This is a genomic window from Micromonospora sp. LOL_023 (assembly GCF_048060115.1).
In the GTDB taxonomy this organism is placed as follows: Bacteria; Actinomycetota; Actinomycetes; order Mycobacteriales; family Micromonosporaceae; genus Micromonospora_E.
The window spans coordinates 1-57671 of sequence record NZ_JBHMIM010000044.1 but is presented as its reverse complement, the minus strand read 5'-3'; the positions used below and the strand labels follow the sequence as shown (position 1 = coordinate 57671).

The following is a 57671-nucleotide window of genomic DNA, read 5'->3' as shown; positions in this document are numbered from 1 at the left end:
CCGGCGCGACGCCGGCCGACCGGGCAGGTTGGGTGCCGGTCGGTTCGCGGGTCGACGAGGACGCGATCCTGCGCGAGGCACCGTACCTCGGAGTCGATCGGGTCAATCCAGAGCGTTCCGACACGAACTGCGTATTTGCGGCCATTGTCGGGGACCAGTTGCGCCGTACCCGTGGTCAGGTGGGGTTCGTGGCACCGGCGTCGGTGGCGACCGAGGTAGGGGTGTTGTCGTGGTACGCAGGTCGTGAGTTGCGCGACGTGGCGGGAATCGACGCGATCACGGAGGCGATGTCGGAGCCGGGTACGTCGGCCGACGCCGCGGGCATCGTGGTGGTGTCCGGTCCGGATGGCGGGGTGGCGCACGCGTTCCGGGTGTTCCGCGATGCCGACGGTCGGCCGGTGTACTGGGATGATCAGACCGGTGGCCAGGCGCGGGTGCCTGCGGAACTGTCGTGGGTGCGGTTCGTGGCGACCGAGGGCGTGATGCGCCAGCCGGCGGCGCCCGCATCGGCGATGTCGGAAGCGTCTGCCGCCGGCTCCGAGGTGCGAGCCGGTGGCGGAGGCCTCGAGGGTGAGCGCACCATGCCGATCGGGCTGGTGCAGGATCCGAACGATCCCGACAATTCAATTGTCGATCCACTGGACGCCGACGGAGCAACCCTCGCATCAGATCCGGGCGGCACCTACCGAATCATCGGCGAGATCAAGAATCTGTACGAGCAGCTGGGCCACACCGACGAATTCCCACATGGTGTGCTCATGCTGGAACCGACCGAACACAGCGACCCGGGACTCGTCGTGATCCCTGAGCTGGTTACCGGAATTCTGCAGACCCTCGACGAGGAAGGCGGCCGGATCGCGGTCGACGATACGCTCTGGGGTCGTCTGGAACTCATGGAGCGGAGCTTCGAAAACGTCGGTGGTCGGCCCGGCTTCATGGACACCGATCTGGCTGACGTCCTCACCCGTGGCGGCGCGCGGCTTGAGACGCTGGATCTCGGGGACGACCCCATCGAGGTGGATGGGCGAATAGCGGCTCCGCCGGCAAGGGATGCCGGCGGGTGGCACTGGCACATCAACATGGGCGTGCCGATCGAGGGCCTGCATCCGTTCCTGACCCACGTGGCGGCGAATACCTGGCGAGACCAGACGGTCCGACACCAGGCTACCATCGGCCCCATCGGTTACCGGACCAGGGAGAATCTGGAGGCGGGGCTCGACTTTTCCGAGTGGGAGGCGACAATATTCCGGTCGCACTTCGGCAATCCGTCGGACCGGGTAGCTGGCGCGCTCAAAGGTGTGTTGGCGCTGATCTACGCACATTCAGCTGCGCTGGCCGATGACCTCGGAGACCAAGCCCTGACCAAGGCGCACCTCGCTGTGCTGTCTCGCCAGCCGCTGGCACTGTACGTCAAGCAACTACCAGTCTGGGTCCGTAGGTACCTGGCAAACTCGGCGCATCACATCCATAACCGGTTTGCTGAATTCTACGCCGAGCGCAGCGACACATTGAGGCACCGGCTCGCCATGGGTGCGGTACTTGGCGAGGTCGAACTGCCGCTGCCAGGCGAAACATGGACGAAGTCCAGATCTGATACATCGCCCTACGAGTATCTGCATGCTGCGCTCGAAGGTAGAGAACTGGATCAGTCCGTATTCGGGTCGATGACGACTCTGGACCAGTTGGACCACGCGAACGGGCAGTTGGCCGCGCCACTGGGCGTGCTCGAGGTTCGTTCGTACGGAGCGCGTCGCGGAACGGTCGCCGATGCTCGTCGGTGGTTCGAAACCCTCGCCGGGTTGGCGAAGTCGGAGTACGACCGGATCAAGAGCCTGCCCACCCTTCGACACGAGCCTCCGCCAAACTGGACCGATCTCGCTGGTGCCGGTCCGGTGGACCGGAGTGAGTGGGTGCCCGTCGGTTCAAGGACGGACGGGGACCGTTTCCTGAAGGACAATCCCGACCTGGCCGTCGATCGGGTCAATCCAGAGCGTTCCGACACGAACTGCGTCTTCGTCTCGATCGTCGCGGACGCCGCCTGGCAGTCGGCGGGCGGTGAGCGGTTCGTGGCACCGGCCTCGGTGGCGACCGAGGTCGACACGCTGGCGTTCTACGCGGAAGCCGATCTGCGGGAGGTTCAGACTCTCGACGATGTCGAGGCGCTGATGACGAGTGCGTTGTCTGACCGGGCGTCGGGGATCGTGGTGGTGGATGGCGTCGACGGTGCAGTGGCGCATGCCTTCAACGTGTTCCGTGAAGCCAGCGGGCAGGTGGTGTTCTGGGACGGGCAGGTAGGTAGGCCGGCGTCGGTACCGGGGGACATCTCCCAGGTGCGGTTCGTCGTCACCAGCGGGGTCGTACCGGGCTGGACGCTGTCGGACACACCAGCATTGTTCGGTCTGCGACCGTCGTCGTATCAACCGACCGACCTGGCCAGTGCCGTCACGGCATCGGCACCGTACGGATTCGAAGCTGCCCTCAGCTCCGAGCCGCACCTGGCGGTGTGGGAGCCCGACGGCGGCGTCCGGACCGAAGGCGACCCTCAGCGTCCGCAGATCTCGGTCGCCCGGATCTCCCCGGACCGCTATCTGCCACTGGACTACCCGGGTAGCGGGGTCGTTGCCGCCGAACTGCCGGCCGCGCAGGTGGTCTCCGGCCGGCAGACCGTGGGACTGTCACCAGCGATCCCTCCGATGGATCTGGACCCGGAACTCACCACTGCTCACCTGGCCGGCGGGCTTCTCCACAAGACCGGCCTACTGGAGCACGCGGTCGGCGACCCGGCGGATTGGGACCGCTGGCAGGCAGCTCGGTCGCCAAGCCGTTCTGCCACATTGGCGGACCTGATCGGACACGCCGCGTTGGCCCGGGACCTAACGGCAGCCTCAGGTGCCGAGGGATTGACTCTGCGGCCCACGGATCCGTCACCAGGTTGGCGTGGCCTGGAGCTCGTGGTGCGAGCGCAGCGGGTCGGTCCGTACCGGCTGACCGACGTGGGCGTGTGGGGGCCGGAGTACACCGGCCAGGTTGATCTCAGTCTGGAGCTGCGGGTCGACGGAACGACCGTCGGCAGCAGTACGGCGTACCTGACGGAGAGCCTGCGGCCCGTCGAGCCGACCCCGGCGGCTCCGTGGCCGACAGACAACGGCGACTTCCGGGATCTCCCGGTCGACCAGAACTGGTGGGCACAGGGCAGGGCGGCTGTCGGCACCGTCACCGCCGAGACGCTCGCCGACCTGGCCGGCGTGCTGCGTGCCGACGCCGAGCTGTACCGGACCCGAAACACGCCGCACGCGCTGCACGGCTACCTGCAGTACCGCCTCGCAGTCGGCCCCGGATCGGGGGGCGTCGCCTTCACCTTGCGGGATGCGAGGCCCACCGGCCTGGTCCGGATCGCCAACCAGCCCCGGATCGTCGTGGCGGCCCGGTTGGTCGCAACGACGGGGCCAACCGGTCACGCGACGGTGCCGACCGCTACCCAGCTTGCCGGCTGGGTCGAGGTCCTGCTGGACCCGGCAGCAGCTGCGCAGGTTCGGCAGCACTACCTCATGCCCCCGCCAACAATGGACAGCTACTCTCCACAGCCGATCTATTCGGCTCCCGCGCCCCTGTCCGCCGACGCCAGAAATCCCCCGGCCGGAGTCCACCCCGCGCTGTGGGAGCGGGTCGTCGCGAACCCGGCGCTGGCGACCAATGAGCAGCGGCTCGCCGAACTCGCGGCCGCCGCAACTCTGCCATTGGACAATCGGCTCCTGTCCTGGGTGGAGGCAATCGGGCGGGTTGCCGATCCGGACGAGACGGCCACCCGCCTCGGGCTCACCGACGCCGGACCCGCGCTGCGGCTGGCGTCGGAGCTCGCTATCGACCCACGTGCGCTGACGGTCTTCGCACCGCAGATCCGCGACCTGGTGGCCGGTGGCGGTGAGGTCACGGCGGTGCGGCTGGCCGCCACGCTGGCGGACCGGGGCGTAAGGTCCGCCCAGGAGCTGATCTGGCTCGGCGAGGTAGGTGCACGCCTCGGGCTTACGCCGCCGGACCTGGCACTGCTGCTGTCCTTCAACGACGAGCAGGTGCCGCTGGAGCTGCTGCACTCGCTCCCCGACGCACTGCTGCACGAGGCGCTGAACGTGGCGCAGCTTCGGCAGGAGCTGAGATCGCTAGACCCGCTCCACCGCGATGATCTGCAGGAGCTGTCCGGCGGGCGGGGTGGTGGGGCCCGGTCCCGGGTACTCATGGGGATGCGCGACGGTTTCGCGGTGCAGCTGCTCGCCGCAGAGCTCCAGGTGCGGCCAGAGCACCTTGCGGTGGTCGAGCCACAGATCCGCGCCGCGGCGCACGCTACAGCCGACCCTGAGTCTCACGTACCGACCGGCAATCGATCGCGGGCGCAGGCCGTGGCGGTCGCCGAAGCGGTGCGCGTCGCCCTGCGGGCAGAAGGAGTCGTCAACGGTCCGAACGCCCGGCGATATCTCACCCTGTCCGGCCGGCTCGGCTTCCTGGCGGGTGACCTCGCGTTCCTGCAGCCGTCACGACACTTCATGTTCCTGATGCACGAGACCTTCGGCGATGTGCCGTTGCAAATGGTGCAGGACGAGCTGCGGTTGCTCGGCGACGGTCAGGCGGTGCCCAGCAGCGCGCTGCACGCCGATCTGCCGCGCAACGTCTACTCGGCGAGCGAAGCGGCCGAGTGGGCTGCCCGGCTGAATATCGCCGCGCAGGTGTTCAACCGGCTGGTGGACCGGCTGCCGTGGTTCGAGCCTCGGGCCGTGCTGGTCGCAGGAGGCCGTGCCGGCCTGGGCCGGGACCACCTGCCCAACCTGATCGGACTCTCCGAGGGCATCGGCCGGATCCCGGACGATCTCGGCCAGCTGGCGCTTCGGCTGGGTGTGCCGCCGCAGCTTCTGTTCCGAACAGCGGCGATGATCGGGGTGGACCCACGCCATCTGTTGCCATTCCAGGCTCCGCTTGTCCGCTCGGTCACCGATCGCGGCGGGCCGCATGAGATCAGTCTTGGAGTGCTCGTCGAGTCGTTGAAGGTGACCACTGATCAGATTCCCATGCTGGACGGCGAGCTGAGGATTCCGTGGACCTTCCGGCAGACCTTCCGATGGATGGCGGGGCCGGGAGGTCGGCGCTACGACCCAGCCTGGATCGCCCAGCACCTGCCCATCATCGCCGACAGAAACTGGCCCGAAGGGCTCGAACTCGCGGTCGATCGCGAGCTACAGGAGGCTGCCGATCTCGCGCACGAGATCGAGCAGCTCGGTATCCGCGCAATGGCCGTACTGGACCGTACGCTGAGCGGACTAGCTCCGCCCGTGGACGGCGGTACCGGGATCGAGCTGCTGACCGCGCTCAAGGCGTGGCTTCCCGTTGTCGTCGAGGAGCGGCGAGACGAGCTGCACAGGGGCATTCCTGGCCTGAACTCGATGTTGGAGCGGCTGACCGAGACATTGCCGTGGCGGCTGACTAGCCGAGATTCACGCGACCAGAGGGTGAGCGAGGCAGCGGAGCAGATCGCCGAGAAGCTTCTCCATGCAGCCGAGTTGCGCAGCCGCGACGATCCGGCAGCAGCAGACCAGAACGGCCTCGACCAGCGGCTCCAAGCCCGTGCGCAGGAGGTTTCCCGGCACCTCGGCGAGTTCCATCGGGCCACACACCAGCGAGGGGCCGCGACCGCCGTACTGCGATCACAGCAGAGGGGACCGCAGGCGGACATCCACGTCGCTGCTCTGCACAACGCGGATACCGCCTACGTGCAGGCGATCGCCGCGCTCGCGGCGACCGCGCTGGAGGTGGCACCGGACCTGCCACACCGGGTCGACCGAGGCCAGGACGACACCACCAACCTCGCTGCAGAGCTGAGGGCACTGGCGGCCCTGTACCAGGAGACGCTGTCGCATCTCCCGCTGCATCGCACCGTCGAAACCATGACCGATGTGGAGCTGATCGAGCTGCTCGAGAAGCTGCCCGACCCCCGGCTCACCGATGAGCAGCTGGCGCGCGGCGGCGAAGCATGGCTCAGTACCTGGTGGTCGGATCGGTTCCCTGAGACTGACGCCGCGCAGATCGAAGCCGACTTCACCGACCGGAGGTGGCTCGATCATCGAGCCGTCCTGCGGCTATCGGACGTGCTCGAGGTTACCCCCGACAAGGTGCGGTACCTCAGCATCGCGATCCACCGGGTGCCGGCCGATCTGTCGGCGTTGGCGGTCGAGTTCGGAGTCTCAGCCAAGGGACTGTTCACTGCGGCGGACTTCTGGCAGGTCGACCCGGCCCTGCTCGGTGCGAGCGGCACCGCCGGCCGGTCGGCCACCTGGGCGGCGCTGGGGGAAGCCGCTGGGGCGCAGACAGCGGCTGATCATCTCGCCAGGTGGGCGGATGCCGGCCAGGTCACCACCGACGGGCCGACCCATCCACTACGTCCGTACCCGGAGGAACGCAATCCCGCCTACCTCGCCCGCGCTCTCGGTGTCCGCCAGAGCAGGCTGGATGCCTCGACGCTGCCGCAAAGAACAATGCGAGACTGGCAACGAATGGTGGACTCGCTCTCCGCTGAGGCGGAACACGACCCGCATGAGATCGCGGTCCTGGCAGCCCGGTTGCGGGTGAGCGTGGAGTGGGTGCGTGGGTTCAGTCTGGTGATCGGTCGGGTGCCGACCGATCTGCCGGAGATCGCCGAACGCCTCGGCGTCGCTGATCCGGGCCTGGTCCTGGCGTACGCCGCCGAACGTGCGATGGACCCGGCTCAACTCGCCGACGCCGACGCCGACGCCGACGGGCTGCGCGGGCTGACGTCTGGTCCGCCCGCCCGGCGGTTCGGGCCCGTCGAGCAGCTTCCGGACACCGCACCGCGAAACCCCGACCCGACGGTGCTCGAGTCGCTCTGGACGGTCTTCAGGCGGACGGGCGAAATTGAAACCAACCTCATCGATCTCGCAGAATCAGCGGGGCTCACCCCCGCCGAACTGGCGAGCCTTTCCGGCAATCTCCTACAGCCTCCCGATCTGGTGTCGGTCGCGGCGCAGATTCTCGACCCGACCGGAAAGGGAGTCGCCGGAGCGGTCGAGACGCAGTTCCGATCCTGGGCAGACCGGCTGGAGCAAGACGCGTACCTGGAGCTCAGCGAGCTCGGCTGGGTACATCGCGCGCTGGGCTCCCAGCTCAGACTGCGGAATCTGCTGGCGGAGGACAACGCAACTCTGGAGGCGGTCCTCGCCCTACGTATCGCCAATCGGCAGCTCTCGCCCTGGTCCCTGACCGCGTTGGGGGGGCGAGACCGTCCGGTGGACGCCTTCGAACTGCTGCGGGCGGCGGTCGGTCGGACGACACGGCCGCCGGCCGACGTCACCCCGTTCATCGACAGCCTGCCGGTTCCGACCGATGCCTTCATCGGTTTCCGCCAGCCGCGCGGCACCGGTCTGGTCGCGGTCACCGACCTGATGCGGGTGCTCGACGTGTCGACGAGCAGCCTGGCCGGCGAAGGAACCAGCATGACCGTGTCGCTGTCCGGAAACGAAGGGTTCTGGCGGCATTACAGGAGCCTCGCCGACCAACTGCCGGCCGTCGAATCGGTCACCATCCGTACCGGGTACGGCACGGACGCCACGGCGTACCTGCGGTTGGCGGAGATCTTCTACGCGACCCAGCCGGTGCTACGTCGCCTGGGTGTCCTTCCCACGGTGCCGGCTGCCGACGTCGCTGATCGAGAGCGGTACGGCTTTGCATCGGTCCCGGAGTTGTTGTACCGGCATCGCCGCTCGGGCGGGGTGCTGCAGCTCGAAGTGCAGTGGCGTGCGGCGGACACAGTGACCTTCCGGCTGCCTGGTGTCGGTGGGACACGCCTGCAGGCCGCTGTGCTGCTCTACGCAGCGATGGTCGATCATGCGAAGAACAGCGAGCTTGGCGATACGTTCAGAGACCGGGCTTTGGTGTCGGCCGCAAACGACGATCGGGCGACGATCATCGATCGGGCAGTGGCCGACCCTTTCGCGGCCGCGAAGGAGCTGTTCTCCGTCGTGAACGACCCAGCCGCACGGGCACAGCTAGCGGCGATGTACCTCGTAGATGGTTGGCAGCCTGACCCGGGACTGGACCGAGTTGCGGCAGTGGAGCCAGTGCCGGCTGACGACTTTGACGTCTTTGACGACCAGAACGCCGACGTGGAGCTGGACCTCGATGACATCCCGCTTCTCGAGCGCGGCTTGGACCCGGATTTCGATGCCGGCCACCGGAGCGTGTTTCGGGCTCGCGTCTTCTCCAGCTCCAGCGCCGGCTCCGGTCGGAGCCTGCCCCCCGAACCGGGCGCGGGTCGCGACTCCTATGAGCTGCCGCCGCTGGAGCTCGGTCCGATTCGCTCCGAGCTCATCGAGATCCAGGTGGTCGAGCAACGACTCATGTCGCCGGGGACTAGCGAGGCGGTTCCGGAGCTGACGGAAAGCGGGCGTCAGCAGTTCGACAAACTCCGCGACCTGCTCGGTGCGGCACTGTCCGAGAGGGAACTTCTGCTCAGCTTCACTACGCCTCCGTCTGCCTTCCATAGTTTTCTCGGAATCCACCTCAGCCTTACTGACGGCGATGCGGTGCGGCTGCTCCGGACAGAGCAGCTTCCGCTGCCGGCGAACGTGTTGGCTCAGGCGTATCGCACGCTGAACGACCTTCCGCCGGACTTCGTCGCTACCGACGACTGGATCAAAGCTCACCTGGAGAAGTACGCCGACCATTGGGCACACATCGTCGCCGACTATGGAAAGGTGGACCATCCGGCCTCGGCGGTTGACACCAATGTCGAGGTCCAAGCCTGGCACGCCCCGGAGTTGACACCGACCGACCCCATTGGGTCGAGCCTGCGTGAATGGGTCGTCGACCGGATCGATCGCGGGCTGTACCCGGTGCCATACACCGACGACGACCCGGACGGCCTGCTACCCGGCCGGAACCGCGGCCCACACGGGGCGCGACTCGACTTCGTGGTCAGCCTGCCGGTGTCACGGTCAGCCAACCCGTGGACCACCGTGACACCGCTGGACCGGCTGCTGCGGATCGAGGCAGCCGCCTGGAAGACCGGCATCAGCTCGGACGAGGTGGTGGGCGATCCCGGCACCGACTTGGTGAACATCTCGCTGGACCTTGGCGCGGCCGAGCGGCCCTGGCGCAGACTCGGCTACATCCTCGATGTCCTTCGCCGGTACGGTGCCCGCCCGACGCCCGGCTCGTTCGCGGTGACCATCGACGGCGTCGACGAGAGCTCCGTGACAGCCGTCGGGGACCTGGTCCGGCGGCACTCCGACGTCCTCGGCCGGCTAGCCACCGATCCTGCTGCCGGTCGGATCCGCCAGACGCGCGGCCGTGATGGGCTCGGTGCTGACCCCATCGAGTCGGTCGACGGAACCCTGGTCCTGCGGATCTTCGACCCCTTGACCCTGGACCTCGGGTTGATCCAGGCCGAGGTCAAGATCGCATTGGGCCTGGTGCGGCTAGCCCAACGGAGCACCATCGAGCCGGACAGGGCTGGGCCGCCGGCCGGTGACCGGGCCACTGGCCGGCGGCCCGGTGTAGTCCGTTCAGCCGGCGGCTGGCGTCTCTACGACAGTCCGGACGATGCCGCAGATGCCTTCATGTCCGAGCTGTTCAGCGACATCACCGACCGCTGGCAGGCAGCTGCCTTGTTCCTGGTGACTCCCTGGCATCCGGGGCCCGGCCATGACGGTCTGCCGGTCGGCCTCGGCGCGGACGAGGCCCAGCAGCTCGGGCTCGCGGCGCCGTGGCGCGACGACGATCTCACCCACGCCACCGTCGAGCACCCGACGGTGCTGCTCGCTCTGCTGCAGCAGCAGGGCCTGCTCACCCCGCAGATGCTCGCCACGGACCTCGCCGGAGTCACCTTCCCGCCCACGTTCTGGTCGGATCTCGTCGATCGTCTCCGCGCAGCGCAGCGGCTGTCACCCTCGGGCGATGGCGCGGCGCTGGTCGCGCAACGAGCGCAGGCCGCCAAGGCCATCTGGGACGCGTTGCTCAGCAGCAGGCCGCTACAGGAATGGCACCTGTGGTTCAGAACTGCGGGGGAGCTCAGCTACCCGTCAGACGCCGACGTGCCCACTGCCGTCAGTGCCGCTCGGCCCGCCCCCGCCGTCAATTCTGTCCTGCTTCGCCGAATCGAACTGCCCGTCGGTGCGGACTCGTTCCTGGAGGCGCTCCGGGACGCCGCCCGCCGCCAGCGGGTCGACCTGCCGCCCGCGGCGGCCACCGCCCAGGGACTGGGCGGGTACCTGGGCAGACAGGCAGCCGCGGACCCGACAGGTGCCACGTCGACGCCGACCATCGGGCAGCTGATCGCCGCGGCATTGCCGCTGAGCATACAGCTGATCTTGCGACCCGACGCGGAGCTCGCGGCTCTCGCCGAGCAGCCGGGGTTGGCGGCGGCGACTGACCCCGCCGACCCGGCCGAGCAGACCCGACTCCAGCTGCGGCGCGAGGTGGCGGCCAGCATCGACCGGGGCGACGACGCTACCCGTCTGCTGTTGTCGTTCGTCTTGCGGCGATATCCAGAACTGACTGCGCATGACCCGATACTCGAAGTGTTGCGGGGGCTGACCCGAGACCGCGCTGCGATGCCGACCGCAAGCCAACTGCTGGCTGACCTGCTAACCCGGCAGGGTAGTGGAGTCAGCACCGCCGCCCCGATCGCCGTGGAGTTCGCGGCGCGGGTGCTAGACCTCAACATAGTGGTGACCTCGCCGGAAGGAACCGTTGCGTATCGGCCGCAGGCGACAGAGACCTTGCACCTGTGGCAGCACACGACCGGCTACGGCAGCTACGGCCCGCGCCCCGATTCGCTGAGGATGGAGGAGTCGCCGGAGATCTTCGACAGGGAGCGGGCTCGGATGCGCCTGCGGCTGGAACAGGGCCTGGAGCTGATCCCGCTGCGTGACCGGGTGCCGCTGGTCGAGGTGGACGGGATCAGCCGAGTGGCCGTCGATGTCCGATTCGAGATCATGCTGGCCGACAACGATGCGTACGCCAGCCAGCTGAGCCGGCTGCAGGCGGTTCCTGCAGTCGATGTCTCGTACACGGCGGATTCGATCACCATATCCCTGCCGGTGACGGGTCGGGATGAGCCGCTCAGCTGGGTAACCAGCTCGCTCGTAAGGATGGTCCAGCCGCAGGTTGTCCGCGTCGAGATCATCGCCCGTCCGCGTGACGGAGAGCTGGACGATGCGGCGGCGAGCCGACTGGACAGCCTGGCCGATGGACATGACGCCACAGTGCAGCGGATGCTGACTGCGGACACGGCGCGCGACGAGGACATGTCCCTGGACACCAGGATCGAAACAGGCGACGGGCTCACCCTGACTACCCATGGCACCCGGCTTCGCCCCGAGATCCTTCAGGCGCAGGCGCGGCTGGCTGCCGCCGGGCTGGCTGCCGCACTGCGCGGGAGCCGGTACCTTGACCAGGACCTGCCCCCGGACACCCTGCCGAACCCAGCCCGGGCCGATGCCGATTCGCGTGCGGCGGAGCTGCGGTCCGACGAGCCGTTGCGGCCAGGGCGGACTCTGCCGGGCCGTCGCCTGATCGACGAACTGTTCGTCGATCCGGACGACCAGCGGGAGGCCGCGGCGCTGTACCACCTCGGCTGGTGGCCAGGCCAAGAGGAATCACCGGTGCGCCCGGAGCGACGGGCGCCGCTCGACGAAGCAACCCTCACCAGGGAGGTACGCAGGGTCTCAGCGCTGGGCAGGGCAGCCTGGCTGGCAGGTAGGCCGACGGAAGCAGACTGTCTCACCCTTGCGCAGAAGCTCATCCGGCGGTTGGTCGGTGCCGACGTAGTCGGTCTGGCATCGCTCGTGCCGTACACCCGGGACGATATTGACCTGGACCGGAGGGCCGAGTCCTGGCTCGCGGACCGGCCGAGCTGGGATCGGGTGCAGTCCTGGGAAGCGGTCGAGGCTCAGTTGATCGACGCCGGCCCCGGGGCGATGGCCGTGGTGCTGCTGCGCCGACCGGGCCGTGCAGTTGGCCACGTGTATGCCGCGTACCACGACGTGGACGGTGAGGTGCACTGGCTGGACCCGGTCCGCGGCGACCGCGACAGCGTCTTCACCCAGGGCGCGCGACCTGAGCTGCTGGAAGCGGCGGCGGCGGCGCGGGGGTTGATCATCGACGCGGACGGAGTCGTGCTGTCCCCGGATCGGACCGATCCGGCGGCGGCCGAGTCGACGTCGATCGCGATGGCGATCGTGGACGCGCCACTCGGTGGGCCGTACCGGGGGATCGGTTTCGAAGCCGAGTGGCTGCTGCCTATCGCGTTGCCTGACGGCGCTGATGCGTACGACGCCAGAGAGGATGTCCTCGCCGAGACGACCGACGGGTCGCTCACCATCAAGGTCGAGGCTCGGCGGTTGTACGTCGCCGATGGGCAGTCGGGGGCGCCGCGCCGGGTGTTCATCAATTCGCCTGCGGACGGTCAGATCTCACGACGCCACGTCGCGCTGCCAGAGATCATCTCCGGGATCATTCAGAACTTCCCGGAGGAGCAGGGACGCATCGAGGACGCCGACGCGTTGTGGGAGCGCATGGCGGCGGTGGAGCGTCGGCTCAACGAACGGCTCGGCCCGGGAACGGGTCTGCCCGGGGTGCCGGCGCAGCCGCTCAGCGAGGTCCTCGACGGTCTCGGTTTCGAGGTCAGCGACTCGACCGCCAGGATGTTGATCGGGCCGACGCCGGAAGGGGAGCCGAGTGCGCTCCATGTCCACATCACCACGGCGGCGGCGACCGAGAGCCTGCTCGCGGGTCTCACGCACATCGCCGAGAACACCTGGCGTGACGCGGCGACGGGTCTGCCGGTCAAGGAACGGTTGATCGACGGACTGGCATTCGGCCAGGCCATCGCCCGGGACACCCGACGGCACTTCAGTGAACTAGGTCTGACACTCTCCGACCGGGTACTCGACGCCGTCCATGGCTTCCTTGCCCTGCTCTATTCGCATTCGAGTGCGATAGCCGCCAAGTATCAGAATCCACTGGTGCTGAACAAGCGACACAACGCCGCTTTGTCCAGGGTGGGGATGGTGTGGTTCTGGGCCGAGCTGCCGCTATGGATTCGGATGCGGCTGATGCTGAACGCCGACGCCATGATCGGCGAGCTTGGTGAGAGGATCGTCGACGAGGTTGCCCGGACGCAGCCACCGGCGGTACTCGACGGAGGATCAGTTCCCGGGTGGGCCACTGTCAGCGAGTACTTCAGTGCACCGCTGCGGGGCCGCTGGATCAGCCAGCAGGACGCGTTCACCGGGATGTCCGAATGGTCGCAGCTGGATTCGAACGCCGGCCGGTTGCGGGTCCCCGTGGGCGGGCTCGAGATCCGGTCGTACGGCTCGAGGTGGCTGACAGTCGCGCAGGCCCGTGAGCACGTCGAGCGGCTCGGGAACGTCTTCGCCGCAGCGTACGAGGAGGCTGCGGCGTACCCCGTGCTGCTGCGGGACGAGCCGCTGCCATCGTCGGATGCTCCGTCCGATGTGCACCTCGACGTACTCGTTCTCTATCAGGCGGTGGATCTCATCGCCCGCGGGGACTTCGACGCGGCGGTGCGCCGGGTCGACTCGACGCCGCAGGTGACTGCGGAGCTGGCAGGCAGGTGGGGCGCCGCGCTCACCGTGCTGGCCGACTTCGAGAAGCGGTCGAACGTCGATCGTCGTCATCAGCTGGGTGCCGACCTGGAGCGGATCGCCGACCACCTGCTCACCCGGTGGATCGACGCTGTCGTCGACGCACCGACCTGGCGGGACGCCGCCGACATGTGGATCGATACTCGCGATCTGTTCCGCGACGACACCGGGAAGCTGGCCGGCGAGCACCTGCGCGCGCACCTGCGGCACCGGGCTCACGATGCTTCGGCGGGCGATGTAGTCGACCGGATCAAGGCTGTCAGCGAACTTCTCAGAGCTGCCCGGACCGGTGCGGACCCGGCGGCGCTGCGGTATCTGACGGGATTGGACCCGGAGCGGCGGGTCGAACAACTGGCCTCGCTCGCTGAGCAGATCGGCCTCGCCTCGTCCGTCAGGACCTTCCTCAGAGCGCGGGGTATCGTGCTCAGCGAGTCCGAGCTAACCGCCCTGGACGAGGTCCGGCGATCATCAGGGTCGCGTCCGACGGGCGCGGCGCTGGCGGCGTGGGCCAGCGCGATCGCTGGGATGGCCGCAGGCCATGAGCCATCAACTGGCCGGCTGTTGCTGGATTTCGCCACCGATCTCGTGATGCCGACGATCGACGAGTGGCTGGCCGAGTCGGATGAGAATCTGGCCAGCAGGGGTTGGAACGCAGTCCGTTCCTACCTCACCGGCCGGGGCAGCACAATGTTGCCTCAGGTCGCAAGCCGGCTCGCCGGTCAGGTCGACGGCCCGGCTGGCTATCGTCCGGGCGACCAGGCCACCGAGCGGATCAAGGCGATCGTCGACCTGTTGGCACCCGGGCAGGCCGAGCGGGTCGCCCAGCTGTTGACCGCCCCGGACCCAGTCGAACGGCAGCGCGCGATGCGCGACCTCGTCGCTGCGGTGCCAGCGGCGCGGATCGGGAGCCTCGTGCCGTTGTTTACCTCGGTCGAGCTCGATGAAAGTGGGGTCAACGACATCGAAATGGTGCGGTCGATCGCCGCCCTGATCGATGGGGATGTGGACACGGCAGCCCGGATCGTCGATGCGGTAGCGGGTTCGCTCGACGGCCCGGCCAGGGTTGCCTGGGCGAGGTTCCTGGACCAGCGGATCAGCTCCCAGGGCATCGAGGTGAGCAGCCTCACCGATCCGATTGTCGACAGCAGCGTCGACCAGTGGTTGAACTCTCCGACCTGGGAGCAGTCGCGGGCCGCGTTCACCTCGATGGCGCAGGTCCTGAACCGGGCCGGCGATGGGGCCCGCTCCCGAGGACTGAACCGGGCGATCGAGCAGAGCAGCCACCCGTCGGACGATGATCGGGCCGTCGCCACCCAGGGCATTTTCCAGCTTTCCCGCGTCGGGCTCGAAGACGAGGCGTACGACTACCTGACGCAACCGGACCCGCGGCATCGCCGCTCACTCTTCCTCGACCTGCTCGCCGACCCGGAGGTGCCGGATCTGACGCAGCTGGTGAAGTTGACCCGAGGCGTCGACCTGGCCGGGGTCGAGCAGGTGGACGTCGCACTGCTGAACATCGTGATCGACCGGGCGGCCGGCAGCGAGGCGGACGTCAGTGGCAAGCTGCTGCTGCTGTGGGCGGAGGATCCGACGCAGGTGACACCTGACCACGCGGTGCTCGCTACGCTGGCGGACAGCCCGGATCAGCAGACGGCCCGCGCCGTGGAGCAGACCCGTGCGTTGATCACCGCGTTCGGCCCGGGAGACGACCTTAAGCAGGGCGTGGCGGGCGGCGTCGGGTCGGCGGTCGAGCGGTCGGAGCTCGCTGAGTTTCTGGCACCGCCGCCGGAGGCGAGTTCACCGCCAAGCCCTGATGGTGAGCTGCTGACCAGGATCTTCGGATCGACGGTGCCGGCCGGGGAGTTGACGTACCGGCCGTCGAACGCCCAAGCGGCATTCGACCTGCGGTCGATGACCCAGGCGCTGCTGACCGCGTCCGGTCTCGAGCCGCGGACCTCGGCCCCCGGCGACCGCGAGCACGGATTGGACAGCCTGGCCGGCCAGCTCGGTGTCACCCGTGCCGATCTGCCGTCGATCGGCTACCTGGCCGCACGGGCGTACGGGGTCAACGGCGTCACCGTGCCCAGGCTCGTCGCGGCGCAGCGGGTGCTCGCCAGGCTGGAGCGGGACCCGTCCGGGCCGGACCTGGTCGGCGAGCCGCTGGTCGAGCGGCTGCTCGCCGAGGCGCGGGCCGATGACGGCGACACCGACTCCACCATCCGGCTCATGCGGGTGCTCGAACTCGCCGCGCAGAGGTACATCGGGCGGCCGGGCATGCAGGGACTGGCGAGGCGGTACGTGCGCTCCGCGCGTCTGGTCAGTGAATCCGGCGTGGTCGAACCGATCGATGGTGAGGGTCGGATCTGGTGGCTCGGCGACGACGATGTGCCGGTCGGGATCCTCCCGGTGGACGGGACGCTGGTGGTCGCGTACGCGGCGGCCGCCGATCTCGCCCCGGCCGACTGGCCGGTGCCCGGAGGCGCCGCGCTTCTCGTGCAGCTGGCCGACGCCGTCCGAAGGGACGTCGAGGCGGACCGTTCGGTTCCGGTTCTGCTGGTTCCGGTGGCCGACGGTCCGGTGGAGATCGGCCCGATTCGGGCTGATCTGGCGGGGCTGGACCGTCGCGTGGGTGGCCTGGGTGTGTCGATCGCCGACCCGGTGGACCGCAGCGCGGTCAGGCCGGCATCCGACTCGTCGTCGGTCGTGACCGAGTCGTCGCTCGGAGCGCCCTGGACCAGTGATGAGGTGGGATGGTCGCCGGTCGCCCCGGACGGCACCCCGCTGAGTGTGGTGTCGGAGACGCTGGCTGACGGCCGGACCAGACAGGTGGCGGGCCGGCTGGCCGCCCCGGACAGGTTCGAGATCGTCGACCCGGCGACTGGCGCGACGATCTACCAGCTCAGCCGGGACACCGCCGGGGCAGGGTCGGTGACCTGGACCGGCGACGCACTGTCCCCAGCCGACATCCGGCACTTCTACCGGATTGCCCGGGAGGTCGGTTGGACCTCAGTGGACGGCCGGTGGGAACGGGCGAGGCATCGGGTGAAGCGGGCGGTGGGCTGGCGGACACCGCGCGACAAGGCATGGGAGTTCGTCCAGCGGGTCGTTGCCGACGGCCAACGGATCCGCGACGACCTCCTACTCACCGGCTTCGGCCTGCACCTGGCCACCGTCAACGAGCGGACCGTGCTCGTGCGCGCCGAGGTCGATGCGCAGGGGACCGTGGTGCGGGCGCTGCGGCCGTTGCCGCTCGACGAGGCGCTGCGTCGCGACGGACTGAGCTGGCTGGTGGCCGACCTGCTCGGGGCAGGCTGGAAGGTACGGCACGGGCCGGCTCAGGAAATCCACACCGAGTCGAAGCGGCTCGGGGTGAACGTCTTCAACGAGTCGGACACGGGCAGGTTCTTGGCGGCCCACGATGCGCTGCTCGGGTTGACGCATGCGCGGGAGAGCCGGTTGTTCCGGGTCGCCGACGCGGCGGTCGTCGCCGAGGTCCGCGCCGTCGCGCGTGACCGGTACCAGGTCCTGGTCAGCGGGCCGGACCAGAACGACCAGCGGCGCCGGGCAGAGCGGATCGAGGCCTGGCGCCAGATCGTGCACCTGATCGCGGACCGGATCGGTCTGCCGCCACCGGTGGTGATCTCCTTCGTGACCCGGGCCGGTGACGACGAGCACGCGTGGGGCAGCTTCCGCGGCAGCAACTGGCACATGTCGCTGTCCATCGACCGCTCGGTCGATGACGTCCTCAGCACGGTCCTGCACGAGATGCTGCATTTCGAACAGCGAGCTGCCGCCTACTACCGCACCACGGTCGACGCCGGTCACGATTCCGATGCGGACTCCGATCTGGAGCTCTGGACACCTGCGGCTGCGGCTGCGATCACGGACCGGGGTGTCGCCAATGCGCTGACGCAGCTCTGGCCTCCCGACGATCGGCTGCCGGTGGTCGCCCTGCGGCAGATCGTGGGCGACCCAGACAGGACATACGCGATCGACCCACAGGCTGCGCTCGATGACGCCGGGCGGGCCATGGCCGAACCGGGTTCGGCCAGGGCCGGCAGCCGAGTCCACCGACGGCTGCAGGTCGGCGAAGCGAAGTGGCATCGGACGCAGGACGAGCTGTACTCCGAGTACGTTGCCCGGCCGCTGGAGGCACCTGCGCTGCATCTGCAGGCCGTGTTCGATGCCGGTGGCTCGGTGCGCGACTGGAGCGCGGAACCGCGGGCGCAGGTGCCTTCGATCGACGGGTACGAGGTGGTCAGACTTGGCGCGGCCGGGACGTTCATCCGGCCGGTGGGTTCATCGGCGGAGCCGCCGAACCGGCTGCCCCCGCCGTCGAACCCGTTGGTGGTCGTGCAGGTGGCCGACCCGGCGCGGGCTGGTCAGGTCCTGACCGAGCTACGGGAGCACCTTCCGGACCATGCGCTGGTGGAGTTGATCACCGACGGGCCGACGACTGCGCCCTGGGCGTCGGCGGAGCAGGCGGTCGGTCTTGCCCAGCTGCTCACTGGCTCACGTCGACTGCTGCTCGGCATCGAAATGGTCGATCCGGACGGCCGGCTGGCCGACCATTTCGTCGCGTTCGGTCCGACCTTCATGGAATCGATGCATCCGTTCGCCGCCTTCTACCGGGTGCACGTCACGCCGGTCCCGCTCGGGCCGGACGGGGCCGTCCCACTCAGCTCCCGCGGTGGTCGGAGAGCAAGGCGATCCAACGTGGAGCTCCGAGCGGTTGGTGGGCGGCTCTGGGCCGGGGAACTCGACGATGCGCCCCAGATCGACGCCGGCGACCCTCAGGTGGTGATCGGATCGCCGTCGCGGGACACCCCGTGGCATCTGTGGTGGCAGGCGTTGGAGATCGTCCGGATCATCCAGGTCGCCGGCGGGGCCCCGCCCAGTCCGGGCGACGTGCGCGTCCACCGGCCGCAGCCGCGGCCGGTGGAGTTGCCGGACGTCGGGATCGGGTCGATCCACGACATCACCGACCAGGATCGGCAACTGTTCCGCGCCGCGTTCGGCGACAAGCACCTGCTGGATCCAGAAGTGTTCGCCGTCGAACGCCGGGGAGCGTCGTTCACCGCATTCCATGTGGTCGACGCGCTGCTGGACGCGGCGGGTGTCGATCCGGCTGCGACCGATCCGGCCACACTCGTCGCAGCCCTCTCCGAGCTCGCCAGCCGACTGGGCATGGACGATCCGGTGCTGCCGGCGCCGCAGCAGGCCCGGCAGAAGCTGTTCGCCGTCGGATTCGCGGCGGCCCGGGAGCACGGTGTCGGCAGCTTGACGCAACCAGTGCTGAACCGGACCGTCCAGCAGCTGTCGCCGGACCAGATCGAGGACCTGCTGCAGCCGGGCCGGTTCTCGGACGATTCGAGTGTCGGCAGCCACGGCGACTTCATGAAGGATTTCGCGGCGGATGACCTGGCGGAGCCGATGCAGGTCCGCGATCTGGTCCCGGACCCCGGCCGCGGATTCCTGGCCGACGGAGCACCGCTGATCATGCACCGCGACGTCGTCTCCGGGCGGTCGGTGCTGGCGCTCCTGTCACCCGATGACTGGGCGCAGGTGTCCGGCGGGGTGCGCCACCCGACGCTGGCTGATCCGGCAGCGAACCGCATCTGGCTCCCGCCCGGCGAGCTGCCCGCAGTCGTGGTGCACGGCGACGGCGAGTTCGTCCGCGTGCCGGTGGGCCGTGGCGGGCGGACGGGGCAGGTGTCGCTGACGGCGGAGCAGCTGGCGACGGTGACCGCGGACCTGCCGCTGGATCTGGCCCTGCTGACCTGCCGGGCCGGCGAACTCGACGAAGGATTCGCGCAGCGGTACGCGGCCGCGCGTGGCGGCACGGTGCTGGCCTCCCGCGACGACCTCTACGTCCCGTTCGAGTCGTCGTCGCCCGGGCAGCGCTCCGATCCGCCACAACTGATCACCCGGGCGGTGGGCGCGGCCGGGGCCGGGCGTTCCTGGGTGCTGTTCGTCGGCGGTGGCGCGGGTGAAAGCTGGGACACCCTGAACGACGTGACAGAAAGGGACATCGGGCGGGACATCGACTTCGACGGCTTCACTTCGACGGATTCCGGCGCGGACGGTGTACGGCTCGGTGGCGGTGTCGAGGACGAGGAGACGGTCCTGCTGTTCTTTTCCGACGACACCGCACCGGAGTCGGTCCGGGGGCAGGTACTCGCCTACGCTCCGAACGGATCGTTCCGGGTCGAGGTGGAGACCAAGACGTTTTACAAGTCCGGCGACCGGTACTACCGCACGGAGGAGGACGCACTCGAAGACGACGACAACGACGACCACCGGGTGGAGCCGGTGAGGCTCGGCATGATCGAGCGGGTCTCCTCGGTGTTACAGGTGCATCCGCACGAGGCGGGTCGCTACCAACCCGATCCGGTCTTCACGGCGTTCGCACGGATGGCGGCGGCAGTCGACACGATCCCTGGTGACCCCGGCTCGGGTCCGACGATCGCGTTGACCGACCTGTACCAGTCCGAGCAGTTGGTGTTCACCGAGTTGGGGCAGCGGACCTGGGTAGGGCCACGGCCGATCGGCGACGGCCCGGGGAACCATTTCCACTTCACCTTCGGTGTGACGTTCGGTGGGTTGAGGGAGTTCGTCCGGTTCGCTGAGCGAAACGTCTGGCGCGACCAGTCAGTGGGGTACTACACCAGGGACCACCTGAGCGACGGCATCGCGTTCGGGGACCGGGTCGCCGCACGGTTCACCGCGGCGGCGATGGACGGCGGATGGTTGCCCCAGGGCACAGCCACCCCTGCGGTCGACATGACTCGGGTCAGCCCCGGTGTCCGGCTGCAGGCACAGATCATCAGCGGATACCTTGCCCTCGTATACGACACCGTCGCTGGCCAGCTGCACAGCCTCGATCTGCCCGGCCTGAACAAGACCCACGTCGCGTTGCTGTCCCGTATGGAGTCGTTTCAGGTCGCCCTGCCGGCAATGCCGGCAGACGCGCGCTCCTACCTGGCGGCCGACGCCGGGGCGATCAAGACGCTCTTCCGGGAGATCTTCCTCGCGCGGGTGCCCGACCACGAGCGGCGCATGCGCGTACAACCGGGGCGCCTCGGCGACATCGACATCGGCGAGGGACCGGACTCCGTCACGGTCGACGAATCCCTCATGAGTGCGCTGGATCCCACTGCCCGACCCGTCCAACAGGTCGAGGTGATGGATGCGATGAGCACCGTGCCGAAACCGGACCTCGCCGACGGGACGCTGCTGGTCCCACATCTCGTCGTCGAGGTGCGCTCCCACGGCGAGCGGCACATGTCCACGGCCACGGCCCGGTGGCACTACCACACCATGGCCGACCTGCTTCGCCGCCAGTACCAGCAGGCCATCGGCGTCCCGGTCGAATTCCAGCGCCACGACGGCAACCAGTGGCTGAACTCGCCGCCGCAGATCGGGCGGGACCTGCGGTGGATCGGCAACAGTGACGTCCCGTCCTGGGCGGGCGACATGGCCGACGCCGCCGCGCGGATGGGGCGACCCCTCATCGTGCTCGGTCCAGGTCCGCTCGGGGACCTGCCCGACGGACAGGCCGCGGCTCTGGAAGGCCTGCTGTCGGCGGAGCCACAGCTGATCCGAACCGCGTTGTTCCTCGCGACCTACGTGCACCCCGACGTTCAAAGCCTGCGCAACTGGTACCGACTGACGATGATCTTCCCTGTCCTGGGGGACGAACTCGTGCCGACCGCCGACGGCACCGGACTGAAGATCCCCGGTGGGATGTGGCGGGCGATCGCCTTCGACAGCAGCGTGAGAGACAGCGCCACCCTCACCCCGGACTCGATCCACGAAGTGCTGACCTGGGTGGACGCCACGGCCCACCGGATCCGCGACGGGCAGACATCCGACTGGCGGTCGCGGTGAACGGATCGCCCCTGAATCTCGTTCCAGAGGCGTGGCCAGCGACCCGGACCGGCCGCGCGGAGGTGAGCACCCGTGGTCGAGCGGGACAACTGGCAACGGCGCTACCGGATGGTGTACGCCACCGGCGGGTGCCACGTCGTCGCGGACGAACCGGAGCTGCTACTCGACGTCCTGATCGACGGCTACCTGAAAATCCCCGCGGAGCTGCGGCATCGGGCCCGGATCGCGCATGCCGGACAGATCCGCAGCCGGCTGCAGCAGCGGGTGCTCGCCGCATACGGCCCTAGCGGTCTGACATCGCAGGAGCAACAGGACTTTCTCCACGAGCCAGTGCCGACGCGGGTGCCCGCCTCATGGTCGCCGGAGGTTCCGCTGATCCTCGTCGATGCCCATTTCGCCGATCGGCCGAGACCGGAGCGAGTCGCCGGCCGGACCGTCTGGTTGGAGACCGTCGACGACGACGGATACCTCCGATCGTTGGCCACGGCCGGTGAGATCCTCCTGATGATCCGGGATGACGGGGCAGCCGGTGCCAGTCCCAGCCGGTCGGACGCCGCGCGGCCCGCCGGGAGGGCCTAGATGCAGCGCAAGCAGGTGGTGGCGGACCGGCAGACGCAGCTCGGTGCCCTTGACGAAGCATTTCGACGGGCATCGGTCGGCGGCCGGTTCGCGCTGGTGACCGGGGCGGCGGGCAGCGGCCGGACCGCCTTGTTGAACGCGGCCAGCGACGCCTGGCTGGCCGCCGGTGCCGCCGTACTGCGGGTGCCGCAGCCACCGGCCCGCTGCGGCGCGGTCGACGGTTACGCCGTGCTGCTGGACGTGCTGCGTGACCAGTACGGTCAACTGGCCAACCCCTTGCTGGCCGGGCCGATGAGTGCCATCGGCGCGCTCTGTGCGGATGCGGAATCACCCGCGCCCGGCCGACTGGCCGTACTCGCCCAGGAGACCGCCGCCGCGTTCGGGCTGATCGGTCGGACGACGCCGACCGTGCTGATCGCCGACGACGCCGACGACGCCCCCTGGCTCATCTCGGCGCTGGCCGCCGCCGTGCGCGACAACTGCCTGGTGGTGGCGGCCAGCCGGGCCGCCACCGGTCGCCTCGCCGCTGTCGCTGACGTCGTCACCGAACTGACCCCACTGGACACCGCATCGGTACGGGAGATGCTCACCCGCCGGCACGGCGTACCGGTCGACGAAGCCGTGCTGCCGTTGCTCGGTGCCGCCCTCGGCCCGCTGGTAGGCAACCCCGCGACGGTGCTCCAGACCACCACGGAACTGGTCCGCGCCGGGCGGCTTGTCGTCGCCGGCGGCCACCTGTGCCTGCTGGATCCGCAGGTACCGATTCGCCTGGCTGCCGAACACCCACTGATGGCGGCGGCGCGGCGGCGCGGCGTGACGGCCGTACGCCTGGCCACGATGGCCGCCGTCACCCGGTTTCACGTCGGCGACCTGCCACTGTTCGCCGACGCGACACTCGGCCGGGTCGACGACGCCGGCTGGATCCTCGACGGGCTGGTCGACGACGGGGTGCTGCTGGTCGAGCCGGGCGACGTGATCAGTCCGAGCTGTCCGGCGTTGGCCGCCAGGCTGGTCGCGGACGCCGGCACCGGGCCGGTGACCCGGCTGCATCGGGCGTACGCGGCGGCGATGCTCCGCCGGTCCGGTTCCGGCCTGCCGGCGGACCGTGCGGTTCTCGCCGACCATGTCACGTCGGCCGGCGGTACCCTGCCAACCGATCGCCGGACCGCGTCCGCGCTGGTCGCCACGGCGACCGAGGCGATGCAGCGGGAGCCGGACCGGGCCGCCGACTGGCTGGGCGCCGCGCTGCGGCACAGCGGTGGCGGACCGGCCGGTGCGGACATCCTCGCCCGGCTGTTGCGGCTGCTGGTCCGCACCGGCCAGTTCGCCCGTCTCGGCGAGGTGGTGCGGGTGGTGCCGGCCGCTGACCACGCCGGCCTCGCGGCGGCCGGGGCGCTCGCCGCCCTCCACACCGGCGTACCGGTCGCCGGGGTTCTGCGCCATCCCCCGGCCGGCTGGGCGATCCCGGCCATGGTGGACCGGTGGCTCACCGCGACGCCCACCACCGCCAACATGCCGGCGAGCAGATCGAAGGGCACCGCGGCCGGGAGCAGTACCCCGCCGCTGGTCACCGACGCCGAGTTCGCGTATGCCGGCTGGGCGTGCGGCACCGGCGACATTTCGGTAGCCGAGCATGGCGACACCGAACGGTTGCCCGATGGCGACCAGCTGCTCGTCGCAGGCGCGGCGGGCGACCTGGCCCAGGTGTTCCAACTGGTGCTGGGCGTCGAGCGGTACCGGGTGCCGAGCGACGGACCGCTCGCCGCGTACCACCGCATGCTGGTCAACCGGGCCCGGGGCGACCTGCCCGGTGTCGTCTCCGCGGCCAGGCAGGTCGGGCTGACCGGTGGCCAGGCGCCCGTGCCGCGCCGGCTGGCCCGGCTCTGGGCCGCCGAGTCGCTGGCGCTGCAGGGCCGATCCGAGGAGGCGGCGGCCTGGCTGGCGTCGGTCCCCGACGAGCCACCGTACGCGGCGCTGCGCTGGTGGGTGGCGAACGGCCCGGCCGGCGAGCCAGGCACCGCGGCCGAGGCGGACCGGCAGCTCGACGCGGCCTACCGGGCCTGCAGCCGGCAACTTGGGTACGGTAGCCGGATTGGTCTCGACCGGCTGCTCGTCCGAGCCGCTGGGATCGCCGCCCGATTCGGCTTGGCCGGGCGGGGGGCCGAGATCGCCGGGCTGGTCGGGGCGGACCTCGGAGGCCTGGTGGACCGGCGGACCGCCACCGGCAGCGTCGTCGATCGGGGCACCGCACTCGATCGGGGCACCGCACTCATGTTGCGGGCGTTGACGACGGCGGACCCGTCCGCCGCCGCCGAGGCGACCGACCTGATCCGGACCCGGGGCGACCGCGTCGGGCTTGGCTACGCCGCTCTCGACCTCGGCCGGGTGGTCGGGGATCCGCTGCAGTGGCTGGTCGACGCGCTGGACACGGCCGAGGAGATCGGTGCGCCAGGGCTGCGCGCCGCAGCCGCCGACGCGATGCGTTCCCGTGGCGTACGCCGCCCCCGGGGCCGTGCGCCACGGACGGCGTTGAGCCCGGTCGAGACGCAGATCATCGAGCTGATCCGAAGCGGACGCACCAACCGGCAGATCGCAGTTGCGATCCGGATGAGTGAGAAGACCGTCGAGAACTATCTGACCCGGCTGTTCGCCCGGACCGGCTGCCGGTCCCGGGTCGAACTGGCGGCGGCGAGTATCACCTCCGACAACCTGGACCTCGCGTCCTGAACCGACGGGAGACGCCCGATGATGGCAACTGTGGCACCGGCCGTCGCTGCCCCGCCACCCGGACCTGCCGGTCCGGAAGGGCCTGGTACCGCACCGCTCACCCTACTCGTCGGTCCACCCGGGATCGGGCGTACGCGTGCGCTGCGCGCGCTGCGGCAGGCGGCCGAGGCGGCCGGTGGGCCGGTCCTGGAGGTGCGGTTGGCCGCTGAGGACCGCGACGAGCCCTGGCACCTGGCCGGGCGGGTGCTCGCCAACCTCGCGCCGCTGCCCGCCCGTCTCGCCGCGGGCCGGGGTCGGGGCACCGTGGAGCCGTCGACGGCGACACTCTCCCGGGCGTTGCGCCGCCACCGTGGGCTGACCGTCTTCATCGACGACGCCCAGTGGGTCGACCCGCACTCGGCCACCACCCTGCTTGCCGCACTGCATGGTTCGGACGAGAATCAGGTGCGCTGCGTGGCGGCGCTACGGTCCGGATCCGGTGCCGACCTCGCCGACGGTGTGCCGGCCGCGTTCCACCGGCTGCGGGCGGCAGGACTGGTGCGGATCGTCGCGGTCCGCCCGGTGACCCCGGTTGAGGCGGACACGCTGGCGGCGGAGATCCTGAACGCGACACCGTACGGCGCGCTTCGCGGCGAGCTGCGCCGACTCAGCCGTGGTCGGCCAGCCGCGCTGCTCGCCGCGGCGCGGGGCTACCAGGGATCGCCGGCCGTCCGGGTGCTGGACCGGCGGGCCTATCTGATCGACCCGGCGGCCACCCCGGGGATACCCGCCGATGACCCGCTGCTGGACCCGGTACGCCAGCTCACCGTCGGTGCCTTCGCCACCGCCCGGGCGGTGGCGGTGCTACAGCCGCTGGGCTCGGCCGTACCGGCGCTGGCCGCCCGGGCGACCGGCCGTGCGTCGGCCGAGGTGGACGACGATCTGGCGGCGCTACGGGCAGCGGGTGTCGCGAACGAGTGCCGGCGCGGGTGGCGGATCACGGTGCCGGCGGTGGCGGTGGCCCTCACCGCGTGCCTCGGGCCGTACGAACGGCGACGGTTGGCTCAGGTGGCGGTCGAGGCGATCTGGTCCGGTGCGGCGTCCTGCGCCGAACCCGGCTTCCTGCCCGACCAGACCGCCATCGCCGGGCGTCTGGTCGACCCGCACCGGGCGACGGCCCTGCTACGGGAATGCGCGCAGGTCGCGGAGGCCGCCCGCCCGACGTCGGCTGCCCGTTGGTGGGCGGCGGCCGCCGAACTCAGTGCGGCGCCGCAGGACCGGGTCGAGGCACTGCTCGCCGAGGCCGCCGCGGCCCTGCACGCCGGCCGTGGCGCGGCGGCCCGACCGCCGTTGACCCGGCTGCTCGGCGAGGAGATCGGCTGGCTGTCCCCGGCGGCCCGCCAGGAAGCGGAGCTGCTCGAACTGGTCCGCGTCGCCGGGGTCGACGACGCCGGGACAGCGCAGGCCGTCGCGGCCGGCGAGCCTTGGCGTCCGGGGAGTCCGCGGCCTTCCACGGCGACCCGGGCCGCCGCCCTGGGCCTGCTGGACCGCTGGGCCGAGGCGGCCGATCTGCTTGCAGGCGCTGCTGCGCCCGACTCCGATCCTGGGTCCGACCCGGGCGCGACGCCGGTGATGTCGCCCGTCGACCTCCTCGGCTCGCCGGATCCACTGACTGACATGATCACCGCCCAGGTCGCGGTGGCGACCGGCCGGGCCGGCACGTGGCGCGCACCGGATGACCTGCGGTCGCTCTACGCGCCTGCGGATTCGGGCCTGTCGGCGTCGACAACTGCGCCCGGTGACCGCCGCCGGCAGGTGACCGCCGCTCTCGGTCGATACCGTCTCGCGGTCGCCGTCGGCGACTCGGCCGCCGCCGACGCGGTTCTCGTCGAGGCCGGTCTGAACTGGGCCGATCTGCCAGCACCTGAGCGTTGTCTGTCCGACTGGCAGCGCGGGCGATGGACCGCGGCGCTCGACGCGGCCCAGGCCAGCGTCGCCGCTGGCCTGGCGGCGGGCCGCCTGCCGGCTCCGGCGCTGGTGCACCGGGCCGGTGCGGAGGTGCTGCTCGGCCGAGGTTGGCCGATGCGGGCCCGCGCGATGCTCCGGGCCTCGCGCGGCCTCGCCGGTCCGCTCACGCACCTGGCGGCCAGCGCGGCGGCCGAGGTGGAGCTGACTCTCGGGGACGCCCAGGCAGCCGCCGGGATCGCCGAGGCCGCGCTCGCCGCCGCCGCCAGGTCCGGTGCGCTCATCGGCACGGACGAACTGTGGATGGTCACCGCTGAGCTGGCGGCGCTGGGCGGTGACCGGGCCGGCGCACTTGCGGCGGCGGAAGCCGCCACCGCGGTCGCTGCCGCCCTGGGTAGCGCCGCCGCGCGGCTGTGGGCGGCCAGCGCGCGACTCGTCGCCGGCCATGACCTTGCCCGGGCGGCCGAGGTGGTGGGACTCGCCCGGGACCTCGGCCGGCCCTATGAGTTGGCCCGGGCCCTGGAACGGGCGGTCCGGTGGACCGGGCGTCATCCGGAGCTGCTCGCCGAGGCGTACGACCTGTACGACGATCTTGGGGCGATTCTGCACCGGTCCCGGGTCCGGCAGGCGATGCGCGAACACGGCGTTGCGGTGCCAGGCCGCGCCGACACTCTCGCCGAGGGCGAACAACTGCTCGCCGCGTTGGTCGCCGAGGGACTGTCCAACCGGCAACTCGCCGCGGTCACCCAGAGCAGCGCCAAGAGTGTGGAGGGTCGGCTTTCGCGGCTGTTCACCCGGGCCGGATACCAGTCACGGGTGGAGCTGGCGGCGGCGGTGCTGGTCGGTGACTACCGCGTCGACTGAGCGGCAGTCAGGACGGATCCGACTCGAACAGGGCGGACAGCGGCAGGTCGACCAGCCGGGTGCCCCGGTGGCGCCACCGGTCGCCGTCGGCGTACCGGATCTGGTCCACCCGGGCCTGGTGGTACGCGGCGGGCGGCAGCACCAGGTCGACTCCGGCCACGAGCAGCTCGGGCAGGCGGTTGCGGACCGAGACGAGTCCGACCAGTACGGCGGCGCTCGCCGATACGTCGATGGCCGTGCCGGCGGCGAGTCGCACGTGGGCCAGCCGATGACCGGTTTGTACCGCAGGACGCTGCAGCCAGGCTTCGAGGACCTCGCCCGCCAACGCGCCCGGTGTCTCCGGCAGGACCACCCAGGCGTGCCCGGCGCGTCCGCCGCCCGGCCAGCGCACGGCCTCGTCCGGTAGCCCGTCGACGCCGTGCGAAGCACCGGTGCAGCGCAACAGCACCGGTTCTGCCGGCAGCTCCACCTGCCCATGCGGCTGGCCGCGGTCGTCCACCCGGTAGCCGGCCAGCAGACGGACCTGGTCGAGCCAGGCAGCCGGTAGCAGGAACCGGCCCGTTTCGTCGCCCCCGCCACCGAGCCCACGCCGCACCTCGGCTGGCACCTCAGCGAGCCGGCTCAAGTCGATGGCGCTACCGGCACCGACGTGCAGGCACAGCAGGTACCTACCCGGGTTGGACCGGGCCACCCGCGCGCCATCGAGATCGCCGACCAGGAACAGGCTCGCCGTCGGAATTCCTTCGACCGCCGCCCGGCCCGGCGGACATGGGCAGGCCAGCCACAGCCGGACCGGCTCCGTGTTGGCCAGCGGCCTGTCCGGCACCCAGGAGACGCCGGGTGTGACGCCGACCCGACTGGACACGGCCACCCGATGCGGGCTCGGCGCGGGCAACACCCGGTGCGGTGGCGGTGCGGTGGCGGCGGGAGCGGCCGGCAGCGGTGCCGGGGCGGGTGCGGTCGGCCGCTCGGCATCCCGGCGGACCGGCAGCAGACAGCCGTCGTCGGTGTACCACCGGCTGCCGGCCTGCGCAGGTCCCGGTCGGCCCGTCCGCAGCCAGGCGGCGGGCCGCCGCTGCCCGTCGACGGCGCGGGCCAGCCCGTCCCGTACCACCAAGGACGCCCCCGGGGGCAGCGACCAGATCTCGACGCGGAGTTCAGCTTCGAGGACGGCCAGGTGCGCGCTGAGCCCGTCGGCGGCGTCGCGCGTCACCGGGGTGAGCAGCAGTAGATCCTCCCCGGCCCAGCCGAGGTTGACCAGCAGCGCCCGCAGGACGCCGCCGTCCACGGCGAGGCAGCTGCCGTCGACGTAGCACAACGCGAGACGGCCGTCGTCCAACAGGGACAGGTCGATCAGCGTGCAGCCCCGTTGCGCGGTGAGGCCGGCGTACCGGGATCGCAGCGTCGCGGGTGACTGCCGTCGGGTGCTGACCACCGTCACCGGGTCGAGGGTGCCGGCCGCCGGACCAGCGGCCGGCACCAGCCGCCCGTCGAGGTCGGTGGTGTAGCGCGGCTTCACCCGGGCATAGGGTGGCCGGTACTCCTGCCAACGGGTCACATTCCCGGCGCGGTCGCGGGCACCGAGGTCCCGGCAACCCCGCAGCAGCACCGCCTCGCCGCCGGCGGCGGGAGCCCACACGGTGGTCCCGGTCGTTTCGGCCAGTGCCGCGATCTCGGTCTCGATCTGGTGGCGTTCGGCCGGGTCGTCCGGCCACCGTAGCCACAGACGCAGGTCGCCGCCGTACAGCTGGATCTGCGACAGCGCGGCGGCGAGGTCTCGGCCGCCGTGGCCCGCCGGGACCGTCGTGTCGTCGACCCCGTACGCCGGCAGCCGGAACCCGCCGCCGCCGGTCGTGACGGCGACGGTGATCAGGTCGGGGTGTCCGCTACCGAGCCGGGCCGCCGCCGCCCGACGTGTCACGAAATCCTCACCGGCGACGAATTCGATTCCTTCGGGCAGCGGCAGGGTCGCCAGCCCGGTCCGGGACAGCACCCGCCCGCCCGCCAGGTCGAACCAGCCGGGCAGTGTGGTTACCAGCCCGGCCGGCTGCACCAGGGCCCAGTCGACGACCTCGCCGCTGGCCCGGTCGACCGGGACGGCTTCGCCGACCGCGCCGTCGGGTCCGCTGAACAGGTCGACCGACGAGCCGGTGGGTGCGACCAGCACGTCGCAGCCGAGCTGTTCGGCGACCAGGCCCAGGAGTGCCTCGTGGCGGGCCCCGTCGTCGACGAGCAGGCGGAGGTGGCCGCCGCCGGTGATCGACGATCGCGCGTGGTCGGCCACCTGTTCGGCGCTGAGCGCAGCGTCCGGGGAGTCCGGGTGGGCCAGGTCCCCGTCCGGGGTGGTCGCCAGCACGAGATCGTGCAGGCCCGGAACGGGTTGTGGCAGGTCCGGCCCGGGTACCGACTCGGGCTGCTGCTGGCTGGTTCGCAACGTTCCTCGCTAGAGACGGTGCGCCGGCGACGGCGCCGGCGACGGCTGGTCGTGTCGTGCCCGACCGGTCTCGGCGGGGGGATGCCCGGTGCCGGCGGTGCCCGTCCGGATCGACCACCGTGCCGCCGGTGCCTGTCCGACGATCACCGGTACGGCGTGCTGGCCGTCGCGTACCAGCTGCCGCAGCGGCTCACGCAAGGCCGGGGCGTCTGCGGCGGAGCAGACCACCACCTGCATCCGGGCGGTCGACCGGTCCGCGCCGATGTCCGCCACTGCCGGAATCCACCGGGCGACGTCGGGGAGATCATCGCCGAGCGCGTCCCCGGCGACGACGACGTTGGTGTCCCCGCGGAGCTGGGCGACCAACGTCACCGCGTGCCGGCGGGCGGTCTCCGGATCACCGACAATGGTCAGGGCGTCCGGCGCGTGGGCGAGGTCCACCCACAACCGCAGCCCGTCACGCTCACCGAGGATCAGTGCCGCCGTCGCCGGCGGTGGTCGCCGTCCGTCGGGCAACCAGCCGTACGCCGAGCCCCAACGGGCCGGTCGCGCTCCGACCAGCCGGACCCAGGCCGGTCGGCCGCCGCAGTTCAGCTCGGCGATCAGCGTCGCGAACGGGTTCGGCCGCGTGGGCGGCAGTAACGCGGCGGCGTCGAGGTCGGGCAGCAGGGGCGTAACCGGTCGTGCTGTCGTGACTGTCCGGGTGACCTGACCGCCTGCCGTGGTGCCCGGAGCTGCCGGCAGTTCCGCCGCTGCTGGCAGTTCCGCCGCTGGTGGCGTGTCGGTTGACTCCGGTTCGGCTCCGGCCCGACTGACCGATCCGGTGGCAACGGGACCGGCCTGGTCGGCTGCCTGGAGACTGGCCTGGTCGGCTGCCTGGAGTGGGCGCGGACGCCGCCGTGCCATCAGTGTCACCCGGGCCCAGACGACCAGGAGCACGGCGAGCACGAGCAGCGCGATCCGTAACCCGGTGCTGGACCAGCCACCGGAACCACCAGCCGACGGGGTCGGGCCTCCCGCCGCGGCGAGCTCGGGCAACGCGCCGGTCCGGACGTCCGGACCGGTGGCGTCCGCCGGCAGGATGAGGATCCAGCCCGGCTCCACCGTGGTGGCGTCGACCATCTGCTGCCCGTCAGGCTGTGGGCGGCCCTCGTTCAGGCTGAAGATCTCGCGGTAGCGGTTGCCGTCGCCGAGGGTCTTGGCCGCGATGGCGTACAGAAACTCTCGCTGGCCGTCGACGGCTGGGCCGGCCACGTAGTACTTGCCGGTCTCGGCGGGGACGCTGCGTGGCGGGATCGGACCATCGCCCGGTGCCGCGGCGGCGGGGGCCGCGACGAGAAGGAGGACGACGCACTGGACGACCAGGACGAGCCTGCAGCGGTACGTCGAGGTGCGTCGTCTCATGCTGTCATCGTCCTTTGTCGGGCTCGGTGTGGTCGTGCCTGTCCGCAAGTTCTGGGGCGGATCCGTGAACCGAGGCTGGATGCCGGTCGTTCTCAGGGTGTTCTCCCTGAGCCTGGAGGCAGTAATGAGCGGGATTACACCGTATAGGCCGAAGGTCGGCAACGCTGCCGACAGTTGCCTCGACGCCGCCGCCGATGTCGGCGCGCAACTTGGCCAACTCCGCCGTCACCTGACGAGCCTCGATCGGTCCGGGCTGGCGGACCTGCCCGACGGCCGGCTGCAGGACCTGCTGGCCGGCTACGACATCTACGTCCGGATGCTGAACGACGCACTGCACGACATCGCCCGTGACCTGCAGGCGACCCAGGCCTGCCAGCGGTCTGAGGTGGAGCTGGTCGGCGGTGACTGTCGATGAGCGGCGGTGGCCAGTCGGATCTGGCGGCCGTCGGACAGACCATCGACACCCTGGCTGGTGACATCGCGCGGCGCCTCGCCGCGCTTCGGCGGGAACTCGAACCCGCCCGCGGGCTGTGGGCCGGTACCCGCGTCGACCTCGACCCGGTCGCCGAATGGACCCTCGCGGCGGACGGCATCCTCGGTCCGGACGGCATCCTCGGCCTGATCAGCGGTGCCATCCGCTACGAGTGGCCGGGATACGCCGGGGCGGGGTGGTCCGATCCGGATTCCAGTGCCAGCGGGACTTATGGCCGTAGCTGATAACTTTTCGGGATACCACCCGCGAGTGGTGAACTTCGGGCGTGAGTGGGATCGTCTTGACTGCTGTGGAACCGGCCACGAGGCGAGTGCCTCCCAGCGGTTCGTCGCCGGCCCCGACCGGCGACGAAGCACTCAGGATCGCCTACGAGACGCACGGCGCGATCCTGCTGAACTACCTGCTGCGGGTGACCGGAGGGAACCGCGCTCTGGCGGAGGACGTTCTGCAGGAGACGCTGGTACGCGCCTGGAACCACCCTGAGGCGTGCGCTGACGACGGCCAGTGGAGTCGTGGCTGGCTGATCACTGTGGCCCGTCGAATTGCCATCGACCACATTCGGTCGAACCAGGGCCGGCCGACCGAGCGGCTCGACGAACACCTCGCCGACCGGCACGCGTCGGTCGACGGCACTGACCAGCTACTCAACCGCCGCGAGGTGCGGGCCGCCGTGGCCCGGCTGCCGGAACGGCTGCGCGGCGCGCTGATCGAGATCTACTTCCAGGAGCACTCGGTGGCCGAAGCCGCCCGAAACTTGGCCGTTCCGGAGGGCACCGTCAAGTCCCGGACCTTCTACGCACTGCGTGCCCTGCACGAGGACCTCACCTCCCGTGGGTTCACCCTCTGAGAATCCGACCGATCGCCGGAAATCCCCGAGGAATCCGTTCGGGTCGTGAACCGACCCGATGTCCGTCCCGTTCACAGATCACATCCGGTGGAGAGGGAAGTCAACCGTGACATCGAAACCCGCGCCCGAGCCCTCGCCGGGCTCCACGATCCAGCCCGCGCCGAGATCCCGTCCGGTGGTCGGACGGGCGTGGCGGTCGCTGCGGACCACCCGCCAACGAGCCGAGGCGGCGGTGGCCTTCACCGCGGCGGTCGCCTGCGCCGTGGCCGCAGGCCTGCAGGTCGGTCCGGCGCTGGCCGAAACCAAGATCGAGGGCAAGCCGGTGCCGGCGGACGTGCTGGCGGCGATCGTCGTCGGGACGACCGCCTGCCCGGCGCTGACCGGCCCTCGGCTCGCCGCCCATCTGATGGCAGCCTCGGAGTTCGAGCCCGGTGCCCGCACCGCGTACGGCGAGGGTCTCGCCGGCATGGACGCTCAGGAGTGGCAGGACTGGGCACCGTGGGAGTCGGCCCAGCGCGCCGACGTGCGCGCCAACGTGCTCGCCGTGGCGCACCGTACCTGCGCGTTCATCGGGCAGACGCGGTCGGTCGGCGTGGACGGTGACCTGTGGAGAGCGGCGGTCGCCGCCGAGCGCGTCGGGGTACAGCAGGTGATCGACGCGGGGGGCGTGCCGGAAGACGCTCGGCAGCACGTCGACACCGTCGTCGGCTACGCGAACTGGTACGCCGACCAGCCGCAGTTCGCCGACACCATCACCGCGGCGTCGCCGGAGAGCTTGGCCGGTTCGTCAGGTTCGGACATCGGACAGGTCGCTGTCCCAGAGGAGTACGTCGAGCTGGTGCTCGTCGCCGGCCGGGTGTGTCCGGCCGACGTGTCCAGCGCGCAGATCGCCGCTCAGTTGATGGCGGTCTCCGGGTTCGACCCGAACCTCAAGGGCAGTCACGGGGGCCAGGGCATCGCCCAGTTCACTGAGGCCATGTGGGACCGGTACCGGCCGACGCGGTCGGCGTCGGTGTGGGACCCGGCGGCCGCGATCCCGGCGCTGGGCAGCGCGATGTGTGACCTGACCAATCAGCTGTCCAGCATGAAGGCCGACGGCTCGGGCTCCTACGAGTTGGCGCTCGCCGCGTACCAGTGGGGGACCACCGCGGTGCGGGCCGCCGGCGGCGTTCCACGGCAGGCCGCGATCCCGCAACTGGTCGATCTGGTGGCCGACTACCTCGACGGGTACGCGGCCGACGATCGGCTGGTCGCGCCCAGCCCTTCGCCGAGTCCGACCCCGTCGCCGTCGCCGGCCGCATCGCCGAGTCCGGAACCCAACAGCCCGAAGCCGTCGTCGTCGCCGACTCCGACACGCCGGCCCGAGGCACCCAAGAGCACAGCGCCGCCGCCGGAGGTCTGGGACTCGACGGTCCGCTACCAGTTCACCAACGCGCTCAGCGGAAAGCTACTCGAGGTGCCAGGCCTGAACGACAACCACACTGCCGGGACGGTCGTGCAGTTGTGGCAGAACAACGGAGGCGCGGACCAGTACTGGCACCTCACCGACGCGCCGGATGCCGGTTGGGTGATCATCACGAACGCGTTCCACGGCAAGAACCTCGCCATCCGGCACGCCTCGGTCGAGAACGGGGCCAAGGTGGCCATCGCCGAGCCGAACATCAACAGCCACCATCAGCACTGGAAACTGTTGCGCCGGGCCGACGGCAGCTACAACATCATCAACCGCAACTCCGGCAAGGTACTCGACATCCTCGGGGACGACACCAGCGGCAGCGACGGCACGCCCGTCAACCAGTGGACCCTGCAGGACTACGCCGTCGACCAGCGATGGATCCTGAGCAGATGATCCGGTCGGGTGGCGCGGTAATCCCCCGGGTCGCGAGCGGGATCGTGGCGGCGGCCGTCGCGGTCCTGCTCGTGGTTGCTACCGCCGGACGGTCGGCGTACGCCAACGAGCAGGTGGCCTACTACACGGTGGCACCGTCGCATCAGGGCGAACCAGAAAATCTTCGGGACATCGCGACCCGGCTGCTCGGCGACGGGGAGCGGTGGGACGAGGTGTACAACCTCAACGTCGGGCGGAGCCAGCCAGTTGGCCAGGCGCTGACCGACCCCGACTCGCTGCGTGCCGGCTGGTACCTGGTGATGCCCTGGGACGCCGCCGGTCCCGGCATCCGGTACGGCGTACTGCCGACCGAGCCGCCGCCGAGTCCCGCCCCGGTGACCGGCAACCCGACAACGTCGCCGGGGCGGACGGCCACACCGGATTCACCGGCCCGGCCGACCCAGTCGGCCGGGCCGGTGAAGTCCGCCAGCCCACAGCCGTCGGCCGATTCGGCCGAGGGCCCGGCGCTGGCCGGTGTCCCGCCCAACCCGGGTCAGGTGCCGACCGCACCACCACCTCCACCGGCCGATGAGGGCGAGTGCGTGGCGGCGACCGCCGCGAGCGAACCCTCGGACTGGGGAATGGTGCGGATCGCCGCTGACCTGGCCTGGGCGCACAGCCGGGGGCACGGCCAGCTCGTGGCGATCGTCGACTCCGGCGTGGACGGGCGCAGCGAGCAACTCAGCGGCCGAGTGGCGATCGGCGCGAACATCGTGACCGGTGACGGCCGAGGTGACGTCGACTGCCTGGGCACCGGGACGGCGATGGCCGGTCTGGTAGCCGCCGAGCCGGCGACGAAGGAGGAGACCTTTACCGGAGTGGCGCCCGAGTCGGTGGTGATGCCGGTGCGGATCGTCACCGACGAGGCGTCGGCCGACCCGGCGCTGCAGGCCACGGCCATCGAGGTCGCCGTCTCGACCGGGGCCAACGTGATCGCGCTGGGAGCGTACGTCGACACCACCGCCGACCTGGTGGCCGAAGCGGTGGCGACCGCGCTGTCGCACGACATCGTCGTGGTCGCAGGTGCTCCGGCAAATGGGAAATCCATCGGTGCGGCTGCGGTGCCCGACGGGACCATCGTCGTCGGCGGCATCGGCGTCGACGGCATGACGGCCGAGGAGTACGTTCCCGGCTCGGTGGACGTCGTCGCCCCCGGGGTGAACGTCACCACCATCGGTGCCAATGGCGCCCGATCGTTCACCGGCAGCGGTACCCAGTACGCGGTCGCGGTGGTCGCTGGTGTCGCGGCCCTCGTCCGTGCGTCCCACCCCGGCCTGACCGCTGCCCAGGTGGCTCATCGGGTGGCGGTCACCGCCGACCGGATGGGTGACGGCGAGCCGGATCCGCGCTACGGATACGGGATGGTCAACCCGGAGGCTGCGATAGTCCGGGTGCTGCCCGAGGAGGTGACGCCGATCTCCAGCGGCGGTCCGGCTGGTGGGGCGGGCGACAGCGAGGCGGTCCGGATCGCTTTCCTCCTGACTCTGCTGGCGGCCTTCGTTCTGACCGGACTGCTGGTCATCCGGTTGCGGCGGACGATGCGCCAGTCACCGGAGTCCGGCGAAGGGCTGGACGCACAGTGGCCACAGGGGCAGCCGGTCGAGCCGACCCGCGGCACGTCGCCGTGACGACTGTCTGCAAGACGACAGTCATGGGGGAGTTATCCGTGAACCTACCGCAGCGCGCTTCCGTTTCAGCAGTGAAGTCGCGCCGGTGACCCAGGACCGGGCGGGCGGCGGGTCGACGGAGGTGATCGCGGATGGCTGACGGCGGGTGCGGCGAGCCGCAGCTGCGCGACGCGCTCGGCCTTTACCAGGTGGGTGCGCTGCCCGACGACGAGTTGACCGCCGTCGAACTTCACCTCGCGATCTGCGGTGACTGTCTGGCGGAGGCCAGTCGGGTCGGCGAGGCGGTGATGATGCTGGCGCTGCTCTCCGAGGCCGACCGCGACGACCTGATAGCCGAGTTCGGCGCGGCGGCTGGTGCCCCGGCGCAACCTGCTGTTCCCGTCCCTCCGGTAGACCCGTTGCCGGTTGCCGGTCCCGTGTCGGCGGCCGGTCGCGTCGACCGCGCCACCCGTCCCACTGGCTCCGCCGGCGGCGCGGTGCGGCCCCGGCGCGGCCCACGCCGACAACGGCGGCTGGTGCTGGCCGGCGTCGGCCTCGCGGTCGCGCTGTTCCTGATCGCCGGTGTCACCGGCGGCCAGCCGATGCTCGCCTGGCTGTTCGGTGCCGATGCGTCTACCACGCTGGTCGCCAACGCCAACGCCACCGATGCCTCGACCGGGGCCACCCTGTCCGTGGCGGTCACCGCACACGGCGACGGCCTCGGGCTACGCGCCGCCATCAACGGGCTCACCGTCGGTGCGCCGTACCGGTTCTACGTCACCGACATCGACGGGCGCAGCTGGGAACTGGCCGCCGTCACCGGCACCGGACGCCCACAGGAGGTGGAGACCAGCTGCCCGGTGCCGATCGACCGGCTGGCCCGGTTCAGCGTCACCGCCCGCGACGGATCACTCGCTGTGATGGCTCCGGTGGAGCTGCAACAGTCGTCGGCGGGACCGGGCTGACCCGTGTCACCGGTGATGCTCGTGCGGGCAGTCGCGGGACTCGCCGTCGTGGTGGTGGCCGCGGCGGCGGCCGGTGTTCCGGCGATGGCGGCGGCGCCGGCACTACCCGACCCCGGGGACAACTGCCTGCGGCCGCCGGAGAGCATGGAGACAGGGAAGCCCTGGGCCCAGTCCTGGCTGGGGGCGGATCGGGTCTGGCCGCTGACCCGTGGCGCGGGAATCACCGTCGCCGTCGTCGACACCGGCGTCGCGGCGGACAGTCCGCAACTGCGAGGCCGGGTACTGCCCGGGGTCGACCTCACCAGCCCCGGCCGGCCCCGGGCCGACAGCGACTGTTTCGGCCATGGCACGTTCATCGCCGGGATCATCAGTGCCGCACCGGTCGACGGAACCGGCTTCCACGGGGTCGCCCCCGACGCGCGGATCCTGCCGGTCCGGGTGGCGAACAGCATGGACGACGGCACCGCCAGGCTGTTCGCGCAGGGCATCCGCACCGCGGTCGACGCCGGCGCCGACATCGTGAACATCTCCGCCAGCACCACGGCACCGGAGCAGAGCCTCGTCGCAGCGATCGAGTACGCCGAGCAGCGTGACGTCCTGGTAGTTGCGGCCGCGGCGAACAGCGCCGGGCAGGGGACGCAGGTCGCGTACCCGGCGGCGCTGCCAACCGTGCTCGCCGTCGGGGCGATCGACTCGACCGGTACACTCGCCGCCTTCTCCCAGACCGGAGCGCACCTCGGGCTGACCGCACCTGGGGTCGAGGTGGTCAGCGTCGGCCCCGGCGGCCCCGGACACTGGCGCGGCAGCGGCACCAGCTACGCGGTGCCGTTCGTGGCGGGCGTCGCCGCGCTGGTCCGCGCGTACCGGCCGGACCTGTCCGCCGCCGAGGTGCGACACCGGCTGTTGGCGACCGCCGACCATCCAGCGGTGGCCCTGCCCGATTCCGGCTACGGCTGGGGCGTCGTCAATTCGGCGGCGGCTGTGTCCGCCACGCTCGCCGAGGAGAGCACCGGCAGTCTGGTGGCGCCTGCGGTCGACGCCCGCCATCCCGATCTGCCGCCACCCGATCCGGTCGGGCCGACGATGGCAGCGCTCGCCGCCGGTCTGTCGGTCGTGCTGGTCGGGCTGGTGGCGCTGCTCAACGTGCTGGTGCCCGCCGGCCGGGCCCGTGGCTGGCGGTCTGCCCACCGTACGGTCGACCGTCCACCGTCGGACGCCGACCAGTAGCGGCGGGCATCGTGGCCGCCCGCCGCCCAGTACCAGGTCGCCGGTCAGGATGCCGGCTTCTGCGGAGCCGGCATCTCCGGCGTCTGCACCAGCCGGACGTTGCGTCGGCGGTCGATGTACTGCCCGCGGCCCGGCGGCAGGGTCCGGGGCCGCACGTTGCCGAGGAAGTTGCCCTCTTCCCGCGGGCAGGAAAAGAGCACCGCTGGCGACCCCAGCTCCCAGGCGCGCCGCAGCACTGGATTCATCATCGACCGGCCCGCCCCGGACGTGCTGCGGGCGATGATCAGATGCAGGCCGATCTCGGCACCGTGCGGCAGCAGCGGCAACAGTGGGGCGAGTGGGGAGTCCCGGCCGCCCTCGATCAGTTCGAAGTCGTCGACCAGGATGAACAGCCGGCCGCCGGTCCACCAGTCGCGCTTCGACAGCCGGCTCGGTGGGATCTCCGGCCCGGGCAGCCGGGAGGTGAGCACCTGTCCGGCTTCGACCAGGGTAGCGGCGAGGCGTTCGGCCGACATCGAGTAGCCGATCTGGTTCGCCTGCGGGATCGACTCGTGCAGCTCGCGCCGGGAGTCGCCGAAGACCACCCGCGCCTCCTTGGGCGTGTGGTGCGCGACGATGCTGCTGGCGATGTGCCGCAACAGGTTCGTCTTGCCGGTTTCCGTGTCGCCGAAGATCAGCAGGTGCGGGTGGGCGTCGAAGTCGTGCCACAGCGGCGCCAGCCGCACGTCGTCGAGGCCGAGTGGGATCCGGATCTCAGCCTCCCGCGACGGCGCGGTGGGTGCGGGCAACTCGGCGGCGAGCAGCCGTTCCGGCAGCAGCTTCACCTTGGGGGCGCGTGGTGCGGTGGGCACGTCCAGCGCCTCGACCAACTCGGCGGTCGCCTCGGCGAGGTCCTCGGTGCTCGGGTCGCCGTCGATGCGGGGGAGCGCGGTGAGAAAGTGCTGCCGGTCGGCGGTGATCCCCCGGCCGGGGATCGCCGGCACGGTCGCCGCGACTCTACTGTTGACCTCGGACTCCACCGGGTCCCCGAGCCGCAGTTCGAAGCGGGTGCCGAGGACGTCGCGCAGCCAGGGACGGATCTCCGACCAGCGACCTGCGGAAACCAGCAGGTGTACGCCAAAGCTGAGCCCGCGCGCCGCCAGCTCGCCGAAACGGTCGTCCAGGTCCTGGAAGTCCTGTCGGGCCGTGTACCAGCCGTCGACGACGAGGAAAACGTCACCGTACCGGTCGACGTCGTGGAACGCCCCGGTGGCCCGGGCCCGCCGGTAGCTGGTCATCGAGTCGATCCCATGCTCGGCGAAGAGCATCTCCCGGCGGGCCAGCAGGCCGGTCATCTCCAGTACCGTGCGGGCCACCTTGTCGCGGTCCAGCCGGCCCGCGACGCCGCCCACGTGCGGCAGCCGCGACAGCGAGGCCATCGCGCCGCCACCGAAGTCGAGGCAGTAGAACTGCACCTCGGCTGCGGTGTGGGTGAGCGCCAGTGCACAGATCAGGGTCCGCAGCAAGGTGCTCTTGCCGGCCTGCGGCCCGCCGACGACGCCGACATTGCCGGCGCTGCCGGCCAGGCTGGCCTGCAGCAACTCGCGGCGCTGCTGGGCCGGCAGGTCGATCAGGCCGACCGGGACGGTGAGCTGCCCCGTGCCGAAGCCGCCGATCGGTGCGAGCCCCAGGGTCGGATGCTCGATCAGCGGTGGCAGCAGCTTCTCCAGCGTTGTCGTATCGGTCAACGGTGGCAGCCAAACCTGGTGGGCGGCGGGTCCGTGCCCCCGCAACACCTGCAGCAGCATGTCGGCCAGGATCGGCGGCTTGTCCCCCAGATCGTCGGCTTCGTCGTCCGGCTGCGGGTCGACGGGTTGCTCAGGCCGCAGGTGGGCGGTGCCGAACGGGACCAGACCGCCCTGCCCGGCGGTGCGGCGTCGTTGGTTCGGCGGTCGCCACGGGCCGGAGCAGTACGCCGCCTTGAACCTGATCAAGGTTTGGGTGTCGGGCCGTAGGTAACCGTTGCCGGGGACGTTCGGCAGTTCGTAGGCGTCCGGTACGCCGAGCACGCTGCGGCTCTCCATCGAGGAGAAGGTCCGCAGACCGATCCGGTACGACAGGTGCGATTCGATGGTGTGGATACGCCCCTCGTCGACCCGCTGGCTGGCCAGCAGCAGATGCACCCCGAGGCTGCGGCCGAGCCGGCCGATCATGCCGAAGACGTCGATGAACTCCGGCTTGCTGCTGAGCATCTCGCTGAACTCGTCGACGACGATGAACAGCGCCGGCATCGGCTCCATCGCCGCACCGTCGGCGCGGGCCCGTTCGTAGTCGCGCCGCGAGGGGTACCCACTGGCCCGGAGGTGTTCCTGCCGTCGGTTCAGTTCACCGGTGAGCGCATCCTGCATCCGGTCGACGAGCTCGAGTTCCTCCGACAGGTTGGTGATCACGGCCGAGGTGTGCGGCAGCCGCTCGAAGCCGAGGAACGCCGCGCCGCCCTTGAAGTCGACCAGGACCAGGTTCAACTCTTCCGAGGTGTGCCGGGCGGCCAGGGCCAGCACGAGAGTCCGTAGCAGCTCGCTCTTGCCGGAACCGGTCGCGCCGATCAGCATGCCGTGCGGCCCCATTCCGCCTTCTGCGGCCTCCTTGATGTCAAGTTCGATCGGGCTGCCGGTCGAGGTCATCCCGATCGGCACCCGCAACCGCTGCGCCGCCGTACGCCCGGCCCGGTAGACGGCCGGGTCGAAGGTGGTCAGGTCGCCGAGTTGAATCAGTCCGGCCAGGTCGTAGTCGGTGGCCAGCGGCTCCTCGGTGTCGCCACCCTGACCGACCCGGTACCGGGCTAGGGTGCGGGCCAGCGCCTCGGCGGACATCACACTCATCAGGTCCGGCCTGCACAGGCGGCTGTTGCTCGACTTGCCCAGATGGTCGAACGAGACGACGCTCAGCAGGTCCTTGGCCGTCTGCACCAGCAGGGTGTGCGGGTGGGTCTCCCAGCCGAAGACGGCCTGTACGTCGAGGGTGATCAGGTTCCGGTAGCCGTCCGTACCGAGCCGGTGGTTGGCCGGCAGGGTGGGACCGTCGAGGACCAGCACCACGAACGGCTCCATCGCGGTGACCGGAGTGTCCGGCTCGAAGCCTGGCCGGTCCGGAATGCCGAGGGCCGCGAGGGTCTCGTCGATCTCCGCTGCCTCGGTCACGACCCGCCGCCGGGTGCCGGTCACGTCCGGGACCGAGTCGTCCTGGACGTGCGGCAGCCACTTGACCCAGTCCCAGGCGGTACCGGTGGCGGCGACGATCACGTACACGTCCTGTGGCGAGTGCGCGACGGTCAGTTGGGCCAGTAGCGCGCGGACGGCGCCGCGGGTGGTGCGCCGATCGCCCTTGAAGCCGATCCGGGCGAAGCCGCGTAGGTAGAGGGAGATCGGGGCGTCCTGCAAAGTGGCGTAGGCGCGCAGGAAGCGGCGCAGCGCGTGCGCGGCGAGCGGCTCCAGATCGCTGATCGGCTTGCTGGCCGGTGCGATCAGCCGGGTGGTCGAGCGTCGGGCACCCAGACCTACCCGGACCTCGCCGAAGTCCTCGTGGGACGTCCGGCGCTCCCAGAGCCGCTGACTCAGCGCCATCGTCCACAGCGCGCCTGGGTGGGGATGCAGCCACCGGGCTGCCCGCCGCTCCTCGACCAGTGAGGTGCGCACCTTGCGGCGGACCTGGCCGAGATAACGCAGGTAGTCGCGGCGTTCGCCGTTGAGCCGATGTTTGTGCTGCCCCGCGTTGCGAATCAGCGGCACGATCATCATCGTCACGGCGGCGAGCACCATCAGGCAGACCCCGACGTACGCCAGCGCGCCCGCGTTGGGTCGCAGGAACATCAGGACCATGGCCAGCGAGGCGATGCCCATCGGAGCCAGCATGAGCACCGAGCTGATGCCGCGCTCGGCGGGTTCGGGGATGACAGGTGGTTCCTGGAGGTTGATCTCTTCGACCGGCGCGACAGGCCCGGCCCGGCGGGCCTTGCGCGAGTAGGGGACCGTACCCACGGGTGTCTCCTTCGGTGAGGGGTTTCCCTCCGATCGGACCGGTGCCCCGCCGTGCAGGTATGCGGGTGGGACCACCGTGCCTACCGTCTCGTGGGTGCTGGTTTCGCTGGCCAAGGCGATCGGGAACCCGTAGGAAGACGGACCCACCATAGCAGGAGCGGCGTTCATGACCGAGACACGAGTCGAGCCGGAAGAGCTGCGCAAAGTCGCCAAGGCGATTGGCTCCATCATGGACGACTACGACAGCGTCTTCCGGAATCTGGGCACGATGGATCCCAACGCTGGAAAGTTCGACGTGGCCGAGTGGCTCGAGGACCTGTTCGTGGACCGCCGTGATGCGATCGTCACCCACGCCAAGTACCTGGGGCTGGCGTTCGAGGAGATCAACGCCGGGCTCTACAAGATCGCTGACGCGTTCGAAGGCGTCGATATGAGCAATGCCGACGCGGTAGCCGCCGCCACCGGCGTTGCCAGGTCCGCAGTCGAGGACATGGCCGACGCCGAGTTCACGCCGACCGAGGTCAAGGCCAAGGACGACTACGACACTGGCGACGACGAGGATCTGGGCGACGAGAAGACGTACTCGATCGAGGACGGCAAGCCGAAAATCGAGTTCGATCCGGACGACATCCACGACATGGAGGACGAGCTCGAGATCGACGGCCTCGGCCCCGATGAAGACGAAGAAATCGACCTGGGCGATGGCGAAACCATCGAGGACATCGAGGACGAAGGCGCCGTTCTCCACGATGACGACGACGATGACGACGATGACGACGACCGCCAGGAAGATGACCGCCAGGAAGATGACGACGACGGCGACGGCGACGACGACGACGGCGACGACGACACGCCGCGACTGCCGACCGGCGAACACTTCACGATGAGTGAACCGGACGAGAACTTCTATCCGAAGGGCGGCGAGAAGGATTGGTCCGACAACACCTGGCGTTGGTACAAGGTCGACGGTGAGCACCAGACCGGTCCCGATGGTCAGGAGATCTGGTGGCTGAACAACCAGCCATACTTCTGGGGACCGGACCCGAGCGGTAGGAACGGCGAGACCGACGAAGACTTCTACCGCTACTACCCGCCTGACTGATCACGGATATGGAAAGCCTCGCCAGACAGCGTCTGGCCGCTCCGGTCCGGTTGCGGTTCGTGCTCGGCAACCGGACGGCGGATCTCGCCCTGCCAGGGGAGACCCCGCTGGTCGACCTGCTACCCGAGGTGCTGCTCCAACTCGACCCGGACGCCGCCGACCGCGGTGCCGAACACGACGGCTGGGTGGTGCAGCGCCTCGGCAGAGCACCGCTGGACGATGAGCGCACCGCCGTCGAGCTGCACCTGCTCGACGGCGAGACGCTGCACTTTCGGCCCCGGGCCGAGCAGTTGCCGCCGATCGATTTCGACGACCTTGTCGACGGGGTCGCGGATCAGGCGCGGACCAGCCCGTACCGCTGGTCGGTTCCCCGCACCCGGGCGCTGCTGCTCACCATGGGTGCGCTGGCGCTCGCCGGCGGTCTGCTGGTGCTCGGGCTGGATGGGCCGGTAGGGATTCGCGCCGCCGTCGCCGCGCTGCTCACTTTGCCGCTGCTCGCCGCTGCCGGACTGGTGAGCCGAGCGGTTCCGGATCCGCAGACCGGCACCCTGCTGACGGCCAGCGCGGCAGGCTACGCGGCGATGGCCGGGTGGCTCGGTGCCGAGGCGATCGCCCCGTACTCCAGCACAGCGGTCCGGGTGGCGCTGGCCTGCCTGGCCGTGCTGGTGACGCTCGTGGCCGGCGCCTCGTTGGTCGCCGCCAGCTTCTTGTTGTTCACCGGGGCGATCGCGTTCGTCGCGACCGGCGCGGTGACCGCGCTGCTGGCTGCGGTTGGGCCGGTGACGCCGCAGGAAGCTGCCGCCTGCGGCCTGGTGCTGACCTTGCTGATCGCGTTGATGTTGCCGCCACTCGGATTCCGGCTGGGTGGTCTGGCGTTGCCACTGTTGCCCGGCCGGCCGGAGCAACTGTCGGAGGACATCGAGCCGGCGCCGTACCGGATGGTGGTCGACCGGGGATCCGCCGGCCTGGCCTACCACGCCGCGTTGACCGTCGGTGTGGGCGCCGCGCAGACAATCAGTGCCGCGGTGCTCGTCACCCCCGGTGGGCTGTGGCCGATGGTCCTGGCTCTGGTGATCGCAGCGCTGATCAGCATGCGGTCCCGGCACCTGAGCGGACTGGTCGCCCGCTGGGCGACGCTGACACCGGCCATCGCACTGGTGCTGTTCGATCTGTTGCGGTTCGCGGCCGACCGGTCTGATCTGGTCCGGGTCGCGGTGCTGGCGCCGGCGGTCGTGGCGGTCGCCGGCGCCATCCTCACCGCCGGAGGTACCCTGCCGGGTCGGCGGCTGCGGCCCTACTGGGGACGGACAGTGGACATTCTGGAGATCATCCTCGCGGTGGCGCTGATCCCGGTGCTCGGTGCGGCGCTCGGGATCTATCCGATGATCCGCGCCTGGGCGAGTTGACGGGAGAGCCCCACCGATGGAGTCACGCCGGGATCAGGTCCATGCGTACTTCTACGTTCTGGGTCGGCTCAACGCCGCCCTCATGATGGGCCGGCCCGATCCGTACGAGCCGCCCAACCGCCGCCCGATGATCGGCCTGGTGATCGGGATCCTGCTGGCCGTTGTGATCGCCGGCGGGTTCGGGATCTACGGGATCTTCCGCCCGGGGGGCGACACCTCCTGGAACCGTCCTGGCGTGATCATCGCGGTCAAGGAGACCGGAGCCCGCTATCTGCTGCTCGACGGACATCTGCGGCCGGTGCTCAACTATGCCTCCGCCCGTCTGGTGCTCGGCGGGGCGATGGACGCCGGCATCGTCCGGGTGTCCCGGTACTCCCTGACGGGTGTGCCGGTGGGAGCGCCGATCGGCATCATGGGCGCCCCGGACGCGGTGCCGGCGGCGAACCGGCTCTATCGCGGATCGTGGACGGTCTGTGCGCCGCCACCGTCACCGGCTGGTGTACCGGCGGTGACACTGCTGCTGGGGGATCTCGTCGATCCGGTGCCACTCAGTCCTGAGCAGGGGTTCCTGGCCCGGACCGCCGCGGGGCAGAGCTACCTGGTCTGGCAGGGCCGCCGGTACCGGTTGACGGTGGCGACCGCGGTGGCGCTCGGCTATACGGCCGAGGTGCCGGTTCTGGTGACCCCGGCCTGGCTGAACCCGATTCCACCCGGACGGGATCTGATCTTTCCGGCCGTCGCCGGCCGGGGCCAGCCGGGCCCGTCGGTGGGCGGACGGCCGGCCAGGGTCGGCCAGGTCTACGAGGTACGCAACTCGATGAACGACACGACCGAGCAGTTCCTGGTCCAGGCGGATGGTTTCGTCCGGCTGAGCCGCACGGCTGCCACGCTGGTGCTCGCCGACCCGGCGATCGGGCAGGCCTATCCGGACGGCCCCGTCGGGCCGATCCCCGTGCGCCCCGACGAACTGGCGGCGGTGCCGGTCGCCACCAGCATGGAGTTCGTCGAGGGCTACCCGCCGGATCCGCCGCAGCCCCTGACCGGTGGCGGTGGGTTGCCCTGCGTCGGATTCGACTCGGCCGGCGCGACCGTGGCAGTGCAGCTCTACCGGGTGCCGGCTACCGCGATGGCCGGGGCGTTGCCGGTGCCGCGGGCGGCGACCGCGACCGGTACCGCCGACCGCATCATGATCGCCCCGGGGACCGGAGTACTGGCCCGGAACCCGTACGCACCGGGTACCGCTGGCGGCGCAATGTTCCTGATCTCCGAGTACGGGGTGAAGTACCCGCTGCCACCGGCGGGCGCCGAGGCGCTGGGGTACGGCGGGGCGCAGCCGGTCGACGTCCCCGGTGAGCTGCTGGAACTGCTGCCGACTGGCCCGGTGCTGGACCCGGCGGCAGCGTTGACAAGCCAGGTCTGGGGCGGTTGACGGGGGATATCCCCGCCGAATGCGGCACCGGGCCCGGCAGCCGGTGTTCGTCCGTTTCCGACTGGTTGCATGGACCCGGACAGACGGTGCGTCCGAACGGGAGTGAGAGGAACCTATGGCAGGCAATGCGGACACGGTTCTCGATCCGATGGTGGCCAACAGGGTGGCCAACGACCATCGGACAACGGCGGACAATATCAACCGGCAGAAGGCTACCTTCGACAACGCCGTCAACTCGATGGACGACGTTTGTGAGGGTGCCATGATGAGGGCGCTGCTGAACGCGCGGGATGCCTGGGTCGCCGAGGTGAGTGCGATCGTCGCCGACCTGCAGGAGATGGCCGGCAACGTGGACGGCACCGTGCAGGACTTCGACCAGCAGGACCACGACAACGCCAGTCAGCTCGGTGCCGTCGGCCTGAACATTCTCAAGGACATCTGAGCCGCTTCGGCAGCGGCCATGGAGACGGAGGGGCCCAAATGGGGAACGACTCTATCGGCTACAAGTACGACATCCTGTTCGAAGGCGTCAGCCAGATGCAGGGAGTCAACCGTGAGGTCGAGCAGCTCATCCAGAGTCTGTCGCAGGAGACCGGACGGGCGCTCGACACCTGGAGCGGTCCGGCGGCGGCGAACTACAACGAGTTGTCGTTGCGGATCGAGCAGAACTTCGGCGACATGAACACGATCGTGCACGAACTGGCGAAGGAACTCAAGATCCGCTCCGACGACATGAAGGAGCAGGATATCCGTTCTGGTAACCGGTTCGGCCGGTAGCAGGTCGATTGGCGCCGGGGGCCCGACGGGTACCCCGGCGGCCGCCGGGGTTGGCGATCAGTGGTGTTCATCGATGATTCGGATGGGGTAGGTCGTGGCCGTTGGTGAAGTGGGGACCTTCGATGAGAAGAGCCCTCCCATGGGTCAGACCTTTGCGCAGATCCAGAGCATGGATGACATCGAAGACTACATCTCCGACATCAAGAGCATGGACATCGACGTGTCGGAGCCCTGGGGTGAAGCCGCCGAGGCGGTGAAGAAGTCCACCACGGCGCTCGACGATGTCCTTGAGGACCTCACCGACCAGGTCAAGAAACTGACCTCGGGCGACTCGCCGGTGTTCGTCGGCGAGGCCGCCACTGCCTTCACCGAGCACGTCAACGAGCTGAAGCGCAAGAGCCGCGAGGGCGTCTACAACGTCCTGGACGGCAGCCGCTACAGCAAACAGGTCGACGACGTCCGGGAGGCGCTCTACAACTTCAAGGCCTCCTACTGGGGGATCATCGACATCGGCCAGAAACTACGTACGGCGTTGCAGGCCGATGCGCGGCGGATGGTCGAGGAGATCTACGACGGTGTGCCGGACTCGGGCCAGGCGAAAGCGGATGACATAGAACGGGCCGAGAAGGCAGCTGTCAGGGCGGCGAACAAGTGGACCCTGTCGAATGTGCGGGTCCGGCTCATGGAATTGTCCGACGAGTACCGCGATATCGGCGGCCGGATGACGAAGCTGCAGATCAGCCTGCTGGAACCGATCGACACCACGAGCAACGACAACCCCGCCGACACCGGCGCCGGGCACGGGCACGGCGACGGCGGAGGCGAGGGCGGGGGCGGAGGCGAGGGCGGGGGCGAAGCTAGCGGCGACGTTCGTGACGAAGCTCTCGATGACGCCAAGGATGCCGTCGACGACGCTATCGAAGACCTCAAGACCGGCGACCCGGACTACGACGCCGCACTGGACGACGCCAATGAGGCGGCTCAGCAGGCCATCGACGATCTAGCCGGCGGTTCGGACGAGAACACCGGTAGCTCCGGCCCCGGCGGCGGCGCCGGTTCCAGCCCAGGTGGTGGTGCCGGTTCCAGCCCAGGTGGTGGCTTCGGCGGCGGCGCCCCAGGTGGGGGCGAGGACGAGGTCGAGGCGGCCCGCAACCAGGCGCTGGAGGACGCACGCAACGCCGCGAACGACGCCATCGACGGCCTCGGCGCAGGCGGCGGCTCCTCACCAACCGGCGGTGGTTCCGGCTCTGGTGGTTCCGGTCAGGATCCGGCCGCCGAGGCCCGCAACCAGGCGCTGGAGGACGCCCGTAAGGCTGCCGACGACGCCATCGGTGACCTGATGGGGCCGGCAGCGGGTGGTTCGCCTGGTGGCTTGCCCGGCGGCTTGCCCGGTGGTTCATCCGGCGGTTCCCGTGGCTCGGGTTCCAACCCGAGCCCGGCCGAGCAGGCCCGCAACCAGGCGCTGGAGGACGCCCAAGAGGCGGCCAACGACGCGATCGACGATCTGGCCGGCGGCGGTGCCGGCGAACCTCCGCCGACCTCGTCGTCGGATCCGGCCGCCGAGCAGGCCCGGGACAAGGCGTTGGACGACGCACGCCAGGCTGCTGACGACGTCATCAAGGATCTGTTCGACACCGAACCGACCGGCGATGCCGAGGTCGACGAGGCCCGGCAGAAGGCGTTGGACGACGCCCGGGAGGCCGCCGCGAGGGCCATCGACGACCTGGGTGGACAGGGTGCCGGCGATGTGTCGCCGGACCAGGCCCGCGAGCAGGCACTCGAACAGGCCCAGGACGCGGTCGACGAGGCCATCGGCGGCCTTTCCAGCGACGATCCCGCAGTCGGTGACGCTTTCGACGAAGCCCGGGAGGCGGCCGGCCGGGCGATCGACGGGGTCGGCGGGTCGGGTGGCGGCTCGGGAGACGGCTCAGCCGGGACCGATGACGAGGAGCAGGCACGCAACGATGCCTTGGCTGACGCGAAGCGCGCCGCGGACGAGGCCATCGACGGGCTTGTGTCGGACGACCCGCTCGACCGGGAGGACTCGGCGGGTGGCGCCGGTTCCGAGGAAAACGGGGACAGCGTCGACGCTGACGGCGACGGCGTGCCCGACAGCCTGGAGGAGTCCCGCGACAACGCGATCGCCGAGGCCCAGGAGGCGGTCGCCGACTCGATAGACGAGCTGATCGAGAAGGAACTGGCCGGTGAGGGCGAGGGCGGGACCGAGGCGGAGCGCAAGGCGCGGGTGGAGGCGCTGACGGAGGCCAGGGAAGCCGTCGACGGGGTGCTCGACGAGCTGATCGAGGAGGACGGCGACCATACCTCCATCTCGGACTTCCTGAGTGGCGGCGAAGACTCCGCAAGCCGGCTCGACGACTCCGGCGAGGGCAGCGGTGGATCGGGCGGGAGTGGCGGTTCCGGCGGTGGATCCGATGACGAGGGCGACCATCCCGCACCGCTGGAGCTGGCACCGGTGACTCAGGGCGGTGCTGCCGGGACCCCGGCGTCCGCCGCTATGTCGCTGTCACCGATGACGCCGGCCGGCGGACCGGGGATGCCGATGTCTCCACCGATGGGCGGCGGGATGGGCCAGCAGGGCGACCGGGACAGGGAGCGCAACACCTGGTTGGTCGGCGAGGATGGCATGTGGGGCGAGGACGACGCCGAGGCGGCGTCCAGCCGAGCGCTGGGTCGTGACTGACGATGAGGGAGACGGCGGTCGGCAGGCCGTGCACCCTCGACGAGATCGCCGCGGTGCTCGACTCGGCCGATAGCGCGGAGGTCGAACGCGGGGCCGGACTGCTGGACGACGCGCGGCGCAGTCTGCGGACCATCCTCGCCACGGCCGACCGGACATTGAGCAGGTTGGAGGATTGCTGGCAAGGGCAGGGAGCCGACCTCGCCTGGCCCGGTGGTGACGTCGACGCGTCGCGACTGGCCGATCCGCTGCGCCGGACCCGCGAACTGCTGCACGCCCTCGACGAGGGCGAGTACGGGCGACAGCTGCGGCGCACCGCGAACGCGCTCGCAGCCGGCCAGGCGCGGGTGCGTGAGCTCCAGGCACAGCGTGCTGCCGACCCTAGCCAGATCGGCGAGTACGACAGCCGGGCGCAACTCGTCCTACATGACGTCGCGTCCGCGTACCAGGACATCGGCAGGGCGTTGGGTGGCACGTCCCCGCCCGCGCTGGCGTCCGTCGACGAACCACCGGTCGGCACCGACCTGAGTCGGCAGGCCCGCGACGAGGGCGAGAGGGTCATCCTGGCGTCCGGGTCGGACGTCGATGTCGAGCTGTTCCGGCCGGTAGGACCGGTGCTCGGGGCTGGTCAGCCCAGCGAGTTGGCACCGCCACCACCACCGGCGGGCGGTGGCGGTGGCATCCCGATGATGCCGATGCCAATGGGTGGGATGGGCATGGGCGGAATGGGCATGGGCGGAATGGGCGGCGGCCAGCAGGACACCTCCTCCCCGCAGCGACGGGCAAACAACGCGGTACAGGGCGACCCGAGTGCCTGGGGTGCCCAGGACGAGGGTTGGAACGTCGTCGGCAAGCAGACCCGGATCGAGAAGGCTCAGGAGGAAGTGCGGGAAGGGCTGGACCGGGAGTTCCGTAAGTACATGAAGGGAGACCGCAATGGCTGACGAGGACGGCCCGACGCGAGCGTCGGGGCAACTTGAAGCAATGTTCGCCCTGCTCGCAGAGGAGCAGCGCAAGCTGGAGGAATTCCAGCGCAAGATGAACGAGGCGACTACGACGGTCGAGTCCGCGAACAAGATGCTGACGGCGACCTTCGACGGCCGGGGTGAGCTGGTCAAGTTCACGGTCAACAACACCAGGTACCGCACGATGGCGCCGAACGAGCTCGCCGAGATGCTACTGGATGTCGTCCGGCGTGGCCGGTCCCAGGCATTTGGCAAGATCGAGACAATGGCGGGCAGGGACGTGCTGCCTGGCGTCAACTTCGGTGACCTGGCAGCTGGCAAGGTCGACCTCAACGATGTCGTCGGCGGTCTGATGACCTCGGCCATCGATCTGCCCGGGATCGTGCGCGCCGCCGAGCAGCAGGGTCGCGGCGATGGCTGACGAGACCCGGATTGATCCGGACGGCGCGCGGCGGATGTTCCGCGTGCTCGGTGAAGTCGGTAGGGACATCGACACCGCACTGTCCGGCGTGCACGGCATTCGGTCTACCGTGGTGGAGCCATGGGGCGACGATGAGTACGGCAGGCCCTTCGCCGGGCAACGTGAGGAGAACGCCAGGGACACATTGGAGGGCGTCGGGTTCGTTGCCGAGGGCCTGATCGGCCTCAGCGAGGAGGGCCACGGGGCAATCGACGAGTTTGAGAAGTTGGACGAAGAAAACAGCAAGAGACTGGGACCGGACAGCTGATCCGGCTGGTCGCGGCTGTGATATGGAGGTAGGGCGAGCATGAGTCAGCGCAGGATTACCGTCAGCCAGTCGGCGGGATCTGGGTACCGGACACTCGGTGAGGCGCTGCGTGCTGCCGTCGACGGATCAGTGATCACCGTACAACCGGGCAGCTACGCCGAGAACCTGGTCCTGACGAAGATCGTCACCATCGCGGCCCAGGACGGTCCGGGCACGGTGCGGATAGCCCCGCAGTCGGGCATCGCGGTGGTGCTCGCCGCCGAGTCGGCTGCCCTGTCCGGACTGACGATAATCGCGGCGGACAGCGACAGCCCCGCGTTGGCCCTCACCTCCGGCCAGTTGAGCGTGACCGAGTGTGAGCTGACCGCGTCCGCCTGGGCGGCGGTCTTCGTCCGCGACCAGGGGTCGCTGACCATGCGGGGCAGCCGGGTCACCAACCAGGTCGGTGCCGGGGTGGTGGTGACGTCGGCGACCGGCAGCATGCTCGACGACTGCCGGGTCGAACAGCTCGGCACCTCGGGTGTGGTCGTCGCGGAGCACGGTGAGCTGCGGGTACGCGCCTGTATCGTGCGGGAGGCCAGGGGAAACGGCATCTGCCTCAACGGCCACGGTCGAATCTCGATCGAGGACACCGAGATCAGCGCGACGACCAAGCCGGCGCTCGCCGCCGAGCAACAGTCCGAAGCCACGGTACGCCGATTGACGGTCCGCAAGACCAGAGGCGTCGGTGTCTACCTTGCTACGACCGGCGCGTCGGTGCTGGAGGACTGCACGGTGCAGGGCAGCGCCGCCGACGGGGTGTTCACGGGTGAGCGGTGTGCGCCGACGCTACGGCGTTGTCAGGTCACCGGTGCCCGGCGTAGCGGATTCCGCTTCAGCGGACGTTCCGCCGGCCGGCTGGAAGGCTGTACCGCTGCCAACATCGCCGGTGTCGGCGTGAGTATCAGCGACCGGAGCACGCCGGAGCTGACCGGCATGACGATCAACGACTGCACCGGTGCCGGGGTGCGTCTGGACGGCGGTGCCGACCCCCTGCTGCACCGGCTGGAGGTGCACGGCTGCGACGGACCGGCCATCGAGGTCGTCGACGGCGCCCGCGGCCGCTTCGAGAACGTCACGATCGAGCGGTGCGGCGGCGTCGGGATGACGATCTCCGGAGGCGCGCAGACCTCGGTGACCGGGCTCAGCTTGCGCGGCGGAACCGCCGCCGGGGTGGTGCTCGCCGATGCCGTGGTGTCGTTCGCCGATTCTGAGATCGCCGGCGTGGGCGGGGAAGGGATAACGGCTGGTTCGGGGGTGAACATCTCGTTGACGGCGTGTCGCGTGCACGACGCGGAAGGTGCCGGCCTGGTTCTCGCCGGGGGTTCTTCCGGGACGGTCGTCGACTCGGAGTTCACCGCGAACGCTGGGGATGGGATCGCCGTACGGACCCAGGGGACGGTGCGGGTCACCGGTTGCAAGGTGCACGACAATCAGGGCTCCGGCCTGCGACAGCACGACCCGGATGCCCAGCTGACCGTCACTGAGCTGATCAGCAGCCGTAACCGGCTGCCGGATGCCTACGGCACGACCGCCGGGGCTCCCGCCGGACCGTCGCCGACGCCGGGGGAGGAGCGGCAGCCGGTGGCGCGCGGGACTGACCCGTTGCGTGAGCTGCAGTCGCTGGTCGGGCTGCACGGCGTCAAGCAGGAAGTGACCTCGTTGATCAACCTGAACAAGATGTCCAAGCGTCGCAAGGAGGCAGGGCTGTCTGCACCGCCGATGGCACGCCACCTGGTCTTCGCCGGCTCGCCCGGCACCGGCAAGACCACCATCGCCCGGCTCTACGGCCGAATCCTGGCCGAGCTCGGGGTGCTGCGCAAAGGGCACCTGGTGGAGGTGGCGCGCGCCGACCTGGTCGCGCAGATCATCGGTGGTACGGCGATCAAGACCACCGAGGCGTTCAACTCGGCGCTCGGTGGGGTGCTCTTCATTGACGAGGCGTACACGTTGAGTAACAGCCGCGGCGGCACCGGCCCGGACTTCGGCCGGGAGGCCATCGACACGCTGGTGAAGCTGATGGAGGACCACCGGGAGGAGGTGGTCGTGGTCGCGGCCGGCTACTCCGCCGACATGCAACGGTTCCTGCAGGCGAACCCAGGGCTGGAGTCCCGGTTCAGCCGGACCATCGAGTTCGCCAACTACAGCCCGGCAGAGTTGGTGACGATCGTCGAGAACCAGTGCGCCGGACACGACTACCAACTTGATCCCGCTGCCGCCTCGGCCCTGCTGGCGTACTTCGATCGCATCCCGAAGGACGGTACGTTCGGCAACGGCCGGGAGGCCCGGAAGGTTTTCGAACGGATGGCCGACATGCAGGCGTCCCGACTGGCGCTCGCCGCTGATGTCAGCAATGCGGAACTCGCCCTGCTCACTGTCGAGGATCTGCCGGTCGCCGTGAACGAAGCGAGCGTGTCCGGGACGATGGTGTGACCACCGCCGAGGTGCCGTGCACCATCCAGATCTCGGGAACGGGGATTCCCCTCACGTAATCTGCGAACTGTCCGTTCGCCCCGCTCGTTACCTTGACGAAATGATTTCACGAGCGAAGGCGGAGGCGATGGACACCATGATCGACCAGGTTCCAAAGCGCATCACGGCATGAACGGTGGATCATGCGGTGATCCGGCAACGCAGAATCTACTCGGCCTGTACGTGCTCGGGCGGCTCGATCAGGCCGAGGCCGAGTCGACCCGGACCCACCTGGTCGGCTGCCTGTCGTGTCGCGAGTCGCTGGCCAGCCTACGTTCGGTGGCTGTCGCCCTGAGGTTGCTCCGACCGACGGACATGACCGATCCAGCCAACCTGGCTCAGGTCGATCCCGACGGCCGGCTCGGGGCGGCGACGGCGATCCCTGACGGCTCGCCCCGACGTTCCCCGATCGAGCCGACCCGCTGTCGATTCGACCTGAGGATGGTGGTCCGCGAGCAGGGCCGGCCGCGTCCGTTGCCGTCCGCGCGCAAAGGGTAGCGAAGGCAACCTGTGTCGACCGAACTCCGCCTCGGAAGCGAAAGTGAACTCCCCGACCACGTCGCAGGAAGGCTGTCGTGAAGGTCGCTCGCGCTCACGCCCGTGGGTCTGTCCGTGTGGCAGTCACCACGATCGGGAGGTGAACGCCGCGTTCAACATCAAGGCCGCCGGGCAGCCCTCGTCACCCACTGCATCAACGCCGGACGTCAGCGTGCTGCCCGTGGCTACTCCCAGTGCGATCCGGCCGCTGGCGCCGCGCTGGACGAGCCGTACCAGCTGCCGGGCAGCCGTACGGCACATCCGGGTCGCGCAGACCGGATCCAGCAGCAGTTGGTGGTCGATCTCGGAGTTTGTCGTCTACGACTAGCCCGACGGTACCGGCCTGCCCCCCTGGCGAGATCACACTCGTCGTCGTGAACCTTGGGGCAGGCCGGCTCGTCCTTCGGTGGAGGTCTGCGGACGGAAAGCCGATGAGCAGTCGCGGTGGAGCGATCTGTCATGCCGAATCCGGAAAACGTAGACTTCTTCACGCCCGGCGACGGAACCAGGGATGGCGATACGCAGATGACTCGATCCGTGACCTCAGGTTCGGCGATGCTCCGCTGGCTTTCCGACACTGTCGCCATCGTCGGTGCGTCCGACGATGGAGCGATTGCCGAAATGGCCCGTTCGATACCCACCGTGACCGGTGTGGTGACGCTGGTGGGGCACCTCGGCGGACCGGCGGATTGGCGGGCGGTCGCCGAGGCGCTTCCGATCGCGGTTCCGCCGCGCACCGCTGCGTTGCTGGCGGTGGCCCGGGCGGGCGCGTCGGACGACGCCGGGCGAGTGCCAGCGGTCGCGCTCGCCGAACAACTCGGGTCCGAGGTACTCGCCCCGGCTGGCCGGCTGCTGCTGGTTCCCGGTGCCACGCTGTTCGCCGTCGACGGCTTCCGACGGTTCGGGCCGACGGCCGAATCGGTCGAGGCGGGCCGGCGTCATCCGACGCCTGCCTGGGAGGTCGACATCGACGAGCTGCTGGCGGGCGACAACTCTGGACTGGTCCGGGTCGCGATCCCGGCCGGAGTGTGGGTCTATCCGCAGGGGCCGGACCTGGCCGCTGCGGAGCTGGACGACCTCGCCTACGCCGTTCCGCTCGACGTGGAACGTCCGGTCCTGCTGGTGGGGCGACCCGGTTGCCCAGCACCGGGGGTGGACGCGGTGGTGGCGGTGGTCGACGCGCTACCGGCCCAGCTACGCACCCGGCTGATCGTCGTGCCCTACGGCTCGGGCGCGGAGGTGTGCATGGAGCTGGCACGGACGTTGAGCAGCCGATGGCACGGCACCGTCACGATGGCCACCGGTCTGCCGACGGTGGACGCCGGTGACCGGCTCACGTCGATCGCCGTTGAGGCGGACTCGTCCCGAGTCTGGCCGCAGCCGATCCGCCAGCTTGCCGTTTCGCCGTCCGGTGTACCCCGTCCGGTGGGGCCGGTCGAGGCGCTGGCCGGCCTTGCACCGGCTAGTCCGGTTCCGGCCGAGGCCGCCACCTACCGGTTGAACGAGCGGTGGGTGGTCGAGGCCGTCCAGTGCGGGTTGTGGATCCGCCCACCGTTCGTTGGGCGACATGGTCCGGCGGTACGGGCGCGCCCGTGGCGGCCGGGCCGGCTCGAGCTCGTGGTCGGAGTGCCTGGGGTGTTGCCGAGCGACGATGTCCGGCCGGTGCTGAACGAACTGTTGGCCCGGCTGCCCGCGGCGGCCCGCCAGCGGGTCGTCATTTCCCCACCGGAGGCGGCCGTGGTTGTGGGGCTCGGCGCGGAGCCGGGTCGCGACGTGCCCGACATCGCACTTGTCGATGACGGGACCGGACCGCCCGACTGGTGGCGGCCCGACCCGAGGCTGTTCACGGTCCTGGTCGGTCCGGCAGACGGCGATCGGATAATGACCCAGGCAGGTGAGGTTGGGCCGAGCGAACTGGGTGAGATCGTCGCTGCGCACGGTGAGTGGGGCGGACGGCCGATCTTGTTGATCTCGGTGGATCTGGTGCCGCATGAGTTCTGCCAGCGGCTGGCCGACCAGGTTCAGACGGTGGTGATCAGCGGACAGCCGTCCGACGATGGATGGTCGGCGGTGCTGCCCCGGCGGACCGACCGCCCCGAGTCGACCCCGATCCGGATTCCCGATCCTTTCCCGCTTCTCGACCATGACCTGGCGGTGATTGCCGACGACCCGGTGCCGGATACCGCCCACCCGGTTGTCTCAGCGGATGGTGGCGTACGGGCCAGGCTGGACCTGCGGGTCAAGAAAGGTCCGGACGGCACCGTACCGGATCGGGACGGCGACGGTCCGCCGCTTGCTGCTGCGGATACGTCCGCCCCGCTGCTCGTGGTCGGTCGTGGGCCGGACGCCGACCGCCCGTTCCGACTCTTCGGTATACCGGCTGGCGTGTGGTTCGTGGCCAAGGCAGTCGCGGCTCAACGGCCGGAATGGACTCATGGCGACAGTCTGATCCGGTTGGACGTCGAGGTAATCGACCAGGCCAGCCTCCAGCTGCTCGCCAACTATCTCGGCGCCGAGTTGATGATCCCCACGGATCGGCTCGGAGATCATCTGCTGGCTGGGGAGGAGTCGGACGGGTGGCATGTCGCGCCGCGCCGGCCGGAGTTGCGCGCTGGCGAACCAGGGAATGCTGGTGCCGAACTCAGGCGTACCCGGCAACCGGATCCCACGGTTGACATCCAGCGGGCAATCGCCCTGCGAGGTCTGCCGGGCCTTGCCGAGCCGGCGGACCTGTCGGAGCAGACCACCGCCGAGTCGCCGGATGGCGCTGCCGTCCCTGACACCGTCGATGTTCCGGCGGAGCCAGACGTCACACCGCGACTTGACGACACCGAGTCGTCGATCAGATCGGTCGGGCCTGTCGACGACGCGACGGAATCGGTCGGGCCTGTCGATGACGCGACGGAATCGGTCGGGCCTGTCGATGACGCGACGGAATCGGTCGGGCCTGTCGATGACGCGACGGA

Annotated in this window: 27 protein-coding genes (1 of these 27 running past the window's edge); 24 read left to right on the top strand and 3 right to left on the bottom strand. The window is 70.2% G+C overall.

Features of this window, described 5'->3' with window-relative positions:
* The 4 genes from ACFHVL_RS22175 to ACFHVL_RS22160 all read left to right on the top strand — a co-directional run.
* Window positions 1-21557 carry the 3' portion of a toxin glutamine deamidase domain-containing protein gene (locus ACFHVL_RS22175; RefSeq protein ID WP_416630347.1) on the top strand. The gene continues 9010 nt to the left of window position 1, outside the view, so only the last 21557 of its 30567 coding nucleotides appear in the window; its start codon lies beyond the left edge, outside the window; it ends in the stop codon at window positions 21555-21557.
* Window positions 21558-21629: 72 nt separating this feature from the next.
* Complete coding sequence (locus tag ACFHVL_RS22170; RefSeq protein WP_416630345.1) at window positions 21630-22136, top strand: hypothetical protein; 507 nt, start codon at window positions 21630-21632, stop codon at window positions 22134-22136.
* Entirely contained in the window at window positions 22137-24863 is a 2727-nt protein-coding gene (locus tag ACFHVL_RS22165) for a helix-turn-helix transcriptional regulator (RefSeq protein WP_416630344.1), read from the top strand.
* An 18-nt stretch (window positions 24864-24881) separates the two neighbouring features.
* Window positions 24882-27671 (top strand): AAA family ATPase, encoded by a 2790-nt coding sequence (locus ACFHVL_RS22160; protein ID WP_416630343.1) that lies wholly within the window; start codon window positions 24882-24884, stop codon window positions 27669-27671.
* Between the two features lie 7 nt (window positions 27672-27678).
* On the opposite strand, the gene ACFHVL_RS22155 is transcribed toward ACFHVL_RS22160, so the two are convergent.
* Both ACFHVL_RS22155 and ACFHVL_RS22150 read right to left on the bottom strand, forming a co-directional pair.
* The gene (locus ACFHVL_RS22155) at window positions 27679-30105 is read right to left on the bottom strand and encodes a hypothetical protein (protein ID WP_416630342.1); all 2427 of its coding nucleotides are present in this window, start codon (window positions 30103-30105) and stop codon (window positions 27679-27681) included.
* A gap of 9 nt (window positions 30106-30114) precedes the next feature.
* Window positions 30115-31509: a hypothetical protein gene (locus ACFHVL_RS22150; protein ID WP_416630341.1), complete on the bottom strand. Its 1395-nt coding sequence runs from the start codon at window positions 31507-31509 to the stop codon at window positions 30115-30117.
* Between the two features lie 124 nt (window positions 31510-31633).
* Here ACFHVL_RS22150 and ACFHVL_RS22145 point away from each other — a divergent pair, with 124 nt between their 5' ends.
* From ACFHVL_RS22145 to mycP, 7 genes are all read left to right on the top strand, one after another.
* Entirely contained in the window at window positions 31634-31924 is a 291-nt protein-coding gene (locus ACFHVL_RS22145) for a hypothetical protein (RefSeq protein ID WP_416630340.1), read from the top strand.
* Window positions 31921-32226 (top strand): hypothetical protein, encoded by a 306-nt coding sequence (locus ACFHVL_RS22140; protein WP_416630338.1) that lies wholly within the window; start codon window positions 31921-31923, stop codon window positions 32224-32226. The genes ACFHVL_RS22145 and ACFHVL_RS22140 overlap by 4 nt, the downstream gene beginning before the upstream one ends.
* Window positions 32227-32312: 86 nt before the next feature.
* A complete protein-coding gene (locus tag ACFHVL_RS22135; protein ID WP_416630337.1) occupies window positions 32313-32849 on the top strand; it encodes a sigma-70 family RNA polymerase sigma factor in 537 nt (178 codons plus the stop codon).
* Between the two features lie 106 nt (window positions 32850-32955).
* Window positions 32956-34698: an RICIN domain-containing protein gene (locus ACFHVL_RS22130; RefSeq protein ID WP_416630336.1), complete on the top strand. Its 1743-nt coding sequence runs from the start codon at window positions 32956-32958 to the stop codon at window positions 34696-34698.
* A complete protein-coding gene (locus tag ACFHVL_RS22125; RefSeq protein WP_416630334.1) occupies window positions 34695-36365 on the top strand; it encodes a S8 family serine peptidase in 1671 nt (556 codons plus the stop codon). Before ACFHVL_RS22130 ends, ACFHVL_RS22125 begins: the two co-directional genes overlap by 4 nt.
* 131 nt (window positions 36366-36496) lie before the next feature.
* Complete coding sequence (locus ACFHVL_RS22120; RefSeq protein WP_416630333.1) at window positions 36497-37309, top strand: zf-HC2 domain-containing protein; 813 nt, start codon at window positions 36497-36499, stop codon at window positions 37307-37309.
* 21 nt (window positions 37310-37330) lie between these two features.
* The gene (mycP, locus tag ACFHVL_RS22115) at window positions 37331-38536 is read left to right on the top strand and encodes a type VII secretion-associated serine protease mycosin (RefSeq protein WP_416630331.1); all 1206 of its coding nucleotides are present in this window, start codon (window positions 37331-37333) and stop codon (window positions 38534-38536) included.
* A gap of 44 nt (window positions 38537-38580) precedes the next feature.
* Here the strand turns inward: mycP and eccCa are convergent, their stop codons facing one another.
* Window positions 38581-42552, bottom strand: coding sequence for a type VII secretion protein EccCa (eccCa, locus tag ACFHVL_RS22110; protein WP_416630329.1), 3972 nt, complete (start codon window positions 42550-42552; stop codon window positions 38581-38583).
* Between the two features lie 166 nt (window positions 42553-42718).
* On the opposite strand from eccCa, the gene ACFHVL_RS22105 reads away from it, so the two are divergent.
* From ACFHVL_RS22105 to ACFHVL_RS22045, 13 genes are all read left to right on the top strand, one after another.
* Window positions 42719-43654: a hypothetical protein gene (locus tag ACFHVL_RS22105; RefSeq protein ID WP_416630328.1), complete on the top strand. Its 936-nt coding sequence runs from the start codon at window positions 42719-42721 to the stop codon at window positions 43652-43654.
* Between the two features lie 8 nt (window positions 43655-43662).
* Window positions 43663-45060 (top strand): type VII secretion integral membrane protein EccD, encoded by a 1398-nt coding sequence (gene eccD, locus ACFHVL_RS22100; protein ID WP_416630327.1) that lies wholly within the window; start codon window positions 43663-43665, stop codon window positions 45058-45060.
* 16 nt (window positions 45061-45076) lie between these two features.
* Complete coding sequence (gene eccB / locus ACFHVL_RS22095) at window positions 45077-46489, top strand: type VII secretion protein EccB (protein WP_416630326.1); 1413 nt, start codon at window positions 45077-45079, stop codon at window positions 46487-46489.
* A 115-nt stretch (window positions 46490-46604) separates the two neighbouring features.
* On the top strand, window positions 46605-46931 hold the full coding sequence (locus tag ACFHVL_RS22090) for a hypothetical protein (RefSeq protein ID WP_416630325.1): 327 nt from the start codon (window positions 46605-46607) through the stop codon (window positions 46929-46931).
* 38 nt (window positions 46932-46969) lie between these two features.
* Window positions 46970-47266, top strand: a complete 297-nt coding sequence (locus tag ACFHVL_RS22085) for a WXG100 family type VII secretion target (protein WP_416630324.1) — start codon at window positions 46970-46972, stop codon at window positions 47264-47266.
* A 169-nt stretch (window positions 47267-47435) separates the two neighbouring features.
* Complete coding sequence (locus ACFHVL_RS22080) at window positions 47436-49967, top strand: hypothetical protein (protein ID WP_416630322.1); 2532 nt, start codon at window positions 47436-47438, stop codon at window positions 49965-49967.
* Window positions 49968-49969: 2 nt separating this feature from the next.
* Window positions 49970-50908, top strand: coding sequence for a hypothetical protein (locus ACFHVL_RS22075; protein WP_416630321.1), 939 nt, complete (start codon window positions 49970-49972; stop codon window positions 50906-50908).
* On the top strand, window positions 50901-51350 hold the full coding sequence (locus ACFHVL_RS22070) for a YbaB/EbfC family nucleoid-associated protein (RefSeq protein WP_416630319.1): 450 nt from the start codon (window positions 50901-50903) through the stop codon (window positions 51348-51350). Before ACFHVL_RS22075 ends, ACFHVL_RS22070 begins: the two co-directional genes overlap by 8 nt.
* Entirely contained in the window at window positions 51343-51657 is a 315-nt protein-coding gene (locus ACFHVL_RS22065) for a hypothetical protein (RefSeq protein ID WP_416630317.1), read from the top strand. Before ACFHVL_RS22070 ends, ACFHVL_RS22065 begins: the two co-directional genes overlap by 8 nt.
* Before the next feature lie 39 nt (window positions 51658-51696).
* Window positions 51697-54129, top strand: coding sequence for a right-handed parallel beta-helix repeat-containing protein (locus ACFHVL_RS22060; protein WP_416630316.1), 2433 nt, complete (start codon window positions 51697-51699; stop codon window positions 54127-54129).
* A 168-nt stretch (window positions 54130-54297) separates the two neighbouring features.
* Window positions 54298-54666, top strand: coding sequence for an anti-sigma factor family protein (locus tag ACFHVL_RS22055; RefSeq protein ID WP_416630315.1), 369 nt, complete (start codon window positions 54298-54300; stop codon window positions 54664-54666).
* A 43-nt stretch (window positions 54667-54709) separates the two neighbouring features.
* The gene (locus ACFHVL_RS22050) at window positions 54710-55033 is read left to right on the top strand and encodes a zinc ribbon domain-containing protein (protein ID WP_416630314.1); all 324 of its coding nucleotides are present in this window, start codon (window positions 54710-54712) and stop codon (window positions 55031-55033) included.
* Window positions 55034-55326: 293 nt separating this feature from the next.
* Window positions 55327-57671 (top strand): coagulation factor 5/8 type domain-containing protein (locus tag ACFHVL_RS22045; protein WP_416630313.1); only part of this gene is annotated, 2345 nt, incomplete at its 3' end.

What these genes read in the sequence shown, in the direction of transcription:
- ACFHVL_RS22165 (WP_416630344.1), top strand. Translation starts at nt 22,137, where the DNA reads ATGCAGCGCAAGCAGGTGGTGGCGGACCGGCAGACGCAGCTCGGTGCC.
- ACFHVL_RS22160 (WP_416630343.1), top strand. Translation starts at nt 24,882, where the DNA reads ATGATGGCAACTGTGGCACCGGCCGTCGCTGCCCCGCCACCCGGACCT.
- ACFHVL_RS22150 (WP_416630341.1), bottom strand. Translation starts at nt 31,509, where the DNA reads ATGAGACGACGCACCTCGACGTACCGCTGCAGGCTCGTCCTGGTCGTC.
- ACFHVL_RS22145 (WP_416630340.1), top strand. Translation starts at nt 31,634, where the DNA reads ATGAGCGGGATTACACCGTATAGGCCGAAGGTCGGCAACGCTGCCGAC.
- ACFHVL_RS22140 (WP_416630338.1), top strand. Translation starts at nt 31,921, where the DNA reads ATGAGCGGCGGTGGCCAGTCGGATCTGGCGGCCGTCGGACAGACCATC.
- ACFHVL_RS22125 (WP_416630334.1), top strand. Translation starts at nt 34,695, where the DNA reads ATGATCCGGTCGGGTGGCGCGGTAATCCCCCGGGTCGCGAGCGGGATC.
- ACFHVL_RS22120 (WP_416630333.1), top strand. Translation starts at nt 36,497, where the DNA reads ATGGCTGACGGCGGGTGCGGCGAGCCGCAGCTGCGCGACGCGCTCGGC.
- ACFHVL_RS22105 (WP_416630328.1), top strand. Translation starts at nt 42,719, where the DNA reads ATGACCGAGACACGAGTCGAGCCGGAAGAGCTGCGCAAAGTCGCCAAG.
- eccD (WP_416630327.1), top strand. Translation starts at nt 43,663, where the DNA reads ATGGAAAGCCTCGCCAGACAGCGTCTGGCCGCTCCGGTCCGGTTGCGG.
- eccB (WP_416630326.1), top strand. Translation starts at nt 45,077, where the DNA reads ATGGAGTCACGCCGGGATCAGGTCCATGCGTACTTCTACGTTCTGGGT.
- ACFHVL_RS22090 (WP_416630325.1), top strand. Translation starts at nt 46,605, where the DNA reads ATGGCAGGCAATGCGGACACGGTTCTCGATCCGATGGTGGCCAACAGG.
- ACFHVL_RS22085 (WP_416630324.1), top strand. Translation starts at nt 46,970, where the DNA reads ATGGGGAACGACTCTATCGGCTACAAGTACGACATCCTGTTCGAAGGC.
- ACFHVL_RS22080 (WP_416630322.1), top strand. Translation starts at nt 47,436, where the DNA reads ATGGATGACATCGAAGACTACATCTCCGACATCAAGAGCATGGACATC.
- ACFHVL_RS22075 (WP_416630321.1), top strand. Translation starts at nt 49,970, where the DNA reads ATGAGGGAGACGGCGGTCGGCAGGCCGTGCACCCTCGACGAGATCGCC.
- ACFHVL_RS22070 (WP_416630319.1), top strand. Translation starts at nt 50,901, where the DNA reads ATGGCTGACGAGGACGGCCCGACGCGAGCGTCGGGGCAACTTGAAGCA.
- ACFHVL_RS22065 (WP_416630317.1), top strand. Translation starts at nt 51,343, where the DNA reads ATGGCTGACGAGACCCGGATTGATCCGGACGGCGCGCGGCGGATGTTC.
- ACFHVL_RS22060 (WP_416630316.1), top strand. Translation starts at nt 51,697, where the DNA reads ATGAGTCAGCGCAGGATTACCGTCAGCCAGTCGGCGGGATCTGGGTAC.
- ACFHVL_RS22055 (WP_416630315.1), top strand. Translation starts at nt 54,298, where the DNA reads ATGAACGGTGGATCATGCGGTGATCCGGCAACGCAGAATCTACTCGGC.